We start from the raw sequence: 50,811 nt of genomic DNA, 5'->3' as shown, positions 1-50,811 counted from the left end.
ACCGACGGCATCAACGCCAAGTCCACCGGCATCTACAACATGGTCCGCGACTTCAAGTCCCGCGGCGTGCCCATCGACTGCGTCGGCTTCCAGTCCCACCTGGGCACCGGCATCGACTCCACCTACCAGGCCAACCTGCAACGCTTCGCCGATCTGGGCGTCGACGTGCAGATCACCGAACTCGACGTGCAGCAGGGCGGTAACCAGGCCAACATCTACGCCTCGGTCACCCGGGCCTGCCTCGCCGTCTCCCGCTGCACCGGGATCACGGTGTGGGGCATCCGCGACAGCGACTCCTGGCGTAGCGACAACCCGCTGCTGTTCGACGGCTCCGGCAACAAGAAAGCCGCCTACACCTCAGTGCTCAACGCCCTCAATGCGGGCAGCGGGAACGGCAACGGCAACGGCTCCACCGTGGACACCAACGCCTGGTACGTGCTGGTCAACCGCAACAGCAGCCGGGCCATCGACGTCTACAACCTGGCCACGACCGACGGCGCCCGGATCACCCAGTGGTCGCGCAACGACGGCGCTCAGCAGCAGTGGCAGTTCGTCGACTCCGGCGGTGGCTTCTTCCGGCTCAGGTCCCGGCTGTCCGGCAAGGTCCTGGACGTCGCGAGCAAGTCGACCGCGGACGGCGGCGCGATCGTGCAGTGGACCGACAACAACGGCGCCAACCAGCAGTTCAGCCTGCAGAGCATCGACGGCTACATCCAGCTGATCAACCGCAACAGCGGCAAGGCCGTCGAGGTGCAGGGCGCGTCGACCGCCGACGGCGGCAACATCGTGCAGTACGCCGACTGGAACGGCACCAACCAGCAGTGGCAGCTCAACAAGGTCGGATAGCACGACCGTCAGATCTGCCCTTCCCCCACCGCCTCCGACAGGAGATCCCCATGTCCTCCTCCGCTTTCAGCCGCCGTCGCCTGCTGCAGGTCACCGGGGCGGCCGCTCTGGCCGGCACGGCCGGCGCCGCCTTCCTGGAGGCCCGGCCCGCCGCGGCCGCGGTGGTGCCGCCGGCCCGTCCGGACATCGGCGCGGCCGCGTACGCCTTCCAGCCGGGCGAGGTACGGCTGACCGCCGGCCGCTTCCTGGACAACCAGAACCGCACCCTGAGCTACCTGCGGTTCGTCGACGTCAACCGGCTGCTCTACGTCTTCCGGGCCAACCACCGGCTCTCGACCAACGGCGCGGCGACCAACGGCGGCTGGGACGCCCCGTCCTTCCCGTTCCGCTCCCACATGCAGGGTCACTTCCTGACCGCCTGGGCCCAGGCCTACGCGGTGCTCGGGGACACGGCGTGCCGTGACAAGGCCGACTACATGGTCGCCGAGCTGGCCAAGTGCCAGGCCAACAACGGGGCTGCCGGCTTCACCGCGGGTTACCTGTCCGGCTTCCCCGAGTCGGACTTCACCGCGCTGGAGGCCCGCACGTTGTCCAACGGCAACGTGCCCTACTACTGCGTCCACAAGACCCTCGCCGGGCTGCTGGACGTCTGGCGTCTCACCGGCAACACCCAGGCCCGTACGGTGCTGCTCGCGCTGGCCGGCTGGGTCGACACCCGCACCGCGCGGCTGAGCGCCAGCCAGATGCAGGCCATGCTCGGCACCGAGTTCGGGGGCATGAACGACGTGCTGGCCGACATCTACCAGCAGACCGGCGACGCGCGCTGGCTGACCGTCGCCCAGCGCTTCGACCACCAGGCCGTGTTCAACCCGCTCGCCGCCAACACCGACCAGCTCAACGGCCTGCACGCCAACACCCAGGTGCCCAAGTGGGTCGGCGCGGCCCGCGAGTACAAGGCGACCGGCACCACCCGCTACCGCGACATCGCGGCCAACGCCTGGGCCATCACGACCCGGGCCCACACGTACGCGATCGGCGGCAACAGCCAGGCCGAGCACTTCCGCGCCCCGAACGCCATCGCCGGTTACCTGAGCAACGACACCTGCGAGCACTGCAACACGTACAACATGCTCAAGCTGACCCGGGAGCTGTGGCTGCTCGACCCGAACAACGCCGGCTACTTCGACTACTACGAGCGGGCGCTGCTCAACCACCTGATCGGGGCGCAGAACCCGGCCGACGGCCACGGCGGCGTCACCTACTTCACGCCGCTGAAGCCCGGCGGGCGCCGGGGTGTCGGCCCGGCCTGGGGCGGTGGCACCTACTCGACCGACTACAACTCGTTCTGGTGCTGCCAGGGCACCGGCATCGAGACCAACACCAGGCTGATGGACTCCGTCTACTTCTATGCCGGCACCACCCTGACGGTGAACCTGTTCGTGCCCTCGACGCTGAACTGGTCGCAGCGCGGCATCACGGTCACCCAGTCCACGACGTACCCGGTCAGCGACACCACCACGCTGACCCTATCCGGCACCATGAGCGGCAGCTGGAGCATCCGGGTACGGATCCCGTCCTGGACGCAGAACCCGGTCCTGGCCGTCAACGGGACCGCTCAGGCAGTCACCGCGACGCCGGGCAGCTACGCGACCATCACCCGGGACTGGGCCGCGGGGGACACGCTGACGGTCACCCTGCCGATGCGGGTCGTCATGCTGGCCGCCAACGACAACGCCACCGTCCAGGCGATCACCTACGGACCGGCGGTGCTCTGCGGCAACTACGGCAACACCGCGCTGTCCTCGCCGCCGTCGCTGACGGTCTCGTCCATCGCCCGGACCAGCACGTCGAGCCTGAGCTTCACCGCGACGGCCAACGGCGCGACCGTACCCATCGGGCCGTTCCACGACGCGCACGGTTTCAACTACACCGTCTACTGGAACGCCAACGGCAGCACGCCCGGCGGCGGTGAGACCTACAAACTGGTCAACGTCGGAACCGGCCTGGTCCTGGGCGTGAAGGACATGTCCACGGCCGACGGCGGGCTCGCCGTGGTCTGGAGCGACAGCGGCACGGCCGACCACAACTGGGTCAGGATCGCCGACGGCAGCGCGGTCAGGTTCCGCAACGTCAACAGCGGCAAGGTCCTGGGCGTGGAGAACATGTCGACCGCCGACAACGCCCGGGTCCTGCAGTGGTCGGACAACGGCACCGCCGATCACCGCTGGACCCTGGTCGACCTCGGCAACGGCACCTACAAGATCCGCAACGTGAACAGCGGCAAGCTGCTGGCCATCCTCAACGGCTCGAGCACCTTGGGCACCCAGGTCGTCCAGGACTCCGACAACGGCTCCGCCGACAACGTCTGGCGCCTGGTCAAGCTCGCCTGACCGGTCCGCACCTCGAGGAAGAAGCACACTCATGACAACTGTTTCTGCTCGCGCGGGCCGCCGTACCGGTGGTCGCGCCCGCATGCTGCTCGGCGCCGCCTGCGCCGTGGCGATCGCCGTGTCCTCGGTGGCCGTGGCCACCCTGGCCCACGCCGACCTCACCGACCCGCCCGGCACCACCCTCCAGGCCGCCGCGGAGCGCAGCGGCCGCTACTTCGGCGCCGCCATGGGCCGGGACCGTCTCAGCGACACCGGTTTCCTGACGATCGCCGACCGCGAGTTCGACATGATGACCGCCGTCAACGAGATGAAGCCCGACGCGACCGAGCCCAACCGCGGCCAGTTCAGCTTCACGGCCGGGGACGCCATCTACAACTGGGCCGTCCAGCACGGCATGCGGGTCCGGGGCCACACCCTGGCCTGGCACGCCCAGCAACCCCGCTTCTGGGGCAGCCTCAGCGGCAGCGCCCTGCGCACCGCGATGATCGACCACATCAACGGCGTGATGGCCCACTACAAGGGCAAGCTCTACGCCTGGGACGTGGTCAACGAGGCCTTCGCCGAGAACGGCAGCCGGCGCTCGTCGAACCTGCAGTCCACCGGCAACGACTGGATCGAGGTGGCGTTCCGCACCGCGCGGGCCGCCGACCCGTCGGTCAAGCTCTGCTACAACGACTACAACATCGAGAACTGGACGTACGCGAAGACGCAGGGCGTCTACAACATGATCCGCGACTTCAAGTCGCGCGGCGTACCGATCGACTGCGTCGGCCTGCAGACCCACTTCACCGGGGGCAGCTCCCTGCCGGGCAACTTCCAGACGACGCTGTCCAGCTTTGCCGCCCTCGGCGTGGACGTGCAGTTGACCGAGGCCGACGTGACCAACGCGTCGGCGAGTCAGTACCAGGGTCTGACCCAGGCGTGCATGAACGTCCCACGCTGCGTCGGCATCACGACCTGGGGCATCCGGGACAGCGACTCCTGGCGGGGCAGCGAGAACCCGCTGCTGTTCGACCGCAACAGCAACCCCAAGCCCGCGTACACCTCGGTGCTCAACGCCCTCAACGCCGCCTCCACCTCGGTGCCCGGGACGAGCACGCCGCCGAGCACGCCCAGCAGCACTCCGCCGAGCACCCCGACCAGCACGCCACCGAGCTCGCCGCCCGTCACGGGGCAGCCGGGCGGCTGCACCGCCACCTACCGCACGGCCAGCACCTGGACCGGTGGCTATCAGGGTGAGGTGACCGTGACCAACGGCTCCGCGCCCGTCAACGGCTGGACCGTGCAGCTCACGCTGGCCTCCGGACAGAGCATCGCGAACGTCTGGAACGGCATCAACACCGGTACCAGCGGCACGGTCAGCGTCCGCAACGCCACCTACAACGGCGCACTCGGCGCGAACGCCTCGACCAGCTTCGGCTTCCTGGTCAACGGCGCCAGCAGCGCCGCGCCCGGCGCCCTGTCCTGCACCAGCTCCTGACCGGCGACGTCCCATGAGCGGTAGAAGGGAACGAACTGTGAAGACACCACGTGAGGGCGGGTCCGGCCGGCGGCTGCGGCGCGGCTGGGCTGCGGCGGCGAGCCTGCTGCTGGCGGTGGGGGGCGCGCTGGTCGCGTACCCCGCGCCGGCGCAGGCGGCCACGGCGATCACCATCAACGGCTCGTCGGGCGGGCGGACGCTCGACGGCGTCGGCGCGATCAGCGGCGGCGGCGGCAACAGCCGCCTGCTGTTCGACTACCCCGAACCCCAGCGCAGCGACATCCTCGACTACCTGTTCAAGCCGGGCTACGGCGCGGCGATGCAGATCATGAAGGTGGAGATCGGGGGAGACACCAACTCGACCTCCGGTGCGGAACCGAGCCACGAGCACACCCGGGGCGCCGTGAACTGCGACCGCGGGTACGAGTGGTGGATGATGAGCCAGGCCAAGGCCCGTAACCCCAACATCAAGCTCGTCGGGCTGTCCTGGGGCGCGCCCGGGTGGATCGGCAACGGCAACTTCTGGTCCAACGACTCGATCGACTACCTGATCGCGTGGCTGGGCTGCGCCACCTCCCACGGCCTGACCATCGACTACCTCGGCGGCTGGAACGAGCGTGGCCGGGACCTGAACTGGTACAAGAACCTGCGCTCGGCCCTGAACTCCCGCGGGTACGCGGGCGTGAAGATCGTGGCCTCGGACGACTTCGGCTGGGGCTCGGCGGACGACGCGCTGCGCGACCCGGCGTTCGGCGCGGCCATCTCGGTGGTCGGCAGCCACTATGTCTGCGGCTACCGCAGTGCGCAGACCTCCTGCCCGAGCTCGGCCAACGCGGTGAACTCCGGCAAGACGCTGTGGGCCAGCGAGAACGGCTCCGACGACTACAACGCGGGCGCGCCGGCTCTGGCCCGTGGCATCAACCGCGACTACATCGACGGCAAGATGACCGCGTACCTGAACTGGCCGGTCATCGCCGCGATCACGCCGAACATCCCCTGGGCCACCACGGGCGTGGCCGTGGCCCCGCAACCCTGGTCCGGTTACTACTCGATCGGTACGAGCACCTGGGTCATGGCCCACACGACCCAGTTCACCGCACCCGGCTGGCGCTACCTCGACAACTCCTCGGGTTACCTCGGCGGTAACCGCAACAACGGCAGCTACGTCTCGCTGAGGTCGCCCACCACCGGCGACTACAGCACCGTCATCGAGACGATGGACGCCGGCTCGGCCCAGGACCTCCAGTTCAGCGTCACCGGGGGACTGTCGACCGGCACCGTACGCGTGTGGTCCACCAACGTCAGGTCGAGCAACCCGGCCGACCGTTTCGTCCGGCGGACCGACATCACGCCGTCGAACGGCTCGTACTCGCTGACCGTCCAGCCCGGCTACGTCTACAGCATCACGACCACCACCGGAGCGGGCAAGGGCACGGCGACCAGCCCCGCCCAGGGCGCTTTCGCGCTGCCGTACGCCGACGACTTCGACAGCTACCAGACCGGGCGGCAGGCGAAGTACCTGTCGGACCACCAGGGCTCGTTCGAGGTGGCCGCGTGCGGCGGTGGCCGTACCGGTCAGTGCATCCGCCAGATGTCGGAACAGGCGCCGATCTTCTGGACGTCGGGCCACGCCGAGCCGTTCACGCTGCTCGGTGACGTCAACTGGCGCAACTACACCGTCTCCACCGACGTCATGCTGGAGAAGAGCGGCTACGCCCAGCTCATCGGACGGGCCGGCAACTACAACCACGACGGTCCGCAGAACCTCAACGCGTACTACCTGCGGGTGGCCGACAACGGCTCGTGGTCCATCCGCAGCAACAGCACCGCCGGCAACCAGCGCACCCTGGCCAGCGGGACGACGGCGGCCCTGGGCACCGGCCGCTGGCACAAGCTGGCCCTGACGCTCAACGGCAGCACTCTGACCGCCGCTATCGACGGCACCACCGTGGGCAGCGCCTCGGACTCGGCGTGGGTCGCCGGCCAGATCGGCTACGCCACCGGCCAGGGCGTGACGGCCCAGTTCGACAACCTGTCCATCACCCCGCTCGGCGGCGGCACGACGCCCACCGGCGAGATCCGCGGCGCGGGCTCCAACCGCTGCCTGGACGTCAACGGCCAGAGCCAGGCCGACGGGGCGACCGTGCAGATCTGGGACTGCAACAACGGCACCAACCAGAGGTGGACGGCGACATCGAGCAACCAGCTGACCGTGTACGGCAACAAGTGCCTCGACGCCGCCAACACCTCCGCCGGCGCCCAGGTCCGGATCTGGTCCTGCACCGGCGGTGCCAACCAGCAGTGGCGGGTCAACGCCGACGGCACCATCACCGGCGTCCAGTCCGGCCTGTGCCTGGACGTGACCGGCGCCGGGACGGCCAACGGCACGGCCGTCAGCCTGTGGACCTGCAACGGCGGGAGCAACCAGCGATGGATCCGATCGTGATGGGCCGCACGCGACGGATCCTGGTCGCCGCCGTGCTCGCCCTGGCCGGGACCGTGGTGGCCCAGCAGCCGGCGCAGGCCGGCACCACCGAGTTCCGGGGCGTCAACTGGGCCGACCAGCGGGACAACTTCGTCAACGGGGTGCTCTACGTGTCGGGTCTCGGCGCGACCGACACGTACGCCTCGGCGGCCACCGTCGCCGATCGGGTGGTGGGGCAGCTGTACTCCATCACCGGGGCCAACACCGTCCGCATGCCCATCAACGAGCCGACCGTCGCGAGCTACTGGGGCACCTACACCGGGGCGATCGACCAGGCGCTCACCAAGGGCAAGGTCATCCTGGCCTACTGGGCGTACAGCGGCGGACGGCCCGGTGACGCCGCGGCCTACGACCGGATGTGGGACACCGTCGTCGCCCGGTACGCCGGCAACAGCAACGCCTACTTCGAGGTCATCAACGAGCCGCACGGGTATGCCACGACCGACCTGAACAACATGTACAGCGCCTGGCTCAACCGGCACTCCGCCGTGCCGCGCGGCCGGGTCATCCTGGACGGCGCCGGGCTGGCCCAGAACGTCGCCGCGGTCGGCCAGGACACCCGGCTGAACAACACCCTGCTGGCCGTCCACGACTACTCGTTCTTCGCCGGTTTCGAGGACGAGACGTCGTGGGGCAACCATCTCGCGAGCTCCATCGGCGGGTACGCGTCCCGGACGGTGGCCACCGAGTGGGGCGGTCCGATGGGCCCGGGCAGCAAGAACGGGGTCGCGTACGACACCATCGACTACAACATCCCGAGCGGGTCGTTCTTCGCCGACTACCTGCGGGGCGTCAGTGCCAAGCTGCGCGAGCTCGGTGTCGGCGGTGTCTACTGGCCCGGTCTGCGCGACGGCGACTGGTACAGCCTGACCCGGCGCACCGGCAGCGGAGCGAATCTGAACCTGACGCTGACCAACGCCTCCGGGCTGAACCGGCTGCAGTACTCCTGGGGGATGGGCACCGGCGGCAGCACCACGGTCCGGATCGTCGGCACGGCCACCAGCCGGTACGCCGACGGCATGGGCCGGACGGCGGCCGGCTCCGACGTCGGTCAGGGGTCCGCCAGCACCAGCGCCAACCAGCAGTGGGTGATCGAGAACTCCGGCACCTACGTCCGGGTCCGGAACCAGGGCACCGGACTGTATCTGGACGGCATGGGCCGGACCACCAACGGCAGCGCCGCCGGCCAGTACACGGCCGGCACGTCGGCCAACCAGCAGTGGTCCGTGCTGACCGACGCGAACAACGTGCGGCTGCGCAACCGGGCCACCGGCCTCTACCTCGACGGCATGGGCCGCACGGCCACCGGGGCCAGCATCGGGCAGTACGGCGACTCCACCAGCGCCAACCAGCGCTGGAAGATCGTCGCCGGGTCCTAGGCCGCGGCGGACGTCAGCTGATGGTGTAGAGGATGTCCGGGCCGATGTCCTGACGGATCACGCCGGGCGGGGTCGGTGCGTTCAGCACCGCCTCGAACGGCGTGCCCGGGACCCGGTCGCGCAGCACGACCACGCTGCGGATGCCGAGCCGGCGCAGCCGGTCCAGGCTGGGCTCGCTGGGGAAGGTCTGCATCAGGTCGCGGAGCCCCTGGTGGTTGGGCGGGATGTAGCCGGACGCCCCGTTCACCATCAGGGGGAAACCGTCGGTCGACCAGAGCAGGACGTTGGTGTCCACGTTCTCGTCGGAGGGCAGCACCATCAACGGCGCCGACGCCATGGCGAAGGCGGCCGGTGCGACCGGGGTGTCCGGATGGTCCATGTCCGGCATGCCCTCGGCCAGCACCAGCAGCAACGGCGGGATGGTCAGCACCCGGACGGCGACGGTCCGCCACTGCGGCAGGGTTGCCGCCCGGGCCAGCTGGGCGAGCTTGGTCAGCAGGCCGGCGGCGAGGACGGCCATGAAGATGGTCGGCCACAGGATCAGCCGCCCGGGGGTACGGCTGCCGTCGAAGCCGGGTACGTACAGGTACAGGAGGCGGTACGTGGGCCCGTTGGTGCCGAGCGCGAACAGGATCCCCAGGACCGTGCCGGTGAGGAGAAGCAGGCGCTGGCGCACCGACCACGACGAGAGGACGAGGCCGCCGAGGGCCAGCAGATACAGCGCGTACCCGCACAGCAGGGCCTTCTCGTTGGCGGCGTTGCCGAGCTCGGCCCGGGCGTCGTTGTGCAATGTGCCCCAGGGCAGTGAGTACTGCGGGGCGACGAACAGGCCGCGCGGCGGTGGCGAGAACACGGCGACGTAGTCCCAGGACCGGGTCACGTACGGGTACAGCTCGCGGACCTGCTGGTAGCCGTACGCGAAGAAGGCGGTGACCGCGGTGAAGACCAGCCCGCCGGCGAGGTCGGCGAGGACCAGCCGGCGGCCCAGCCGCGGGCGGCCCCGGACCAGCCAGCCGATCGCCGCGCAGAGGCAGGCGAGGGCGAGCAGGTAGACGAACCCGAGGCCGATGCCGAAGCCGAGAGTGACCTGCCAGGCCGCGACCAGCCAGCCGGCCACCGCCCAGCCGGGGCGGACCCGGTCGCCGCGGTAACCCCGGGTCAGCGACCAGCCGTGGCCGCGGGCGAGCATCGCCACGGCCAGCGTGATGCCGCCGGTCGACATGATGTTCAGGTGACCCGCATGGTCGTAACGCCAGGGTGCGTAGGCCAGCGCGGCGCCGGTCAGCGCGGCGGCCACCCGTTCGGCGCCCAGCTGGCGCAGCATCGCGTAGCCGCCGAGGAACGCCAGGGCGAACGTCAGCACGAACAGGATGTTGTAGCGCAGCACGGCGGCCGTCACGCCCTCGCCGATCAGCCCGGCCGGCGCGTAGCCGAACAGCGTGTCGGTGTAGGCCAGGCCGAACGTGTCGGGGTAGAAGGCGTTGGTGTGCCACAGCCCGCGCAGGCCGTGCCGCAGGGACTGGCCGTTCCAGGCGACGATCCAGGCCTGCGCCGTCGGATCACCGGGGTCGCCGATGATGGTGCGCACCGGGTTGGCGATGGTCTCCTGCTTCACGCCGCCGGTGACGAGCCGGCTCACGTACGGCGGCAGCAGCCACACCATGACGATCGCGAGCAGCACCGAGCCGGCGATGGCGACGGTCCACTCGTGCCGCAGCAGCCGGATCGGCGACCGTGCTGCCTTCTCGGTGACCACATCGGACAAGACGTACCCCCCGTACGCAGAAAGATCCTGTGAGCGCGAGGAAAGCTAACACGACTTCCGGCGCAGCAATAGAGCGGTTCCGAATAAGGGGAACATGGCTGGAGAAAAACTGTTACGACAACGCACGGCGAAGGTCGATTAACTATTTTCCAGTGAAGTTCTTGAATGCGTGGGAGCGCTCCCGTAGCCTGCGTTCATATTCATGCTCAATGAGCGAGGAGTGACGCGATGGCGAGCAGAAGACGGATCCCGTCGATGGTGGGCGTGGTTCTGGCCGCCGCCGCGCTCCTGGTCGGAGCCGGCGTGGTCGCGGCCTCGGCCGGGACCGTCGCGGCCGCCGGGCCCACCGTGCTGGCGGCGACCGCCGGGTGCGGCAAGACGCCGACGCTGCGCAACGGCACTTACACGATCCAGAGCGGGGGCCAGTCCCGCACCTACATCCTGCGCATCCCGGACAACTACCAGCCGACCCTGAAGTACCGCCTGTTCGTCGGGCTGCACTGGCTCAACGGCTCGGCCCAGAACGTCGCCGCCGGGGGCGGGGCCGCCGGCGCCGCGTGGGCCTTCTACGGTCAGCAGCGGGCGTCCGGCAACGGCGCGATCTTCATCGCTCCGCAGGGCCTGGACGCCGGATGGGCCAACACCAACGGCCGCGACGTGACCCTGGTCGACGACATCCTGCGGGTGGTCGAGAACGACCTGTGCGTCGACACCACCCAGCGTTTCGCGCTCGGCTGGAGCTACGGCGGCTCGATGAGCTACGCGCTGGCCTGCGCCCGGCCGGCCGTCTTCCGCGCCGTGGTGGCGTACTCCGGCGCCCAGCTCAGCGGCTGCGCCGGCGGCACCCAGCCGGTCGCCTACTTCGGGATCCACGGCACCCACGACAGCGTGCTCAACATCAGCTCCGGGCGGCAGATCCGCGACACCTTCGTCCGGGTCAACGGCTGCACCCCGCAGAACCCGCCGGAACCCGCCAACGGCAGCGGGCGGCACATCACCACCGCGTACGCCGGGTGCCGGGCCGGGTATCCGGTGCAGTGGGCCGCCTTCGACGGCGACCACACGCCCGAGCCGGCCGACGGCGGCGGCACCAACACCGCGACCACGTGGACGACCGCTGAGGTCTGGCGCTTCCTGAGCCAGTTCGGGCCGGCCACCTCGCCCGCCGGCACGACCCCGGGGCCGTCGAGCCCGGCGCCCTCGAGCCCGATGCCCAGCGATCCGGTCCCCAGCACCCCGGGCCCCAGCAGCCCCGGACCCGGCAACCCCGCGGACCGGGCGTGTCGGGTGTCCACCAAGGTCAACGCCTGGAACAGCGGGCTGACGGCCGACCTCACCCTCACCAACACCGGCACGACCGCGGTCAACGGCTGGTCGCTGAGCTTCAGCCTCGCCGCCGGTCAGACGATCACCGCCGGCTGGAACGCCACCTACAGTCCCACCTCGGGGCAGGTGACGGCCCGCAATGCCGGCTACAACGGCGCGATCGCCGCCGGTGGGTCGGTCAGCATCGGCTTCCAGGCCGGGCACACCGGCAACAGCGCCGCGCCGACCGGATTCGCCCTCGACGGAGTTCCCTGCGCCACCAGTTGAAGCCACACTCATCCGGGGAAAGTCCGATGCGAACGTGCTGTGGGCCGCGCAAGCCGCCGCACGTTCGCATCGGGCGTTCCCACGGGCGTGGTCTCATCGGGCAACCTTCGGCGGCCTTGCGGGCAGCCACTCATCGGCAACGGCCGCAGCCGCGTACTCGTACACGTGCCCACACTCAAGAGAAAAATCGCCCTCACCGCGGCCGCCGTCGTCACGGCCGGCGTCTCCGCGGTCACCTACCAGGCCTCGGCCGCCGAGGCCCCTTCCCTCCAGCCGCCGGCCGGCCTGCGGATCATCGGCCAGTTCGTGGTCGGCACCGGAACCCAGACCTACACCTGTACGGGTGGCAAGTTCACCGGCTCGTCGGTCCCCGAGGCGGGCCTGTTCGACGGGGCGAACCGGAAGATCCACCACTTCGGCGGCCCGACGTGGCAGTCCGAGGCGGACGGCTCACTGATCACCGCCGCCCCCATCGCCAACTCCCCGGTGCCCGGCGCGATCCCGGAGCTGCTGCTGGAGGTCAGAACCCGGTCCGGGGCGGGGATGCTCAGCACGGTGACCCACATCCAACGGATGAACACCTTCGGCGGCGTGGCCCGTCCACCGCCTGCGCCGACGGCCAGAAGGTCAGCGTGCCCTACAACGCCAACTACATCTTCTGGGGCAACTGACCTCATGTAATGACCTTGCATGGGTTTTCCGCCGCGGGTGGGCTCAGCCGCTGACGATGTCGATGTCGTCGACGTAGCCGCGGAAGAGGCCGGTGGTGCCGGGCTGGTCGTACCCGATCCAGATCTGGTCGACGGTGCCGCCGGCCAGGGCGCTCAGCGGGACCCGGACGAGATTCCACTCGTTGAGCCGCAGGTGACCCGCCTGGCCCTGGAACCGCGGGTGGGCCCGGACCCCGGACTGGTCGGTCGCGCCGGAGTCCCGCAGGCTGCGGCCGTCGGTGAGCAACAGGTCGAGCGCGACCGACGTGGCCGGGTACTGCGGATAGATCCAGTACGACAGCGTCGTGTCCGCGGCGATCGGGACGTGGACGTCGAAGACCTTGTTGTACGAGTACGACTGCGTCGCGCTGGTGTCGTTGCCGGAGTACATCAGGGCGTACGTGCCGCCGTGCGCGGTCTCGGCCCGGCGGGCGGATTCCATGGCGGTCAGGCCGCAGCAGAAGCCGCCGACGTTCACGCTCGCGTGGACGCTGTCGGTCCAGGTGGGCTGCGCGGCCGCGCCGAAGTCGGTGCGGAACAGCGGCCAGGCCCGGCCGGCGCCCAGCACCGGACGCAGGGCGCTGTGCCAGAGGTTGCCGAGTTTGACGTATCCGCCGTCGGTCGGATGGATGGTGTCGGGGCCGATGTCGGCGGCCGTCAGGGTGCTGGTGAGGTCGACGAGCCGTACGTTGTGGCCGGCGGCGACCTGGGCCGCGGCGATGGCGGGCAGGGCGGCGTTGAACGTCCGGGCCCGGCTGTCGTTGGTGGGATTGCCCGAGGGGACCAGCGTGGAGAACACCACGGCGGCGGTCGGCCGGGCGGCGACGATCCGGTCGAGCAGGTCCCGCATCCGCGCCGGCGCGTTCGGCAGGTCGTAGTTCTGCAGGGTGTCGTTTGTGCCGACGTTCAGCAGCACGACGTCGGGCCGGGCGGCGGCCAGCCAGGCGTCCGCGTTCGCCGCGATCTGGTCGATGCGCAGCCCCGGGTGGCCCTCGTTGTCGCGATCCGTCATCGTGCCCGACTGCTGCGATCCGACGAAGTCGATCGCGACCCCGGCGTCGCCGGCGAGATGCTTGCGCAGCTCCTCGCGGTAGCCGTTGCCGTCGGTGGAGGACGTGCCCCAGGTGATGGACGCGCCCAGCGGCATGATCCGCACCGGGTCGGCCGCGCGGGCCGGTGCCGCCGCGCCGGTCGCGCCGGTGGCAGCCGCCAGCAGGACGGCCATGGTCAGACGCCGGAAGATCATCGTGCTCCCTGCCGTTGACATCGTTGTCAGCGCATTGCACATCGCAGGCCGTCGATGTGTCAAGAGTGGGCCCGGTGGTAGACCGCCACCAACCGGCGCAGGAAGACCTCCGGCGGGTACGCCGCCGCGGCCGCCATGCCGTCCCGGGCCACCCTGGCCCGTAAGCCGTCGTCGTCCAGCATGCGCAACAGTGCGGCGGCTAACGCGTCCGGCGTCGGTTCGCAGGTGAAGCGGACGGCCTCGGCGGCTCCCGGCCGGACGGCGAGCTCCGGGTCGGCGACCACCACCGGCAGCCCGGCCGCTTCCGCCTCGGCCAGCACCAGGCTCTGGGTGTCCGTGGTGGAGGCGAACGCGAGCACGTCGGCTGCCCGGTAGAAGCCGGCGACCGCGTCGTGCGGCACGGGCGGAACCACCTGGACGTGGCCGTCCAGTCCGAGCGCGGCGATCCGGCGGGCCAGGCGCCGGCGCTGCTGCGACACCCCGACCAGGACCAGCCGGGCGTCCGGCCGGGCCGCGCGCAGCCGGGCGTACGCCCGCAGCAACAGGTCCGGATTCTTCTCAGCGGTGGCCCGGCCGACCGACAGCACGACACTTCCGCCGGTTCGGGCCGGGCGGGGCGCGACGGCGGTGACCGGGGTGGGCAGCACGCAGATCTCGGCGGCCGGCCGGAACGGGGCGAACCCCGCAGCCGCCTTGTCCGAGGGGGCGATGGCCACCGCCATCCGCGCGAACATGGCCCGGCCGAGCGCGACGAGCCGGCGCTGCCGTACCGCTCCGGGCCGGGTCAGCTCCAGGAAGTCCCGAGGCGACCAGCCCAGGCCCAGGCGCACCGCACACCAGGCGGCGCCGGCCGGGATCTCGGCGAACAGGTCGGCGTACGCCAGCAGGTCGGTGTGCCAGGTCATCACCAGCGGCACGCCCCAGCCGGCGGCCGCCCGGAAGCCGGTCATCCCGATCGGCCCGGTGCTGTGCGCGTGGACGATGTCGGCCGGCCGGGGCGTGAACGGCAGCCCGACCCGGATCTGTCGCAGCGGCACCGGCACCGAGCGGACGCCGTCGCGGCTCAGCAGGGGACCGGGGCGGTAGAAGTCCACCTCGTGCCCGGCCGCCCGCAGCAGCCGTACGGTCAGCTCCGCCGACCGGGCGACGCCGTCCGGCCGTCCGGCGTGGCTGTCACAGAAGTGGGCGATCCTCACGGCTCGCCTCTTGCCCGTAGGCTCGCGCGATGAACCGGGGGTGGCGGCTGCTACCGGCTTTCGGACCGCTCGCAGCGGTGCAGATGATCGTCGTGAGCACAGTGGACGGCCTCACCCGGCCCGGCTACGACGAGACGCGCAACTGGATCAGTCAGCTGTCGCTCGGCCCGGACGGCTGGTACGGCACGGCCAACCTCGCCACCTGCGGCCTCTGGCTGGTGCTGTGCGCCCTCGGGCTGCGCCGGCGGGTCACCGGACGGACGGTGGTCCTGATCCTGTGGTGCGGGCTCTGTCTCGTGTCCCTCGCCGTCATCCGGACCGACGCCGGCCTGGGCTTTCCGCCGGGAGTGCCCGAGGAGCACACCGCGCGCGGGCTGGTCCACAAGCTGATCTCCGTCACGCTGGGCGTCGCGGGGATCGCCGCGGTGGCCGGCCTCGGACCGCGGCGGGTGGCCCGGGTGGTCGCGGGGGCCATGGCGGTGTCGTTCCTGGCGGCCGGCGTGCTGGTGCTGCTCGACGACGGCGAGGTGCTGCCGGGCAATCCGAGCGGGGTGTTCGAACGGGCCGCGCTGTTCGCCGGGCTCGGCTGGATCGCCATGGTGGGCGGACGGCAGGCGGCGGGCACCGGATCGGTGCCCGCCGCTCACCGCGGTGGTCGTGACCTCAGCGGATGACTGCGGTCAGCGCCGGGTCCACTGCTGGTTGGTGGCCCCGGTGCAGGTCCACAGCAGGGTCAGGGTGCCGTTCGCGGTCTGGTTGTTGTTGACGTCCAGGCACAGCCCGGACTGGTTGTTGCGGACGGTGCCGTTGCTCTGGAAGGTCCACTGCTGGTTGGTGCCGCCGTTGCAGTCCCAGAGCTGCGCCTTGGCGCCCGCGGTGGCGCCGGTCGGCGCGTCCAGGCACTTGCCCAGCGACTGCAGGGCCTGCCCGGACACTGTCCACTTCTGGTTGTTCGCCCCGCTGCAGTCCCAGATGACCGGCTGGGTGCCGTTGGCGGTGTTGCTGTTCGGCACGTCCAGGCAGCGCCCGGACGAGGTGCTGACCAGGCTGGTCGAGGCCGGCACCGGCGGCTCACCGCTGGTGCCGCCGCTGACCCGGTAGACGACCGTCCCGTGGGCCGGCACGCTCGCGCTGATCGTGCCGCTGGTGGTCGTGGTGGCCCCGGTCCAGGCGTCGACCAGGTTGTACGACGATGATCCGGTCTTGCCGATCGCCGCCGCCGTGGTGGAGATCGTCCGGGTGGAGCCGCTCTGGTTGAACAGAGCCACCGCGACATCGCCGTTGGCCAGCCGCTTGGCCAGCACCCGCTGGTTGGAGTCGCCCGCGACCTGGACGCCCTGCAGGGCGAGGGTGTCCTGGTTGATGGCGATGAGCCGCGGGTTCTTCAGGATGGTCTGGGTCGCCGCCGTCATGTTGCGGATGTCGTTGCCGGCGATCAGCGGCGCTGCCATGATCGCCCACATGGCGAAGTGGGAACGCTGCTCGGTGTCGGTCAGCGTGCCCCGGCCGACCTCCATCATGTCCGGGTCGTTGAAACCACCCGGCCTGGCGTACCCGGCCAGCGGCACGTTCACGTTGATGATGTTCTGGACGCCCATCGGGTAGTCGTTGACCTGGTTGGTGCTCCAGACCAGCTGGATGTCCTCGGTGGTGCGCCACATGTTGGCCACATCGCCCCAGTTGCGCTGCGGGCCGGTCTTGGAGTGGATGCTGTTCGAGTTGATGCTGTACAGGATCGGCCGCCCGGTCGCGGCCAGCGCGTCACGCATCTTCGCGAACGTGGCGACCTGGTCGTTGATGGTGCCGCTGGGCGAGCACCAGTCGTACTTCAGGTAGTCCACGCCCCAGGCGGCGAACTGCCGGGCGTCCTGGGCCTCGTGCCCCTGACTGCCGGTCGCTCCCGGGTACGAGCCGAAGTACTGCGCGCAGGTCTTGTCCAGCGGCGCCTGATAGAGGCCGAACTTCAGCCCCTTGCTGTGGATGTAGTCGCCGAGCGCCTTCATGCCGCTGGGGAAGCGGGTCGGGTCGGCCTGCAGGTTGCCGCTCCCGTCGCGGTTGGGGTTCATCCAGCAGTCGTCGACCACCACGTACTGGTAGCCCGCGTCGCGCATGCCGGTGCTGACGATGCTGTCGGCCATTCCCCGGATCAGCGACTCGCTGATGTTGCAGAAGAACGTGTTCCAGCTGTTCCAGCCCATCGGCGGAGTGCGGGCCACCCCGTTGTCCAGGGCCTGCGCCGGCGTTGCTGCGGAAGCGACGAACGCCGTGCCCGACAGCACCAGGAGTCCGGCCGCGAGCAAGGATTTCAGAGCTCTCATCGATTACCGACCTGTTCAGAAGTGAACGTTAACATCCGGATTCACAAGGTTGCCAGAATGTTTCCAGGCATTCAAGGGTGAGAATTTGTCACGCCCGCGTGCGACTTCTGGATGTCGCTTCGCATAACACAATTACGCGCGGGTCCAGCGTTGGTTGGCGCCGGTGTGGCAGCCCCACACGACGACGGCCGTGCCGTTCGCGGTGCCGGCGCCGGTGACGTCCAGGCACAGCCCGGTCTGCGCGTTGCTGACCGTGCCGTTGCTGTTGACGTTCCACTGCTGGTTGGCGCCGCCGTTGCAGTCCCAGATCTGCACCCGGGTGCCGGCCGCGGCGTTCGGCGCCACGTCCAGGCACTTGCCCAGCACCCGCAGCTCCCGGCCGTTCTGGCTGAGCTGCTGGATGGCGGTGCTCTGGCAGTCCCAGACCTGCGTCACCGTGCCGTTGGCCGAGTTCCCGCCGCTGACGTCCAGGCACCGGCCGGCGGACTCGCTGCGCAGCCGGAAACCGGTCGGTTGCGGCTCCGGGTCCGGGTCCGGGTTCTGCGACTGCGTGAAGAAGTTCCACACCACCGCCCTGGTCCAGGACCGTTCACCGGGTTCGAAGTCGCCGGGGAAGCCGTCCACCGGGCCGGGGGTGTGGCCGGCGTCGAACGCGGCCCAGGCCACCGGATATCCGGCCCGGCAGCCGGCGTACGTGGTGACGATGTGGGTGAGGCTGCCCTGCGCGGGCTCCGGCGGGTTCTGCGGGGTGCAGCCGTTGTTCCGGACGAACCTGTCGCGCAGCGAACGGCCCTGGGAGATGTTCAGGACAGGGTCCCGCAGCCCGTGCAGACCGATGTACGCGACCGGCTGCGTGCCACCGTTGCACCCGCTGAGCTGTCCGCCGGAGTAGACGGCGACCGCCTTGAACACCGTCGGACGGGCACACGCCAGCGCGTAGCTCATCCCGCCGCCGTAGCTGAAGCCGCCGGCGAAGCGCTGCGTCGTGTCCACACACACGCCGGCCTCGATCTGCCGGATCATGTCGTCGACGAAGACCAGGTCCTCGCCGCCGGAGTTGGCCCAGCCGTTGTTGAAGCCCTGCGGAGCGACGAAGATCGCGCTGTTGTCGGACAGGGCCCGGAGCCCGTAGTACGACCACGGGTAGCCGCTGGTCCCGCCGGAGTCCACGTCGTTGGCCGTGCCGCCGTTCCAGTGGAAACCGAAGATCAGCCGGTACGGGTGGTTGCTGTCGTAGTTGTCGGGGATCCGCAGGATGAAGGTGCGGTTCTTGCCGCTGGTCTGGATCGTGCGCGAGCCGCTGGTCAGGGTGGGCGCCTTGCCGCAGCCGCTGCTCGCCGCCAGGGCGGCCACGTCCGCGTTCGCCGGTGCCGGCCCGATGCCGGTGACGCCGGCCGCGGTGCAGACCAGTGCCGCGGCGGTGGCCAGCAGCGCTCGCCACCGATGACGATCTGTGCTTTGTCGCATGGGTTGCTCCGTTCCTCGTGGACGGTTCAGTGGTGGGGACGGATCAGCGGTATCCGGCAGCGATCACGTTGGCCTGGACCGCGTTCTCGGTCGCGTCGGACGGGTAGCCGGCGACCATGGCACCCTCGTAGAAGGTGCCGGCGCTCAGGTTGGCGCCACCCCCGGGCTTGCAGCAGTCGCCGCCGCTGCCGAGGATGATGGCGCCCTGCTTCTTCATCGGGCTGTATCCCGGCGGGAGGGCGCCGTCCCACAGCGTGAAGAGGCTGCCGGACTGGGCGTTGCTGCCCTTGATGGCGAAGCGGGACGTGCCGTTGTTCTTCAGCGTCGCCGTGACGAACTTGCTGGTGAAGGCCCGCTGGTTCGGGTTCCAGGACTTGCTGCCGCCGGGGTAGAGACCCCACTCGAGGTCGGCCTGGACCCAGGGGCCGGTGCCGGAGCAACCGCCGAACCAGCACTGCGTACCGAAGTTGATGGCGTCCATGGCCCCGGCCGCGTCGGCCGCCCGCGTGGTCTCACTGTTGCCGTAGTCGAAGCAGCAGCCGTTGTTGACGTGGGTACCGCTGAGCACCGCGTACATCCCCTCGGGGGCGCTGCCGGTGGGCACGCCGGTCAGGTGGCCGTCGCGCCAGTAGCTGTTGCCGGGGTTGATGAACAGGGAGTACGCCTTGGCGCCGCTGACCGTCAGCGATTCGGAGGTGGCGGTGGCCGGGCGGCTCTGGGTCGAGCCGGGCACGACGCTGGAACCCTGGTACCAGAGGTCGTTCCCGCGGCCGGACTGGTCGTAGACGACGGTGATGACGCAGGTGGTGCCGCCGCAGAACGCGTCCTGGGCGGTGCCGTCGGCGGTGCCGCCCGCGCCGCGGAGACCGATGTTCCGCGTCGTGTTGTCGGACGAGCGCCGCACCTGGTAGAGGTTGCCGCTGTACGAGCCGTAGAGCGCGCGGGTCGTGCTGTGGGCGGCGACGCACGGCGTGCCGCCGGAGGCGTAGATGTCGCAGGGGCCGGCGCCGGTCGGCGGCGCCGGGTCCGCCGGCGAGTCCCAGATCTGGTTGCTCTGCCCATGGCAGTCCCAGAGGATGATGGTGGTGCCGTTGGCCGTGCCCTGTCCGTTGGCGTCCAGGCAGCGGCCGGAGGGCACGCCGCTGATGGCGCCGCTCGAGGCGACCGTCCACTGCTGGTTGGCCTGTCCGTTGCAGTCCCAGATGATGACCGGCGTGGCGTTGGCGGTGCCCTGTCCCGAGGCGTCCAGGCACTTGCCGGAGACCATGAGCTGCTTCGACGCGGTGTAGGTCCAGGTCTGGCCGGCGGCGCCCGAGCAGTCGCGCAATTGTGCCTGGGTGCCGTTGCCGGAGCCGGTGACGCTCAGGCAGCGGCCGGACTGGGTGCCCACGATCGGGGCGGTCTGTCCCGGCTGAATGGTCGCGGCGGCCGCGGTGCCGGCGACGAGGGTGAAGGCGAGGGTGGCGCCCGCTGCGAACAGTTGTCCGAGGTGACGGCGCCGTTTGGAAACGACCATGAATGGCCTCCCGGTGCTGTTGGTTCGCCAGCATGGGTACACAAATCGGCGGATGTCAATACGACTTCGTCGGGCCGGATTTCATTACACATTTTGGGCCGGGGATCTCCGGCCGTTCCCGGTTTTACGTATCGACAATGGTCGCTTGACAGTCCTGAAACGCCGCCTTAACGTCGGCGGCAGCAAACGTCATACGTCATACGCTGCGACTCTGTGCCGATCGCGCCGCGATGATCCCCTGACCTGAGGAGATGCCCGTGTCGTCCACGCTGCGCAGGAAGGTGCTGGCCGGATTCGCCGCGGCGGGTGTGGCTGCCGCGGTGGTGACCGTCGCCGGGGCGACTCCCGCCCTGGCCGCACCCACCACCCTCTACGCTTCCCCCGCCGGATCCGGCACCGCGTGCTCCAGCTCCCAGCCGTGCTCGCTGACGGGCGCCCAGGCCGCCGTGCGAGCGCTGAACGACGCGATGTCCGACGACATCGTGGTGCAGCTGGCCGACGGCGTGTACCGCCTTTCGGCGCCGTTCCGGCTGACCGCCGAGGACTCCGGCACCAACGGCCACACCGTCGTGTGGCAGGCGGCGCCGTCGGCCCGGCCGGCGATCAGCGGAGCGCGGGCGGTCACCGGCTGGACCCTCGCCGACGCCGGCCGCAACATCTGGCAGGCCGATGTGGGCGCCGGGACCGACAGCCGGCAGCTCTACGTCAACGGGGCCATCGCCACCCGGGCGCGTACAAGTGTGAACCGGTCGGACTTCACCGCCAGCAGCACCGGCCTGCGGTTCAGCAACGGGGCGCTGAGCTACCTCAACAACCTGGCCAACCAGAACCGGATCCAGCTGGAGAGCGTCGGCTCGTTCACCGACCGGTACGTGTCGGTGCAGAGCATCAGCGGCAACTTCCTCACCATGCAGCAGCCCGGCTGGAACAACAACACCTTCGGCTACGACACCTTCACCACCCCGCACCGGGCCGGCCCGCTGTACCTCACCAACGCGTACGAGTTCCTCGACTCGCCGAACGAGTGGTATCTCAACTCCGGGACCGGCACGCTGTACTACGCGCCACCGGCCGGCCAGAGCCCGAACAACCTCAGCGTGGAACTGCCGACGCTGCAGTCCCTGGTGACCATCGGCGGCACCTACGACGCCCCCGCTCACCACGTCACGTTCAACGGGATCACCTTCACCGGCACCAGCTGGCTCGGCCCCAGCAGCAACCAGGGCTACGCGGACCAGCAGACCGGCGCCTACATGTCCGGCAACTGGAACTGGCCGGCCCTGAGCGCCTGCCAGGAGGGATGCACCCAGTTCGAGGCCACCCGCCCGCACTGGAACCAGATGCCCGCCGCCGTGCAGGTCTCCGCGGCCAACACGATCACCTTCAGCGGCTCGCAGTTCGTCAATCTCGGCCAGACGGCCATCGGCATCGGCAACGACGCCAACGCCCATGCCGGCGGGGTCGGGCTGGGCGCCAGCAGCATCACGGTCACCGGCTCGGAGATCGCCCGCAGTTCGGCCGGCGGCATCATCGTCGGCGGCGTCCGCGCCGACGCGCATCACCCGAGCGACCAGCGGATGGTCAACCGCGACATCACCATCAGCAACAACCGCATCCACGACCTCGGCGTGGAGTACCGCGGCAACGTGTCGGCCCTGACGACCTACGTCACCAACGCCACCGTGTCGCACAACGAGGTCTACAACATGCCGTACTCCGGCATGTCGATCGGTTTCGGCTGGGGCGCCAACGAGCCGGGCGGCAGCAACCAGTACGCCAACCGCGGCCTGTACAACTACCAGCCGCGGTACACCACGGCCACGACCGCCTCGAACAACCGGCTCACCGGCAACTACATCCATGACGTGATGCAGCAGATGACCGACGGCGGATGCATCTACACGCTGTCCTGGAACCCGGGCGCCCGGATCGACGGCAACCACTGCCAGCGGATCAACGGCTGGTTCGGGCTCTACTTCGACGAGGGCTCCAAGTACTACGCCGCCACCGGCAACGTCTTCAACAACGTCGGCACCTGGGCCACCGCCAACTACTGGGGCGGCGAGAACATGGGCAACTTCACCGTCACCGGCAACTGGACGAGCAACAACAGCACCAACATCACCAACGGCGACCGCGGCAACGTGGTGAACAACAACGTCACGGTCACCAACGGCAGCTGGCCCGCGGGCGCCCAGGCCGTGATGGCCGCGGCCGGACCGCAGAGGGGCGGCAGCCCGCAGAGCACTGGGATCGTCGGGGTGCAGTCCGGCCGGTGCGTCGAGGTGCCGGGCGGCGCCACCGCCAACGGCACGCAGACCCAGCTGGGGGACTGCACCGGCGCCGCCGGCCAGACCTGGACCTACACGGCGGCCAAGCAGCTCACGGTCTACGGCAACAAGTGCCTGGACGCGTCGGGAGCGGGCACCAGCAACGGCACCGCGGTCATCATCTGGGACTGCAACGGCCAGCCCAACCAGCAGTGGAATCTCAACGCCGCCGGCACCATCACCGGCGTGGCCTCCGGGCTGTGCCTGGACGCCACCGGCGCCGCCACCGCCGCCGGCACGAAGATCAACCTCTGGTCCTGCAACGGGGGCGCCAACCAGCGGTGGACGCGTCCCTGACCGGCTGACCGGACGGGCCCACGCCACCACGGCGTGGGCCCGTCCCGTTCACTTCAGGAGTTGCCGCATCGACCGGGACACCAGCTCGGTGCGGTCCGCCGCGGTCAGCTTCTCCGGTCCGAACCCGAAGTAGAGCGTCGCCGGGGTGGCGGTCGCGGCGCCGAAGTCGTACACGTGCCCGGCCCGGGTCCAGTCGGTCGGGTTGGGCGCGGAACCCGGCGGCGGCCCGGCCACCGTCCAGCCGCCCAGGTCCGTCTCGAAGGACGTACGCGTGACGGTCGCGCCGTCCACGTCCAGGCGTACGTCGTCGAGGAAGACGCCGTAGCCCTGGACGTACCAGTCGGACGTGTAGCTGATGGAGATCTCGACCTGCTTGCCCGCGTACCCGGACAGGTCGGCATGGAAGTCCCGCCACCCGCCGCTGTTGCCGGTGGCGGCGTTCCAGTCGCCGGTGGAGCCGTGCGGCGTGCAGTCCTCGGCCCAGTAGTGGGCCAGGAACGGGTGCGGGTCGAGGCGTTCCCACTGGCACGTCCACCCGACGTCCGTACTGGTCAGGCCGCCGGTGTCGGGCAGTGTGGTCCAGTTGTCGGTGCCGACCTCGTGCGCCTCCACGATGAGGAAGTCGGCCCCCTGGTCCGTGTCGAACGAGGTCTTGAACCGCAGGTGGGCGTCCTGCGCGGTGGTCAGGTCGACGGTCCTGGTCAGTCGCTTGTAGGAGGAGTCCGAGCGCCCGCTCCACAGGAACTGGTTCCCGTCGGCGGGGTCGTAGGGCCCCGGCCCGTCCTGTCGCCAGACCATCGGGACCGTGCTGGTGAACTGCGGGAACTTCGCCGGGGGCAGCTCGCTCGACGTGCTCAGGAACGCCGCTGTGTGCTGCTGCGCCCCGGCCGGGGCGGAGAAACCCGCCAGCTTGCCGGCGGTGCCGGCCAGTGCCGCGCTCCCGCCGTTGTCCACGTACGCGCCCGCGCCGAGCCAGTACTGCCGGAAGTCGTCGCTCACCGGCTGGCAGTCGAGATCATCGCCGCCGTCCCCGCACTCCCCAGGACCCTGAGGCAGGTAGAAGTAACCGGCGGCCCCGGCGTACTGGGCGTACTGGCCGGCGTGCAGCAGCTTGCCGCCCTCGTTGAGGTAGTCGCGGACGGCCAGGTCGGTCTCGAAGGTGGCCCGGGTGGTGGCCCAATCGGGCTGGCCCGGGTTGCGCGGGACGATGTCGTCGCCGGTCTCCCACACCACCGCCCGGTAGTGCGACAGGACGCCGAGCGGGTGCGGGGCCTGCCGGCCGTGCGTGTCCATGTCGTAGACGTCGGCGGTGTGACCGGAACGCTTGAGGGCGTCGACGTAGGTGCGCGCGTACCGGGCCGAGGTGGCGCCGTCGGTGTTCGCCGGTTCGATGCCGGTGACGTCCTCGGTGGCCAGCACCAGCACGTCACCACCGACCTGCCGGTTGACTGTGTAGGTGAAGGGCTCGCTCCGGTGTCCGCCGGCGGCGGTGAACCAGACGGTCACCCGGTCGCCCGGCTTCTGACCGGTGACGGTGCCGCGCAGTTCCGCGAAGTACTTGTCCGCGCTGCCGCCGTACCTCTTGCCGCCCTGCCACTCCGTGACCGCGGCCGTACGCTCTCTGCCGTTGATCCTGGCGTGCAGCCGCACGTTGCGCAGTGAGCGCTTGGCGATCACGGCCACCTGCTGGGTGGTGCCGAAGGAATCGGGGAAGGTGTCGGGGACGAAGTCCCGGGTCGACCGGCCGACCACGGACACCGGATCGGCCGGGTTCGGGGCCGACCGGGCCAGCGAGAGCGCGAACGGGATGTTCTTGGCCACCTCGGCCTGGATCAGCTTCTCGTCGTCGGGGAAGTCGAATTCGGTACGGCAGTCCTCCGGTCGCCAGGCGTCGTCCGGATCGGACTCCGAGGCGGTCTGGCACGTCGACATCTCGGGGGCGAAACCGACGGTCCCCGTCCGGGCCTGCGCGTGATGATCGGTGTCGCCGTTGGTGACGTAGAGCTCGGCGGAGATGTCCGGGTCATAGCCGGGTACGGCCGGGTGGGCATCGTCGCCGGCCAGCGCCATGGCGATCTGGTCGTCCGGGCTGACCGTCTCGACCTGCCAGCCCGCGCCCCAGAGGATGAGCTGGGCGGCCGAGTGGTAGTTGACCAGGAACTCGAAGCCGACCCGGTGGAACAGCGCGTCCATCGCCCGGGTCTCCGGCTCGGACTGCGGCGCGGGACCCCGGTAGGTCTCGTCGTCCGGTTCCGGCGACGAGCCTTCGTTGTCGTATCCCCACTTCTCGGCGAAGTTGCGGTTGAGGTCGACGCCGTCCTCGGGGCCGTACCGGCCGTCGCCGTTGTTGTCGCGCATGTTCTTGCGCCAGTAACGGTATTCGTCGGAGGTGAAGGTGAGGTCGTAGCCGTCGGGGTTGGCCACCGGCAGGAACCACAGCTCGGTGGTGTTCACCAGGCCGGTGATGGTGGGGTCGGTGCCGTAGCTGTCGAGGACGTGGTGCATCAGCCGCCGGGTCATCTCCGGGGTGATCCACTCCCGGGCGTGCTGTCCGCCGAGGTAGAGCACGGCCGGGCGGCGGCCGTCGGGCACGGTCCGGGCGTTGCGGGTGACCTTGACCGCCTGGATCGGGACCCCGCGGACGGTCCGGCCGATCGTCTCGAGCTTCGCCAGCGCCGGGAAGCGCGCCGCGGTGCCGGCCAGCTCCTCGCGGATGCCGCCGGGCGTCTGGTAGGGACGGAAGACCGTGGGACCGGCCGCCTTGCGGGAGCGCGTCGATGCGGTCTCCGGCTTGCGGGCCAGGGGAACGCCGGCCTTGACGAGCCGGTCCGCCTGGGCCCGGCCGAGGATCACCTCGACCGGAGTCTTGTGGCCGGGAACCGGTGCGCGGCCGAGCTCGTCGGCCGCCAGGCCGGCGGTGCGCAACGTGTCCCACTGATGGTGGTCGAGCGTGCCGACGTAGACCTCGAGCCGATCCTCGGTGGACGGTGCGGCCCCGGCCTGCGCCGGGATCGCGGTGACGGCGGCGGCGGTGGTGATGAGCACGACCGCCGCCATGGCTGTCCGTTGTAAGCGCCTCATGAGTGGCAAGTATCGATGTCTTGTCAATGCCCCCGGTGGGGCCGCGGTCATCGGCCCAGCCAGCCGCCGTCCACCGCGAGGACCGTGCCGGAGATGTAGTCCGAGGCCGCGGAGCTGAGGAAGACCGCCGCGCCCGCGAGGTCGGCGCTGTCACCCCAGCGCCCGGCCGGGATCCGTTCCAGGATCGACCGGGAGCGATCGGGATCCTCGCGCAACGCCGCGGTGTTGTCGGTGGCGATGTAGCCCGGCGCGATCGCGTTGACGTTGACGCCCCGGCCGGCCCACTCGTTGGCCAGCGCCCGGGTGAGCCCGGCGATCCCCGACTTGGCGGCGGTGTAGCCGGGGACGTTGATGCCGCCCTGGAAGCTGAGCAGGCTGGCCGTGAAGACGATCTTGCCGCTGCCGCGTTCCAGCATCGGCGCGGCGACCAGCTGGGTCAGCGCGAACTGGCTGGACAGGTCGACCTCGATGACCCGGTCCCACCAGGCCAGCGGGTGCTCGGCCGCCGGTGCCCGTTCGATGGTGCCGGCGTTGTTGATCAGGATGTCCGGCGCCCGCCCGGCCAGCTCGGTGCCCAGCGCGACCACGGCGTCGCGGTCGGCGAAGTCGACGGCGCGGGCCTCGAAGGTGCGGCCGAGGCCGCGGACCGCCCCGGCGACCTCGTCGTCGGCGTGCATCCGGGCGCTGACCCCGATGATGTCCGCACCCGCGGCGGCCAGGGCTTCGGCCATCGCCCGGCCGATGCCGCGACGGGCGCCGGTCACCACGGCGAGCCGGCCCGCCAGATCGAACAGCCCGCTCATGCCATCGCCTCCCCGGCCACGTCGACGAGGATCTTCATGGCCCGGCCGGCCGACAGGTCCGCGACCGCGGTGGCTGTCTCCTCCAGCGGCACGACGCCCGAGATCAGCGCCGCCGCCGGGATGACCCCCCGGCGCAGCAGCTCGATCGCCCGCTCGAAGTCGGATCGCTGGTAGACCCGCGCGCCCAGCAGGCGCAGCTCCCGCCAGAAGACCCGCTGGAGGTCGATCTCACGAGCGGCGGCGTGGATCGCGACGACGACGATCGTGCCCCGGACCTTCGCCAGCGCGGTGGTGGCGCGGACCGCCGCGGCCGCGCCCGACACCTCGAACACCACATCGGCGCCGACACCGCCGGTCCAGCTCTCGACCTCGGCGGTGAGGTCGGTGCCGGCCGGGTCCAGCACCTCGAAGCCGAGTGCCGCGACGCTGCTGCGGCGGGACTCGTCGATCTCGGCGACCCGGACCTCGGCTCCCGCTTCGCGCGCCACGCAGGCGATGAGCACCCCGATCGGACCGCCGCCCAGCACGACGACCCGATCGCCCACCTGCAACTCGGAGCGGCGGACGTCGTGCACGGCCACGGCGGCCGGCTCGACCAGCGCCGCGGTACGCAGGTCCAGGTCACCGGGCAGCGGCACGGCGATCGAGGCCGGTACGTTCCAGCGCTGTTGCAGCGCACCGGGGGAGTCGATGCCCACGAAGACCAGGTTCTGGCAGATGTGCTGATGGCCGGCCAGGCAGGCGGCGCAGGTGCCGTCCCAGAGCAGCGGCATCACCGTCAGCGGGTCGCCGACCGCCCAGCCCTGGACGCCGGCGCCCACGGCGGCCACGGTGCCGGAGGCCTCGTGACCGAACACCAGCGGTGTCCGTACCCGGGCGTCCATGGTGCCGTGCACGATGTGCAGATCGGTGCCGCAGAGACCGCAGTAGGCGACGGCGATCTGCAGCTCGCCCGGTCCTGGTGGTGCCACGTCCACGGACACCGTCCGCAGCCGGGCTGAGCCCTCGTACGTCGTGGCCTTCATTCGCAGCTCTCCCTTGCAAACATCATACGTATGCCCTTATATTTCGGGCCGATGAACGCGGCGTCAATATGGAAGATCAGAAAAGGACACCGATATGGTCCGTTTCAGGCGTGCCCGCTCCATCCGTTCTCTCATGACAGCCCTCGGCGGCGTCGCGGTCCTCACTGTCGCCCTCGCCGGCTGCGGTGGCGACGACAAGGGCTCGACCGCCGGCTCCTACGGATTCCCCCAGGTCACCCAGGACGACAAAGCGGCCATCACGGTGTGGGTGGACGCTGACCGGACGAAGGCCGCGGACGCCTTCAAGAAGGCCCATCCGGAGGTGCCGATCCAGGTCGTGACCTACGACGGATCGGCCAACGGCTCCAACTCGTTCCGTACCAAGATCCAGCTCTTCGACCGCACCCAGAGCGGCTGGCCCGACGTCGTGTTCTCGACGCAGAACAACGACGCGGCCTGGGCCAGTCAGCCGAGCAACGGCAAGCAGGCCTTCGCCGCCGTACTCAACGGCGGGCTCGTGCCCCAGGCCACCCTGGACAAGTGGACCCCGGGCGCGCTGAACCCGTGCACGGTCGACGGCAAGGTCCACTGCCTGCGCAACGACCTCGCCCAGGTCGTGCTCTGGTACAACAAGGCGCTGCTGGACCAGTTCGGTTACAAGGTCCCGACCACCTGGCAGGAATACCAGGCGCTCGGTGAGAAGGTCGCCCAGGAACATCCCGGGCACATCGTCGGCACCGTGGGCGACGCCTGGACCCCGGAGGTCTTCTTCTGGGGCAGCAAGTGCCAGGCGAACGACATCACCGGCCCGAAGACCGTCACGGTCAACACCACCAGTCCGCAGTGCCAGCGCGCGGCCACGATGCTCGACACGCTGATCAAGAACGGCACCACGCCGAACATCAGCGTCTTCACGCCGGAGTTCGTGAAGAAGTACTCCGGCAAGGTGCTGATGATGCCCGGACCGGCCTGGTACGCCGGGGCCATCTTCAACAACCCGCAATCGCTCAAGGTGCCGGCCGGCCAGCTCGGGGTGGCCGCGCCCCTGGCCTGGCAGGGCGAGGACGCCGTGACCGGCAACGTCGGCGGCGGCACCTGGTTCATCAGCAGCCACTCGAAGAACCTCAAGGCCGCCGAGGCCTTCGCCGAGTTCGTCACGACCGCCGACGACTACCAGGTGGCGGTCGCTCCGGGCTATCCCGCGTACGGGCCGGCCGCCGAGAAGTGGGTGAAGAAGCAGGAGTCGAGCGGCTACTACGCCACCGACCTGAAGGCCATCGTCACCGCCGGCACGTCGATCTGGCCCGGCTGGGGCTCGGGCATCTTCAGCCAGGAGGCCGTCTGGGCCAAGACGATGACGCCGGCCATCGCCGGCGGCAAGAGCGTGGTCACGCTCCTCCCGGAGTGGCAGACCGCGATCAAGAACCAGGCGCAGGTCGACGGATACACGGTCAAATGACGGTCGTCGACCGCACCGCGCAGGCGGCGGCCGTGGCGACGCGGCGGGCGGCCGGCCGCCCGCCCGCCGGCCGCGACAACGTGATGAGCTACGGCCTCATCTCGGGCTACGCGGTGCTCACGCTGGCCTTCGGTCTGCTGCCGGCGCTGTACGCGGTGTACCTCGCGTTCACCGACGCCACCGGCGGATTCGCGGGGCTGGCCAACTTCTCCAAGGTGGTCGGCGACTTCCGCTTCTGGCCGGCGGTCTGGCACGTGGCCCTCTACCTGGTGATCTGGCTGGTGGCGCTGGTGGCGCTGGTGACGGTGCTGGCGGTCGTCGTGCACGCGATCAAGGTCCGGTGGCTCAGCCGGACCCTGCGGCTGGTCTTCTACCTGCCGGGCGCGCTGGCCGGTGCCTCCAGCGTGCTGCTGTGGCTGTTCGTCCTCGACCCGACGGCCAGCCCGGTGGGCGGCCTGCTGCGGCTGTTCGGCTTCGAGAGCTTCGTGCAGGTGATCGTGCCGGGGAACCTGCCGGTCATCTTCGCCGTCATCGCCTTCTGGACCGGCGCCGGCGGCTGGATCGTCATCATGTACGGCGCCCTGAACAACATCAGCGCCGAGGTCATCGAGGCGGCCCGGGTGGACGGTGCGAACGCCGTGCAGATCGCCTGGCGCATCCAGCTGCCGATGCTGCGCAAGTGGATCTCGTACATGGGCATCATGTCGCTCGCCGCGGGCACCCAGCTCTTCGTCGAGCCGCAGCTGCTCTCGCAGGCCAGCAACGCCGTCGTGCCCAACGACTACTCGCTCAACCAGCTCGCGTACCAGTACGCGTTCCAGCAGAACGACTTCAACGGAGCGGCGGCGATCTCCCTGCTGCTGCTCGTCGTCGCCCTCGCGCTGTCGGCCGTCTTCGTGACGCGCGGCGGCCTGTTCGAGCGGGAGTGAACCCATGAGCTCTGTGCCCACCGGTTCCGCGGCGGCGCACCGGCCCGGCGTCAGCGGCTGGAGCGGCCGGACGATCGTCGCGGTCATGGTGACGGTGTTCGTGCTGTTCTTCGCCGTCCCCATCGTCTGGCTGCTGCTGGCCACCACCAAGTCGACGCGCGGCCTGAGCGTCGGCAACCCGTTCGCCTTCGGCAGCACCGGCGACCTGGCGACCAACTGGAGCCAGCTGTTCGGCTTCCAGGACGGCGCGGTCACCACCTGGATGACCAACTCGGCGCTGTACGCCATCGGCGCGCTGGTCATCACCCTGGTGGTGAGCATCCCGGCCGGTTACGCGCTGGCCCTGACCCGGTTCCGGTTCCGGCGGCTGCTGCTGGTGCTGACCCTGATCGTCATGCTGATCCCCAACACCGCGCTGGTGCTGCCGATCTTCCTGGAGCTCAACGCGGTGGGCCTGATCGGCAGTCCGCTGTCGGTGATCCTGCCGATGTCGTTCTTCCCGTTCGGGGTGTACCTGACCTACATCTACTTCTCCACCAGCATCCCGCGCGACCTGCTGGCCGCGGCCCGGATCGACGGGTGCCGCGAGATCCAGGTCTTCACCAGGATCGCCCTGCCGCTGGCGGCGCCGATCGTCGCGCTGGTCGCGTTCTTCAGCTTCGTGCAGAACTGGAACAACTTCTTCCTGCCCTTCGTGATGCTGCCCTCCAGCGACGGGTATCCGGTGCAGGTCGGGCTGACCTCCCTGCTCGCCTCCACCCCGGCGTTCAACCCGAGCTCGGCCGGCGGCCAGTCGGTCCAGCTGCCGACGCTGGCCCTGGCGACCGTGGTCTCGGTGCTGCCGGTGCTCATCGTCTTCCTCGTGTCACAACGCTTCCTGGTCGCCGGTATGACCGCCGGCGGGACCAAGGAGTGAGCGCCATTCTCAGCCGAAGGAGCCGACATGAAAGTCACCGGTTATCGCAGCCTGTTGACCAAGCACGACTGGGGGCGGCTGACCGGTGACGCCAACGGCGTGATGCCCGGGCCGCGCACCGACGTCCACGTGCTGATCCTCGAGACCGACGACGGGCTGGAAGGCGTCGGCGTCGGCCCCCACGGCGACATCGACCGGATCTTCGGTGCCGTCGAGGGCGAGGACCCGCGGGCCGTCACCGCGCTCTACGACCGCATGCTGAGCTGGGTGTTCAAGACCGGTCACGCCGGGGCGACGTTCGGCGCGGTCGGGGCGATCGACATGGCGCTGTGGGACCTCAAGGCGAAGGCGGCGGGCGAGCCGCTCTGGCGGACCCTCGGGGCGCTGGACCGGTTCGTGCCCGGTTACGCCTCCGGGCTCGACATCGCGCTCGACGACGAGGCGCTGGTCCGTCTCTACGAGCGCTACGCCGACCGCGGGTTCAGCTCGGCCAAGCTCAAGGGCGGCCTCGACGTCACCCACGACCTGCGCCGGCTGCTGGCGGTCCGCGACGTGCTGCACCGCAACTCGGCGCATCCGGCGCTCATGCTCGACGCGAACGAGGCCTGGAACCGTACGCAGGCGGTCCGGTTCGTCAGCGAGCTGGAACGCTCCGTCGACCTGGCCTGGATCGAGGAGCCGGTGCGCCGGTGGGACGCGGCCGGTCTCGCCTCGGTGCGCCAGCACGTACGCGCGGCCGTGGCGACCGGCGAGAACCTCACCGGCCTGGAGCAGTACCGGCCGCTGCTGGACGCCGGCGCGGTCGACATCGTCCAGGTCGGCAACGTCTGGGGCATCACCCACTTCCTCCGGGTGGCCGCCGTCGCGCACAGCCACGACCTGCCGGTGAGCCCGGTGTCCTATCACGCCAACCCGGTGGCCCACGCCGCCGCCGCGGTGCCCAACCACCTGTCCTTCGAGGTTCAGCACCTCGACTCGCCGATCGGTCTGCGGATCGATCAGGAGGTCATGGACGGCGGTATCGTCCTCGGTGACGAGCCGGGCATCGGCATCCGGGTCGACGAGGAGCACATCAACGCGGTCCGGGCCGCCAACCCGGTCGCCGGGATCACCGGCCCGCACGTGCGTCCCCGCCGGGCCGGGCTGCGGCTGGTTCCCGAGTCCCGGCGCGACCTGCGGCACCTGTCATGAACGGGGTGATCGACGCGCACGTGCACCTGTGGAACCGCGCCACTGATCCGCAGCCCTGGATCGATCCGGCGACGATGGCGGTCATCGACCGCGACTTCGCCGCCGGCGATCTCGCACGCATGCTTGACGAGACCGGCAGCGACACCGCGGTGGTGGTCCAGGCCAGCAACAGCATCGCCGAGACCCGGCGGCTGCTGGCCGGGGCCGGGCCCCGGGTGGCCGGGGTGGTCGGCTGGATCGATCTCACCGGCGACGCCGCCGCGCAGCTCGACACGCTGGAGCCGGGCCCGGGCCGGCCGCTGGTCGGCCTGCGCCACCTGGTCCACCTCGACCCGGATCCGGCCTGGCTGCACCAGCCCGACGTCAGCGTGGCCCTCGACGTGCTCAGTGTCCGCGGCCTGTGCTTCGACCTGGTCGTCCGCTCGTGGCAGCAACCGCTGGCCGCGACCGTCGCCGGGGAGCATCCCGGCCTGCGCTTCGTCGTCGACCATCTCGGTGGCATCGCCGACTCCATCGACGACGACGGCTGGGAACGCGGCCTGCGGGTGCTCGCCGCCCGGCCGAATGTCGTCGCCAAGATCTCCGGGCTGGCCGGGCTCGTGCCGGACCCGCGACGGCTGCGCCGGGTGGTCGGCGTGGCGCTCGAGGCATTCGGCCCGCAGCGGCTCATGTACGGCTCGGACTGGCCGGTGGCGTGTCTGGGCGCGGGCCCGGTCGCGTGGCGTGCGGCTGTGGACGAGTTGGTGGCCGAGCTGAGCGCGGGGGAGCGTACGGCCATCATGTCCGGAACCGCCTCGGCCTGCTACGGGCTCGGCACATGACCGGCGCGGTCGAGGTCCTGCGGCGCCGCGGCATCCTCGGGCTGGGCGGCGCGCCGCTGGGCAACTTCGCCCGGGCCATGGACGACGAGCAGGCCGCCCGTACGCTGCGCCGGGCCTGGGAACGCGGTATCCGCTACTTCGACACCGCGCCGCACTACGGCCTCGGGCTGTCCGAGCGGCGCATCGGTGCCGAGCTGCGCCACCGGCCGCGGGACGAGTTCCTCATCTCCACCAAGGTCGGCCGGCTGCTCGTTCCCCGCGTACGGCCGCTCGACCAGGACGACGACGGCTTCGTCGTGCCCGGAGACCTGGAGCGGCGCTGGGACTTCTCCGCCGACGGCGTCGAGCGGTCCCTGCGGGAAAGTCTCGAACGCCTCGGACTCGACCGGATCGACATCCTCTACGCGCACGACCCCGACCAGGCCTGGGACGGCGCGGCCCGGGAGGCCCTGGCGTCGCTGGCGCGGCTGAAGGCGGCGGGCGTCGTGTCGGCCATCGGCATCGGGACGAACTCGACCGCCGGCCTCGGACCGCTGATCCGCGAGGGCCTGGTCGACGTGATCATGCTGGCCAACCGGTACTCGCTGCTCGAGCACAGTGCCCTCGATACGGTGCTCGGGCCGGCCCGGGACGCCGGCGTCGCGATCGTCGCCGCCGGCGTGTTCGCCACCGGCCTGCTCTCGACGGCTCAGCCCGAGCCCGGCGCCACCTACGAATACCGCCCGGCCGACGCCGCGGTGGTCGAGCGGACCAGGATGATCGCGTCGATCTGCGCGGACCACGGTGTGCCGCTGCCGGCCGCGGCGCTGGCCTTCCCGCTGCTGCACCCCGCGGTCGCCGCCGTGGCCATCGGCATGCGGTCACCCCGCGAGGTCGACGAGGACATCGAGCGGTTCACCACCGGCATCCCCGCCGGGCTCTGGCGTGACCTGGTCGCGGCCGGCCTCATCCCGGCGGGCGCGGTGCCGGCGGGACCTACGAGCCGCTCTCCGGAGGAGCCGCCGGGCGGCGCCGCTGCCAGGAGCTGACGATGTGGTGGCGCATCGCCCGCTCGGCGCCCTCGACGTCGTGCCGGGCGATCGCCTCGACGACCTTGCTGTGCTCCTCGATGGTCGACGCGAAAGCGCCGTCGTAACGCAGCCCCTGGTACCGGTCGCTCTCCAGCGCGCGCCGGTACAGGCGTTTGGCTATGTTCTCGGCCAGCCGGTTCCGGGAGATCTCCATGACCGTGAAGTGGAAGACGACGTCCTCCTGCCGGAAGGCGTCGCTCTCCTGCCGCATCTCCCGCATCGCGTCCAGGACGTGCTCGATGCGCGCCAGCTCCTCCTGGGTGTGGTGCGCGGCCACCGCGCCGGCCATGGCCGACTCCAGGTTGCCCCGCACGATCGTGAGCTCGTCGAGGATGCCCAGCGACTCGTCACTGTCGATCAGCGCGGACAGCACGATGGGATCCAGCATGTTCCACGACCCGGACCGGGCCACCTGCGTGCCCCGGCCCTGGGCGACCACGACCAGCCCCTTCTCCTCGAGCCGCTTCACCGACTCGCGGATCACGGTGCGGCTCACCCCGAAGTGATCGCTGAGCGGGCCCTCCGGGGGCAGCAGGCCGCCCTCGGGGATCTCACCGGTGACGATGAGCTCGACGAGCTCGCTGGTCACCGCCACCCCGAGCCGCGCCGAGCGGCGGCGGGGCGGGAAGGCCGAGGTGTCGGGCTGGTCTGCCATGACCGCAATATACGGGTCGCGATGCTCCGGCCCTGGCCGCAGCCCCGGGACGCTCCCCGGCGGCCCGGCCGCCTGCCTCAGCCGCTGACCTGGCCCGCCGGATCCCGGTCGCTCCGGTAGAACATGCCCGCGTGCCGGGTGCGCAGCTCCCGCTTGAGCACCTTCCCGGTCGGACCGAGCGGGAGATCCTCGATCACCACCGCGGCCAGGGTGGCCAGCCCGGCCGCGGCCAGCTCCTTGTTCGCCTTCTCCAGGATCAGCTCGGCGGTGGCCGCGGCCGCGCCGGCCTGCGGGCGGACCACGGCGATCGGGAGCTGGCCGCAGCCGTCGGGGGCCGGTACGCCCACCACCGAGCAGTCCAGCACCAGGTCGGCGCAGTCGGCGATCAGCACCTCCTCGATCGGCAGGCTGTAGACCGGCCCGGTCAGGGTGTCGATGACGTCGACCGTACGGTCCAGGTGGTAGTAGTTGCCCTCGGCGTCGCGGCGGGCCACGTCCCCGGTCAGCCAGTAGCCGTTGAGCTCGAAGCTCTCGGTCAGCCGCGCGTTCTTCCAGTATCCGGGCGTCCGGGACGGGGTGATCACGCCGAGCAGCCCGACCGTGCCGTCGGGGAGCTCGTTGCCGTCGTCGTCGAGCACCGCCGCCTTGATCACGGCGTCCTGCGGCATGCCGACGCACCTGTCGTTGCGCGGCGTCTCCGGGGTGGTCAGGCCGCCGAACAGGGCCATGCCCATCTCGGAGGAGCCGAGCCCGTCGATGAACTGCGAGCCCGGCAGGGCGCCGTTCGCGGCCCGGTCCTGCGGCAGCAGCCAGGCGGCGAGCAGCCCGGCCGGGCGCTCACCCAGGCCGACCAGGCGCCGGATGTGGCCGTAGTGGGCGGAGTCGCCGGTGTTGAACCAGGAGTGCACCCGGGCCGCGCCGCGCACCGGCAGGTCGCCGGTGGCCAGCTCGACGAAGGTACGCGGGAACGAGGCCAGCATGGTCGGCTGGAACGCCTCCATCACCGGCTCGACGACGCTGCGGCGCCAGTCGGCCATCACCACCGTGGGCAGGCCGAGCAGGATCGCGGTGAGGAAGTAGCTGAGCCCGCCGGCATGCGTGTGCGGCATCAGTGACATCAGCCTGTCGTACGGCTCGGCGGGGAACCGGGTCATCCGCGCCTGCTTGCCGTCCCAGAAGCTGCGGTGCCCGAGGATGGTGGACTTCGGACTGCCGGTGGTGCCCGACGAGTGGATCAGCGCGCACACGTCGTCGGGCCCGTGCCGGTAGGGGTACTGCTCCGGAAGCGGCGTACCGGTGTCGTCATAGGCCTGGATCTCGGCGGCCGGCGTCAGGAACCGGGGCCGGGTGGCCGGGTCGGCCCGGTACGCCGAGGCCAGCCGCGTGGTGTCGTCCGCGACCACCCCCACGACGCCGACGTGCTCGAGGTAGCGGAGCAGCACGTCCGGCCGCATGGCGTCGTTGATCATCGCCGGGATGGCGCCCAGCGCGGTCAGGGCCAGGTAGTGGATCAGCGGTTCCAGGCCCTCGGCGACCACGATGCCGACCGGGTCGCCGGGGCGGACCCCGTTGGCCCGGTACCACCGGGCGTACCGGTCGCGCAGGGCGGCCAGCTCCAGCAGGCTGTGCCCGCGCAGCGCCACCTGGCCCCGGTGGTCGACGCTGTGCGCGTAGATCAGCGGCACCGCCCGGTGGGGGTTGGACCGGACGGCGTGGTCGAGGAAGTTCCCGGCGCCCAGGCCCGGTTCGGTCATGAACTGCCGGCGCACGTCGAGCGGGGCGATCGGACTGTCGGTCATCGCTTTCTCCTTGCGGTTTCGTGGCTGGACAGGATTTCCGTGGCCACCCGGTGGCCCGAGCGGATGGCCCCCTCCATGAGCCCGAAGAACTCGGTGCTCGTCTCCGTGCCGGCCCAGTGCACCCGGCCGTGCGGGGTGCTCAGCCGCGGGCCGAGCCGCGACCAGTCACCGGGCCCGAACACGGCCGCGTAACAGCCCCGGCTGTACGGCTCGTTGACCCAGTCGCTGACGTGCACGGCGAGCGGCGCCGGCAGCCGGGGGAACAGCTCGGCGACCTGGTGCAGGGCCTCGTCCTCGCGGGCTGCGGGGTCCAGCGCCGCGAACCGGTACGCCTCGGCGCCGGTCACGAACCCGGTCAGCACCCCGGCCTCGCCCCCGGGCGGCGAGTCGTCCACGGTGGACAGAAGGGGGCCGGTGGCGCTCACCGACCACCCGGACAGTCCGTGGGCGTGCCAGTACGGCTCCCGGTAGACGATCTGCACCTTCACCGCGCAGCCCCGCCCGGTGGCCGTGGTGGCCCGGGGCGCCGGCAGGCCCGGCCGGTAGTCGATGGCCTGGGCCAGCGCGGGCGGCACAGCCACCACGACCGCGTCGCCGTGGTAGTACTCGCCGGTGCCCGTGTGCACGCTCACCCGGCCGTCGTGCTGGTGGATCGCGTGCACGGGCCGGTTCAGCCGGACCCGGGCGCCGAGCTGCGCGGCGAGCCGTTCGGCGACCTGGTGGGCGCCGCCGAGCACCCGGTCCTGCTGCGCGCCGCCGTCGAACGCGTTGAGATATCTGATCCCGCCGCCCGAGCGCAGGTAGAGCGCCATGTGCAGCACCGAAACCGAGGCCGGGTCGGCGGCCATCATCTCGCCCAGGAACAAGGGGAAGAACAGCCTCGCGTCCGGGTGGCGCAGGTTGCCGGCCGCCCACTCCGCGGCCGTGACGGTGTCCAGGGCGGCCGCGTCCGGCGTTGACCACGGCGCCTCGGGCCGGACCCGCGCGGTCAGGTCGTAGAGCAGGTCGAACAGCTCGCCGAGCGCGACGGCGTTCAGCGGCGGGAACCGCCCGGCCCGGGTCTTCTCGCCGCTGCCCAGCGCGAAGCGGCTGCCGCCCCACATCGCGGTCGGTGTCGCCGACAACCCCAGCCCGGCCAGCAGCTTGTGCAGTTCGGTGTGCCGGTCACCGAGGTACGCGGCCCCGGCGTCGGCCCACGCGCCCGGCGCCACCTCGATGCCGTGGGTGCGTCCGCCGACCCGGTCGCGGGCCTCCAGCACGGTGGTCTCCACCCCGGCGGCGGCCAGATCGGTGGCGGCGGTCAGCCCGGCCAGCCCGGCGCCGATCACCACGACGCTCATCGGGGCGCCCCCGTGACCGTGCTGGCCAGCGCGGCCGGGGTGGGGGCGAGCAGGAAGTCCTCGAAGGTCAGCTCGACGCCGTGCTCGCGGGCCACGGCGCTGAGCACCCGGGTCGCCAGCAGCGAATCACCGCCCAGGTGGAAGAAGTCGTCCTGCTCGCTGACCCGCGGGTTCTCCAGGACCCGCCGGAACAGGTCGGTCGCCTGGTGGACGTTCATGACAGCATCTCCTTGCTCGCGCGCCGATCGACCTTGCCGCTCGCGGTGTAGGCGAGCTCGGCCACGACGTGGATGTGACTGGGAACCAGGTGGGCCGGGACCCGGCCGCGCAGGTGGGCGGCGATCCGGTCCGGCAGCCCGGTGCCGGACGTGCCGGCCCGGGGGACGACGTACGCCGCGAGGGCCGTGCGGCCCGCCACCGTGACCCCGGTGACCAGGGCCGCGCGGACCGCCGGATGACCGGTGAGGTGCGCTTCGACCTCGGCCGGGTCCACCCGGATCCCGCGGATCTTCACCTCGTGGTCGATCCGGCCGCGGTGGGTGAGTACGCCGTCGGCGGCCCGGGACACCCGGTCGCCGGTGCGGAAGAACCGTCGCCCGCCGACCGTGACGAAGCGTTCGGCGGTCGCCGCCGGCCGGAACAGGTAGCCGTCGGCCAGCGCCGGCCCGCCGATCAGCAGTTCGCCGCCCTCGCCGAGGTGCTCGGCCACGTGCGGCAGGGCCCGGCCGATCGGGACCGGGTCCGGCGCGCCGGTCAGCTCCAGCGCGTGGGTGATCAGGGTCGTCTCGGTGCACCCGTACGTGTTGAGCAGCTGAACGTGCCGCACCGGCAACGCCGACCACTGCGCGACCTTCCCGGGCGCGGCGGCCTCCCCGCCGATGATCACGAGCCGTACGCACGCCGGCAGCGCCTCCCCGGACTCGTGCAGGTGCCCCACCAGCTCGTGCCAGAACGCGGTCGGCAGGTCCAGCACGGTGATCCGCTCCCGGGCGAGCATCCGCAGGAACCGCGGGAACGAGCCGCGGTGTGCGTCCGCGTCGAACACCAGGCACGCCCCGCCGGTGAGCGCGGGCAGGATCTCCTCGAAGCAGGTGTCCCAGTTGAGCGACGCGAACTGCAGCACCCGGTCCTGCGGCGTGATGCCGAACAGCTCGCGCAGGGATCCGACGGTCGTGGCGATCGCCCGGTGCGGAGTCACCACAGGTTGGGGATCGCCGGTTGAGCCTGAGGTGAACAGCACGTAGGCCGCCTCCGGATCGGGGCCGCCGGGACCCGGTGCGGGCCGGCCGTCGGCGCCGATCAGCACCCGGCAGCCGGCGGCGGCGGCCATGGTGGTGCGGCGCTGTTCGGGGAAGCCGGGATCGATCGGGCAGTAGGTGCCACCGGCGGCCCACACCCCGAACAGTGCGGTCACCGTGTCGGCGTGATGGCCGGCCGGGACACCGACCACGCCGGGCTTCGCACCGAGGCAAGCGGCGAAGTCGGCCACCCGGGCCGCCAGTCCGGCGTATGTCAGGTCGACGCCTTCGGCTCTGATCGCCGGGCGATCCGCGTGGACCCGGGCCGCGATGAGGAAGTCGGCGAGCACGCCGCCGAGACGCCCGCGCCACGTCGGCCCGGCCCCGCCAGGACGGGCGCTCATCGCCGGCCCCAGAGCGGATCGCGGCCCAGGAACGCGAGCAGCCGGTCCAGCGGGGGAGCGCCGTCGTCCGCCGGCCGGGCGGGAGCGAACGTCGCTTGTGGACGGCGGCGGCGCGGCCCGTCCGGTACGTCGCGCTCGGCGATCTCCCGGACCACGGTGAGGACCTCGTCGGTGAAGGAGACCGGCTGCCCGATCGCCGCCGCCACGTCCCAGCCGTGCACCACATAGTCGAGCAGGTGGAAACCGAGGGCCTGCCGGGCCGGCAACGAGATCCCGTCCCGGATCATCGGCAGCCAGAGAGTACGGTCCAGCGCGCCCTCGGCCGTGAACGCCGCGGTCACCTCCCGGGCGGACGCGGCGTACTCGGCCCGGGGATCCGCGCCGATCGGGGTGTGCCAGTCCGCCGGCCCGGTGTGCTCGCCCCGGGCCGCCGCGGCGAACCCGCGGTTCTCCCGGATCATGTGCGCCACGAGCTGAGCCACCGTCCACCCGGCGCAGGGGGTGGGCCGGTCCCACTGGTCGTCGCGGATCGCCCCGACGGTGTCGACGCTGTGCCGGACCACGCCCGGGTGCAGGTGCAGGGCCCGCGGCGCCAGCCAGGACCGGGTCATCGCCGACACCGCGGTGCCGCCGGGGTCGGCCAGCTTCGTGCGGACGTACTGCTCGCCCCAGGCGCTCGTCATGATCCGGAACGGGGGCGCGTCGTCGGTGAGCGCGCGGACCAGCACCTCCGCCACCTCGGCCGCGGACTGGGCGCCCGGGTGCCCGCCGCGCGCGACCCAGGCCAGGTAGTCGGCCAGCACCTCGGCGTACGGGCCGGCCCCGGCCAGCAGCGACTCCCGGGTGACCCCGGAGCCGGCGCCGAACGCGGTGCCGAGCACCGGACCCGGCTCGACCATGACCACCCGGACGCCCTGGCTCGCGGCGACCGGCGCGAGGCTCTCCATGAACCCCTCGACCGCGAACTTGGCCGCCGAGTACGCCTCGTTGAACGGCTGCCCGATCAGCCCGCGGGTGCTGCCCACGGTGACGATCCGGCCCCGGCCGGCGCGCAGGAGCGGCAGCGCCGCCCGGGTCATCGCGACCACGCCGAACAGGTTGACCTCCAGCCCGGCCCGGAACGGGGCCATCCCGGCGGTCTCCACACTGGCGAACGTGTTGGCCAGACCGGCGTTGTTGACCAGGGCGTCGAGCCGGCCGTGGGTGTCCAGCACCGCGGCCAGGCACGCGTCGACCGAGGCTTCGTCGGTGACGTCCAGACGCCGTACGTCGAGCGTCACCCCGGCCGCGCCGGCGGCCTGCCGCAGCGGATCCGCGCGGCCCGGATCGCGCAGCGTGGCGATCGTGGTCCAGCCGGCCTGCGCGGCCCGGATCGCGGTCGCCAGACCGATCCCGGAGGAACAGCCGGTGATCAGCACGACCCGGCTCATGCAGCACCCGCCGCGGCGCGTTCCCGGGCCAGCCGGGCGTGGGTGGGGGCCAGGGGAATCCAGGCGAACAGCACCCCGATGAGCGTGCCGCCGACCATGGTGATCCGGGCCGCGTCGAGCACGCCCACCGCCGGGGTGAGCACCTCGACCAGTACCCCGCCGAGCAGCGCCGCGAACGGGATGACACCCCAGGTGATGGTGCGGAACGCGGCGTGCGAGACGGCCTGGTCGGCCGGGTCGACCCGGGCCAGCCGGACCGCCGCGGTGCTGACATTGAACCAGACCATGAACAGCCCGTAGCAGCTCAACGTCACCCCGAGCACGAGCGCGGGGGGCAGCGCCGGTGCGGCCAGAATGCCGAGGCCGGCCAGGCAGTGCAGGAACACGGACCAGGGCATCAGGCGGTCGGCGCCGATGAGGGCGCTGACCCGCTGGGCGAGCAGTGCCCCGGCCACTGCGGCGACCGCGGCGACCGACATCACCGTGCCCAGCGTGGGCACGGACAGTTGCAGCCCCCGGTAGGCCAGGATCGGTAGCACGGTCACGAAGATCGGACCGCCCGCGTTGAGCAGCGTGGTGCCCAGGATGGTGCCGCGCAGCACCGGGTCGTTCCAGTTGAGCCGGACTCCGGCGACCAGCCGGGTCCCCATCGGTTGCCGCTGCTGCGAGCGCACCCCATACGGCCGCATCGCCCGCACGGTGGCCGCCGAGAACAGGAAGGTGACCGCGTCGACCAGCAGCGACGCCACTCCGAGCAGCCGGTACAGCAGCCCTGCGACCGCCGGTCCGATCACCTCGGCGACGCTGCGGCTGGCCTCCAGGTCCGAGTACGCCTGCACCCGGCCGTCCGCCGGCACGATCGCCGCGATGGTGGTGGTGTAGCCGATGTTGAAGAACACCGAGGCGGCGTTCGCGACGACGACGACCGCGAAGACCAGCGGCACGGACAGCACACCCAGCCCGTACGCCACCGGGATGGCCGCGATCGCCAGCACCCGGAGCAGGTCGCACCAGATCAGCGTGCGGCGCAGGTCCCAGCGGTCCACCAGCACGCCCGCGACCAGGCTGAGCAGCGGGATGGCCAGGTACTGGGCCATGCCGACCAGTCCCACCTGGAACGCCGAGGCGTGCAGCACCAGGATCATCACGGTCGGCACCACGAAGATGTTGATCCGGTCGCCGACGGCGCTGACCGACTGGCCGAGCCACAGCAGGCGGAAGTCGCGTCCGAGACCGCTGCGCGCCGTGACGATGACCGGCGTGCTCATGTCGCCTGCCGCTGGACCAGCGGGGACACCTTGCCGGTGCGCTCGTTGTGGATCAGCGCCCCGGTGACGGTGACCGCCAGGGCCTCGGGGTCGCGCTGGAAGGCGGTGCTCGGGCCGCCGAACGCCGAGCCGAGGATGTGGTCGCGGACCCGGCCGGCGAGCCCGTCGGGCGTGTCCCGGGCCGGCACCACCAGCACCTCGCAGGTGCTGCCGCGGGCCGGATACTCGGTGATGACCACCTGGCTCTGCGACACGCCGGGCACCCCGGCCACCTCGCGCAGCAGGGCATCCGCGTTCAGCAGCAGGCCGCGGAACTTCACCTCGCCGTCGCGGCGGCCCAGCACCCGCAGCGCCCGGCCGGGCACCCCGCAGGTGCAGGTGACCCACTCGCCGGCGTCGCCGGTCTGGTAGCGCAGCACCGGGTTGAGGCCGTGCGGCTTGAGCGAGGTGAAGTCGATCAGCTGGTCGGCGCCGATGTGCACGAGCTGCGACGGCAGCGGGTGCCAGGTGTCGTCGGCGCACTGCGGGGTGTTGGTGCCGGCGACCCACGTCTCGGTGCTGCCGAACAGACCCCAGCGGCGCGCCTGCGGCGCGACCACCGGCAGATCCTCGTCCAGGCCGGGGTTCCAGGCCTCGCCGAGCCAGAGCACGGTACGCAGGTCGGCCAGCTTGATCCCGAGCTCGCGGGCCCGGCCGATGATCGGGCGCAGGACGCTGGGCGTGCCACCGATGGAGGTGACCCCGCGGTCGGCGAAGAACTCCAGCCAGACGTCGTACTCGGCGCGGTTGATGGCGCCCAGCCCGATCCCGGTGCAGCCGGTCAGGTCGGCGTACGCGCCCATCAGGTAGTGCGCGCCCCAGAGCTTGCCGGCGCCCCACCCGTTGACGAACAGGTCGTCGGGGCCCAGCGGCTTCCACTGCTCGTACACCTCGGCCATGTACAGCCCGGTGGGGGCGTAGCCGAGCTTGGGCGAGCCGGTGCTGCCGCCACTCTGGAACGTCCAGGTGGCACCGTGCTGCGCCTTGGGTTTGAGGTGTTCCAGGGCCACGTTGAGGTCGTCCTTGCGCATGACCGGCACGTGCACCAGGTCCTCGAGGCTGTCCAGGGCGACGATGTCGGCGTACCGGGCGGCCAGGGCCGGCACCGAGCGCAGCTTGGCCAGGGTGTCGGCGACGGTGGCCACCGCCAGCGGGGCGGCGGAGAAGAATTCCGTGGTCACAGCGCACCTCCGTGCAGTCGCGCGTGCCCGTCCCGGTACGCCAGGAACCGGTCCCGGACGATCGCCCGGTTCTGCGCGACCACCTCGGGATCGTGCGAGTCGGGGCACATGATGGCGCCGTCCGGTTCCACCTCGGACAGCCAGAACCGTTCGCCGTCGTGCAGGAAGTCCACGCAGAAGTACGGCATCGGCAACTTCTCGGCGAAGTAGTCCACCGCCGCGGCCAGCTCGTCCGGCAGCGGCGCGTAGTGCAGCCGCGCCCCGGTGCTGTACTGCGGGTAGCGGGCGCCGTCGCCGGGGATGCGCACCAGCGTGGTGTGCGGCTTCCCGTCGACCATGTGGATGCGGTAGTCGGTGGTGGCCCGGCCCAGGTACGGCTGGAACACCAGCGTGGTGTCGCCGCCCTGGGCGAGGCTGAGCAGTCCCCGCACGTCGTGGGCGTCGTGGGCCATGTTGATGCCGCGTGAGGCGGCCCAGCCGGACGGCTTGACGATCGCCGGGTACGGCAGGTTCTCGACCGCGGGCAGGAACTCGTCGTACAGCAGGTCGCGGCCCGAGCCGATGCGCACGGTCGGCACCGGCGGGATCGGCGAGTCCTTGAGGAACAGCAGGGTGGCCAGCTTGTCGTTGCCGAGCGCGGCCAGCCAGCTCGGGTGCGGCAGGTAGAAGCCGGCGTGCTCCAGCACGGCGTAGAGGGTGAACTGGTTGAACGCGTCCGCGGCCTGGTACGGCAGCGTGTACGGCGACGTGACGAACAGGGTGTCCCGCGGGGTCACCTGGATCCCGTCGACGTACACCTTGGGGTCCCGGGGATCCAGGGCGTCCACCGTCACCGCCTCCGGCGCGGTCCGCTCCCAGCTCAGGCCCAGTTCCTTGGCCACCTCCTGATAGGTGCGCCAGAACGCGGCGTTCCACTGCGCCGCGGTCCGGGTCGACTCTCGGTCCGGGAAGATCCAGCACATGCGCTGCAACATGGGCCGAAGCCTGACCGGCGCCGCTTCAGATCCACCATGGATCCACTGCGCAGCGGATCTGTAGCGAATCTGCAGCGGCCCCGGCCACGGTGGGGCGATGAGCGCTTCCCGAACCGTCGTGATGGTCGATGCGTACGCCCCGACCCGGCGCCTCGCGCCGGTGTTCCACCAGGCCGGCTACCAGGTGGTCCGGGTGCAGAGCACGCCGGAACCGCCGCTGGTGTACCAGGGCGCGTTCGACCTGTCCTCGTACGCGGCGAACATCGTGCACACCGGCGACCTGGAGGTCACGCTCGCGGCGGTCCGCCGGCACGACCCGGTGGCCGTGGTGGCCGGGGGCGAGATCGGCGTGGAGTTCGCCGACCTGCTCGCGGCCGAGCTCGGTCTGCCCGGCAACGGCACCGCCCTGAGCGTCGCCCGCCGCGACAAGTACGTGCAGATCGAGACCTTGCGGGCCGCCGGTCTGCGGGCCACCGGGCAGTTGCTCGTGGAGAACGCGGAGCAGCTGGCCGCCTGGCACGAGGCGCGCGGGGGCCGGATCGTGGTGAAACCGATCCGCAGCGCGGCCGGCGACGGGGTGCACTTCTGCGCCACGCCGCGGGAGTCGGTCGCCGCGTACCGCAAGATCCTGGGCAGCGAGAACATCTTCTCCCGCCGCAACGAGGCCGTCGTCGCCCAGGAGTACCTGGCCGGCGGCGAGTACGTAATGGACACGGTCAGCAGCGACGGCGCGCACCAGGTCACCGACATCTGGAAGTACGACAAGCTCACCGCCAACGGCATCGTCGACCTGACCTGCGGGGTCCGCCTGCTGCCCCGGCACGGCGCGGTCCAGCAGGCACTCGTGCCGTACGCGTTCGCGGTCCTGGACGCGCTCGGCATCCGCTTCGGCGCCGCCCACCTGGAGATCAAGCTGACCCCGTCGGGGCCGTGCCTGGTCGAGGTCGGCGCCCGGATGGCCGGCCTGGATCTACCCGGCTTCTGCCAGCCCGCGCTGGGCGAGGGCCAGCTGGAGTGGATCGTCGACGCGTACGTGCGCCCGCAGCGCTTCGCCGACCGGGTCGGCACCGACTACGAGATCAGACAGCACGTGGTCAGCGCCTGGGCGGTGTCCACCGTGGAGGCGCGGCTCAAGGCGTACCCGCTGATCGGGGTGATCGAGGGCCTGGAGAGCCTCTACGACATCCGCCCGGTGGTGGCCCCGGGCGGCCGGCTGCGGCGCACCGTCGACGACCTGAGCACCCCGCTGATCGTCAACCTGATGCATCCGATCGAGGAGGTCGTCGACCGCGACTTCGGCACGTTCCGCTACCTGGACGGCCCGGCGTTCTACGAGCTGGCCGAGGACGCCTGATGCCGGCCCGGCCGCACGTCGTGGTCATCCACCGCTGGCGGGCCCGCTACGCCGAGTACGCCCGGTACCTCGACCACCGCACGCACGACGTCACCTACGTCGCCACCGAGGTCGGGGCATCGGCGGTGCCCCCGGAGGCGGCCGCGGTGCTGCTGGTCGACGCGACCGACGACCTGCCCGCCGTGACGGAACGGGTCAAGCAGCTGGCCCACGAGTTCGGGCCGCCGGCCGCGATCGTCGCGCTCAAGGAGGACGACCTGCTGGTCGCCGCGCAGCTGCGGCAGGAGTGGGGCTGCGCCGGGTGGACACCGGGGGAGCTGCGCCCGTACCGGGACAAGGTGACGATGAGCGGGCAGGTGGCCGGGGCGGGCCTGGCGGTGCCGGCCTTCACGACCGTACGGGAGGCGGCGACCGTCCGCGCCTTCGGTGACCGGTACGGCTGGCCGGTGATCGTCAAGCCCCGCACGGGCAGCTCCAGCGCCGGTGTCGTACGCCTGGACGGGCCCGGGGACCTGCGTGAGGTGGATTTCACCGGCCGGCCCCGGCTGATGGCCCAGTCGTTCGACCCGCGCCCGATCCACCACGTGGACGGCTACTTCGACGGCGTGGCGCTCGGTCCGTACCGGGTGTCGCGGTATCTGAACACCTGCCTCGGCTTCCGCGGCGGCACCCCGCTCGGCTCGGTGGAGGAGGACGACCCCGGCCTGGTGCGGGCCGTCGGCGCGTACGCGGTGCGGGCCCTGGCCGCGCTGTCCGACCGGCCCGTCGTGTTCCATCTGGAGTTGTTCGTCGACCGCTCCACCGGCGCGTGCGCGTTCCTGGAGGTCGGCGCCCGCGCGGGCGGGGCGGAGATCCCGTTCCTGTGGCGCGAGGTGCACGGCTACGACCTGATGGAGGCGGCGTTCCGGCTGGCGCTGGGCCGGCCGCCCCGGGACTGGCCGGCCACGCTCGCCCACCCCGGCGGCGAGGTGGCCGGCTGGCTGCTGGCGCCCGCCCCGGCGCAGCGTCCGTGCCGGATCACCGGAGTCGTGTCGATGCTGGACCGCGAGCCCGGCCCGTACGCCGAGGCGGTGCTGCGGCCCGGCGAGATCCTGCCGGCCGCCGACGCGTACTACGAGCACGTCGGCGGCCGGTTCCGGTTCCGGGGGCGGACCTCGGACGAGGTGGCGGCCGCGATCGCCGTGACGGCCCGGGACTTCCGGGTCACCGCCGTACCCCTGTGAACAGCCGGGCCGCCAGCCGGCGGTCCGGGCCGGTCACCCGCGGGGCCCGCAGGCAGTCGTCCAGGTAGGCCAGGAACCGGGCGCCCACCTGGGCGTTCAGCAGCAGCCGGGCGCGGCTGAACCGGCTCCCGGTGGCCGCCTCGCACATGATCAGCGCCTGGGCGAAGCGTTCCTGGCCGCGGCCGGCCGAGCCGGTGCGCACCAGCAGGTCGGCGTGGGCGAACAGGGCGATCGTGGAGGCCAGCGGCTCGGTCCCCGGATCGAGCAGATCGAGGGTCCGCTCCAGCATCGAGCCCGCCTCGGCCGGCCGGCCCTGCCGGGCCAGCAGGCTGCCCAGGGCGAACGTGGCGATCCGGACGTGCTCGCTCTGGTCCGCGCCGAGCAGCTGGATGGCCCGTTCCAGATGTCCGCCCGCCTCGTCGGCCCGGGCCGGGTCGGCCAGCAGCGCGGCGCCGAGCTGGGTGTGCGCGGCTCCCAGGGTGCGGCTGTCGCCCAGGGTCGTCGCGGCGGCCAGCGCCGCCTCACACGCCTCGATTCCCACCGCCGGGGTGACCGTGCAGGCCTTGCTGACGAAGTTCCAGGTGAGCTGTGGATCGCCGCGCTGCGCCACCCAGCGGGCCACTGCCGGCAGGTCGCCCTCCTCGGCGCCGATCAGCTCGGGATCGGGCGCCGGCCGGGTCGCGAGCCGTTCGAACGTGGACAGGTACCAGCGGATCGCCCGTTCCTCGGCCACGTCGCGGTCGCTCAGGGCGGCCCCGCAGCGGCGGGCGTACCGGCGGACCATGTCGTACCAGCCGTACCGGTCCGGGCCGGTCTCCACCATCAGGTTGGCCGAGATCACCTCGTCCAGCAGCCGCCGGGTCCGGGTCACCGAGATCCCGGCGACAGCGGCAGCCAGCTCCAGGCTCACCGAGGCCACCGGGAGCGCACCGAGCTGGTCGAACAGCCGCCCGGCGGCCGGGTCGAGACCGGTGCGGGCCTGCACCAGCGCGGCCCGGACGGTCCGCGGGTCGTCGGCCACCGACAGGGTGTCGGCCCGCTCGCGCAGCTCACCGGCGAAGGAGCCGAGCGACTGGGTGGACCGGGCGGCCAGGGTGGCACCGGCCTGGCGCAACGTCAGCGGCCAGCCGCCGCACAGCTCCACCACCTCGGCGCCGCCCGGGCCGGCCAGCCGGCCCGGGCCGACGATCGCGCACAGCAGGTCGCGGGCCAGCTCGCCGGAGAGCGGGCTCAGGGCGACCGTCCGCACCTCGTGGTGCGCGGTGAGCGCGGTGAGCCGGCTGCGGCTGGTCGCCACCAGCAGGCTGCCCGAGGTGGGCGGGACCAGCGGCAGCAGCTCGCCCACGCAGCCGGCGTCGTCGGCGACGAGCAGCACCCGCTGGTGGTACAGCCTGGTCCGGAACAGGGCGGCCCGCTCCTCGACCCCGGCCGGCAGGCGGTCCGCGGGGACGCCGATCGCGAGCAGGGCCGCGCCCACGGCCGCGCCGGGGGACAGGGCCGCCTCCCCGGCCGACCCGTGCAGGTCCACGAAGATCTGCCCGTCCGGGAACCGGTCCGCGACCGTGTGGGCCCAGCGCACCGCCAGCGCGGTCTTGCCCAGGCCCCCGGCGCCGGAGATCAGCACGACCCGGGGGTCGTCGCCCGGCTCCGGCAGCGCGGCGGTCAGCGCGGCCAGGTCGGCATCACGGCCCGCGAAGTGCCCCACGCCGGCCGGCATCTGCGCCGGCCGCGGCTTCGGCTCCACCGGCACCGCGCCCGCCCCGGCCGGGCGCCGCGGGGCCGGATCCTCGCCGCGCAGGATCGCCCCGTGCAGCTCCCGCAGATCCGGGCACGGGTCGCTACCCAGTTCGTCGGCGAGCCGCTCGCGCAAGGTCTGGTACGCCAGCAGCGCCTCGGCGCCCCGGTTCGACCGGTACAGCGCGGTCATCAGCTGGCCGGTGAGGCGCTCCCGCAACGGGTTGGCGGTCACCGCGGCGACCAGCTCCCGGACCAGGTCCGCGTGCCGGCCCAGGGCCAGCTCCGCCTCGAAGCAGGCCTCCAGGAGCGAGACCCGCAGCTCGGCCAGCCGGGCCCGGTCGGCCTCCACCCCCGGTGCGGCCACCCCGCCCAGCGGCTCACCGTGCCACAGCGCCAGCGCCTGCCGCAGCTTCTCCGCCGCGTCGGCCGGCCGCGCCCGGGCTGCCTGCCGGGCCAGCTCCTCACACCGCTGCAGGTCGCAGGCGGCGGCGGGCAGCGCCAGGAAGTACCCCGGGTCGCGGGTCACCAGCGCACTGCCGATCTTGCGCCGCAGCGACGAGATCAGTCCCTGGACGCGGGCCCGGGGTGCCGCCGGCGGCTTGACCGCCCACAGGCTGTCGATGAGCCGCTCGGTGGACAGCACCGTGCCCTCGGCCAGCGCCAGCAGGGTGAGAACGCTGCGTTCCAGCGGGGCGAGCGGGACCCGGGCCCCGTCCGTACGGGCCTCGACCGGCCCGAGCAGTGCCAGCTCCAGCGCCATCGCCGGTCACTGCCCCGGTGCGACGGACGGCCGGCCGCTCAGCATCACGCTGTGCCCGCGGAACTCGGCGACGGTCTCGCCGGTGGGGCGCCGCACGGTCACGTCGTACACGCCGGTGCGGCCGGCGCGGACCCGTTCGACCGCCTCGGCGCGCAACTCGTCGTCCACCTCGGCCGGACGCAGGAACGTGACCTGCGCGTGCTGGGCCACCGCGGCCGGCCCGTGGGTGTTGCTGGCGTACGCGAACGCCGCGTCGGCCAGCAGGAACAGGTATCCGCCGTGGACGGTCCCGTGCCCGTTGGTCATGGTGGCGGTGACCCGCATCCGCAGCAGAGCGCGGCCGGGCCCGAGATCGTCGAGCTGGATGCCGAGGTTCTGACAGGTGAGGTCCCGGTGGTACATGGCTGTGGCGATCCGGATCGTGTCCATGGTGGTAAGCGCCCCCGCTCGTGCCGGTGAGATCGAGAGCGAATCTAACTGTGCGGGTACAGCCTCTGACTAGCCGTGATCAACCATGGACAGCCACCACTGTCTGGTTCGAGAGCCTTTGTCAGCTACCTTTGGCGCCCTCGGCCAGGCTATGACGCATTAGTCGAAATCACTGACTCGTGATTGTTCGCACCTAACATCCCGTTATAGGCGGGATCCGGCGGCCTCTACAGATTGCCCAGTGCGACCCGGCCGGCGGCGGTGGATCTGTACAGATTGCCTGCTGTCGGCTGGACGCGTTGTGCACCACAGGCCGGTGGCCAAAGCTGGAGCGGCGCAGCGACCCCGACGGAGGTAAGAGTGACCGCACCGCCCCGGCTGTTCCTCGGCCTGCTCGACGACGCGGCCATCTTCCCGCCCGGCAACGCGCCGCTGCCGGACGCCGTACGGGCACACCAGGAACGCCGCACGTCGCCGCTGGCGCCGCTGCTCGGCCCGTTCATCTGCTCCCTGCCTCGCTGGCCGGAGCTGACGACGGCATTGCCGGCCGGATCGCCGCTGCCGGTCTCGCTCACCCTGCCCGGCGGGGCCGCGGACGTCTCCGCCGCGGTCGCCCGGGCTCAGGCGGAGCCCCGGGTGGACCTGGTGGCGCTGGAGGTGCCCGTGT

38 protein-coding genes and 1 pseudogene (1 of these 39 cut by a window edge) are annotated in these 50,811 nt (G+C 71.4%); 18 read left to right on the top strand and 21 right to left on the bottom strand.

From position 1 onward, the window contains the following. From ACWEOZ_RS29405 to ACWEOZ_RS29385, 5 genes are all read left to right on the top strand, one after another. A partial coding sequence (locus ACWEOZ_RS29405) for an endo-1,4-beta-xylanase (protein WP_451913904.1) occupies positions 1-846 on the top strand: 846 nt, incomplete at its 5' end. Positions 847-896: 50 nt separating this feature from the next. Next, the gene (locus tag ACWEOZ_RS29400; RefSeq protein ID WP_451913903.1) at positions 897-3,236 is read left to right on the top strand and encodes a beta-L-arabinofuranosidase domain-containing protein; all 2,340 of its coding nucleotides are present in this window, start codon (positions 897-899) and stop codon (positions 3,234-3,236) included. A 31-nt stretch (positions 3,237-3,267) separates the two neighbouring features. Further along, complete coding sequence (locus ACWEOZ_RS29395) at positions 3,268-4,716, top strand: endo-1,4-beta-xylanase (protein ID WP_451913902.1); 1,449 nt, start codon at positions 3,268-3,270, stop codon at positions 4,714-4,716. 13 nt (positions 4,717-4,729) lie between these two features. Beyond that, positions 4,730-7,162, top strand: coding sequence for a ricin-type beta-trefoil lectin domain protein (locus ACWEOZ_RS29390; RefSeq protein WP_451913901.1), 2,433 nt, complete (start codon positions 4,730-4,732; stop codon positions 7,160-7,162). After that, positions 7,147-8,580 (top strand): RICIN domain-containing protein, encoded by a 1,434-nt coding sequence (locus ACWEOZ_RS29385; RefSeq protein ID WP_451913900.1) that lies wholly within the window; start codon positions 7,147-7,149, stop codon positions 8,578-8,580. The genes ACWEOZ_RS29390 and ACWEOZ_RS29385 overlap by 16 nt, the downstream gene beginning before the upstream one ends. Before the next feature lie 13 nt (positions 8,581-8,593). On the opposite strand, the gene ACWEOZ_RS29380 is transcribed toward ACWEOZ_RS29385, so the two are convergent. Further along, the gene (locus tag ACWEOZ_RS29380) at positions 8,594-10,336 is read right to left on the bottom strand and encodes a hypothetical protein (RefSeq protein ID WP_451913908.1); all 1,743 of its coding nucleotides are present in this window, start codon (positions 10,334-10,336) and stop codon (positions 8,594-8,596) included. Positions 10,337-10,573: 237 nt separating this feature from the next. Between ACWEOZ_RS29380 and ACWEOZ_RS29375 the strand changes: the two genes are divergently transcribed. Both ACWEOZ_RS29375 and ACWEOZ_RS29370 read left to right on the top strand, forming a co-directional pair. Next, complete coding sequence (locus ACWEOZ_RS29375) at positions 10,574-11,938, top strand: cellulose binding domain-containing protein (protein ID WP_451913899.1); 1,365 nt, start codon at positions 10,574-10,576, stop codon at positions 11,936-11,938. Between the two features lie 165 nt (positions 11,939-12,103). After that, positions 12,104-12,619, top strand: coding sequence for a DUF3455 domain-containing protein (locus ACWEOZ_RS29370; RefSeq protein WP_451913898.1), 516 nt, complete (start codon positions 12,104-12,106; stop codon positions 12,617-12,619). Positions 12,620-12,652: 33 nt separating this feature from the next. Here ACWEOZ_RS29370 and ACWEOZ_RS29365 read toward each other — a convergent pair whose 3' ends face one another. Together ACWEOZ_RS29365 and ACWEOZ_RS29360 are read right to left on the bottom strand one after the other, a co-directional pair. Further along, positions 12,653-13,894, bottom strand: coding sequence for an SGNH/GDSL hydrolase family protein (locus ACWEOZ_RS29365; protein WP_451913897.1), 1,242 nt, complete (start codon positions 13,892-13,894; stop codon positions 12,653-12,655). 59 nt (positions 13,895-13,953) lie between these two features. After that, the gene (locus ACWEOZ_RS29360; protein ID WP_451913896.1) at positions 13,954-15,090 is read right to left on the bottom strand and encodes a glycosyltransferase; all 1,137 of its coding nucleotides are present in this window, start codon (positions 15,088-15,090) and stop codon (positions 13,954-13,956) included. Positions 15,091-15,119: 29 nt separating this feature from the next. On the opposite strand from ACWEOZ_RS29360, the gene ACWEOZ_RS29355 reads away from it, so the two are divergent. After that, positions 15,120-15,764: a DUF998 domain-containing protein gene (locus ACWEOZ_RS29355; RefSeq protein ID WP_451913895.1), complete on the top strand. Its 645-nt coding sequence runs from the start codon at positions 15,120-15,122 to the stop codon at positions 15,762-15,764. Positions 15,765-15,770: 6 nt separating this feature from the next. On the opposite strand, the gene ACWEOZ_RS29350 is transcribed toward ACWEOZ_RS29355, so the two are convergent. From ACWEOZ_RS29350 to ACWEOZ_RS29340, 3 genes are all read right to left on the bottom strand, one after another. Beyond that, positions 15,771-17,408, bottom strand: a complete 1,638-nt coding sequence (locus ACWEOZ_RS29350) for a glycoside hydrolase family 27 protein (RefSeq protein ID WP_451913894.1) — start codon at positions 17,406-17,408, stop codon at positions 15,771-15,773. A gap of 132 nt (positions 17,409-17,540) precedes the next feature. Continuing rightward, positions 17,541-18,875 (bottom strand): ricin-type beta-trefoil lectin domain protein, encoded by a 1,335-nt coding sequence (locus ACWEOZ_RS29345; protein ID WP_451913893.1) that lies wholly within the window; start codon positions 18,873-18,875, stop codon positions 17,541-17,543. 43 nt (positions 18,876-18,918) lie between these two features. Beyond that, a complete protein-coding gene (locus tag ACWEOZ_RS29340; protein ID WP_451913892.1) occupies positions 18,919-20,391 on the bottom strand; it encodes an arabinofuranosidase catalytic domain-containing protein in 1,473 nt (490 codons plus the stop codon). A 257-nt stretch (positions 20,392-20,648) separates the two neighbouring features. Here ACWEOZ_RS29340 and ACWEOZ_RS29335 point away from each other — a divergent pair, with 257 nt between their 5' ends. Next, the gene (locus ACWEOZ_RS29335; RefSeq protein WP_451913891.1) at positions 20,649-23,018 is read left to right on the top strand and encodes a ricin-type beta-trefoil lectin domain protein; all 2,370 of its coding nucleotides are present in this window, start codon (positions 20,649-20,651) and stop codon (positions 23,016-23,018) included. Between the two features lie 48 nt (positions 23,019-23,066). On the opposite strand, the gene ACWEOZ_RS29330 is transcribed toward ACWEOZ_RS29335, so the two are convergent. From ACWEOZ_RS29330 to ACWEOZ_RS29320, 3 genes are read right to left on the bottom strand one after another with little or no spacing between them, the layout of a single operon-like run. Then, positions 23,067-26,099, bottom strand: coding sequence for a M14 family zinc carboxypeptidase (locus ACWEOZ_RS29330; RefSeq protein WP_451913890.1), 3,033 nt, complete (start codon positions 26,097-26,099; stop codon positions 23,067-23,069). 47 nt (positions 26,100-26,146) lie between these two features. Beyond that, positions 26,147-26,902, bottom strand: coding sequence for an SDR family oxidoreductase (locus ACWEOZ_RS29325; protein ID WP_451913889.1), 756 nt, complete (start codon positions 26,900-26,902; stop codon positions 26,147-26,149). Further along, a complete protein-coding gene (locus ACWEOZ_RS29320; RefSeq protein WP_451913888.1) occupies positions 26,899-27,927 on the bottom strand; it encodes a zinc-dependent alcohol dehydrogenase in 1,029 nt (342 codons plus the stop codon). The genes ACWEOZ_RS29325 and ACWEOZ_RS29320 overlap by 4 nt, the downstream gene beginning before the upstream one ends. Positions 27,928-28,060: 133 nt before the next feature. Here ACWEOZ_RS29320 and ACWEOZ_RS29315 point away from each other — a divergent pair, with 133 nt between their 5' ends. The 6 genes from ACWEOZ_RS29315 to ACWEOZ_RS29290 are packed head-to-tail and all read left to right on the top strand — an operon-like array spanning position 28,061 to position 34,271. Beyond that, positions 28,061-29,386 carry an ABC transporter substrate-binding protein gene (locus tag ACWEOZ_RS29315; protein WP_451913887.1) on the top strand — a complete coding sequence of 442 codons (1,326 nt, stop codon included), beginning with the start codon at positions 28,061-28,063 and terminating at the stop codon, positions 29,384-29,386. Next, complete coding sequence (locus ACWEOZ_RS29310; RefSeq protein ID WP_451913886.1) at positions 29,383-30,315, top strand: carbohydrate ABC transporter permease; 933 nt, start codon at positions 29,383-29,385, stop codon at positions 30,313-30,315. The genes ACWEOZ_RS29315 and ACWEOZ_RS29310 overlap by 4 nt, the downstream gene beginning before the upstream one ends. Before the next feature lie 4 nt (positions 30,316-30,319). After that, a complete protein-coding gene (locus tag ACWEOZ_RS29305) occupies positions 30,320-31,231 on the top strand; it encodes a carbohydrate ABC transporter permease (RefSeq protein ID WP_451913885.1) in 912 nt (303 codons plus the stop codon). A 27-nt stretch (positions 31,232-31,258) separates the two neighbouring features. Continuing rightward, on the top strand, positions 31,259-32,422 hold the full coding sequence (locus tag ACWEOZ_RS29300) for a mandelate racemase/muconate lactonizing enzyme family protein (RefSeq protein ID WP_451913884.1): 1,164 nt from the start codon (positions 31,259-31,261) through the stop codon (positions 32,420-32,422). Further along, entirely contained in the window at positions 32,419-33,243 is an 825-nt protein-coding gene (locus tag ACWEOZ_RS29295; RefSeq protein WP_451913883.1) for an amidohydrolase family protein, read from the top strand. Before ACWEOZ_RS29300 ends, ACWEOZ_RS29295 begins: the two co-directional genes overlap by 4 nt. After that, complete coding sequence (locus tag ACWEOZ_RS29290) at positions 33,240-34,271, top strand: aldo/keto reductase (RefSeq protein WP_451913882.1); 1,032 nt, start codon at positions 33,240-33,242, stop codon at positions 34,269-34,271. The genes ACWEOZ_RS29295 and ACWEOZ_RS29290 overlap by 4 nt, the downstream gene beginning before the upstream one ends. On the opposite strand, the gene ACWEOZ_RS29285 is transcribed toward ACWEOZ_RS29290, so the two are convergent. From ACWEOZ_RS29285 to ACWEOZ_RS29240, 10 genes and pseudogenes are all read right to left on the bottom strand, one after another. Then, on the bottom strand, positions 34,219-34,968 hold the full coding sequence (locus ACWEOZ_RS29285; RefSeq protein WP_451913881.1) for a FadR/GntR family transcriptional regulator: 750 nt from the start codon (positions 34,966-34,968) through the stop codon (positions 34,219-34,221). The two genes, ACWEOZ_RS29290 and ACWEOZ_RS29285, sit on opposite strands and share 53 nt — an antisense overlap. Before the next feature lie 77 nt (positions 34,969-35,045). Next, positions 35,046-36,767 (bottom strand): class I adenylate-forming enzyme family protein, encoded by a 1,722-nt coding sequence (locus ACWEOZ_RS29280; protein WP_451913880.1) that lies wholly within the window; start codon positions 36,765-36,767, stop codon positions 35,046-35,048. Next, positions 36,764-38,107: a flavin monoamine oxidase family protein gene (locus ACWEOZ_RS29275; protein ID WP_451913879.1), complete on the bottom strand. Its 1,344-nt coding sequence runs from the start codon at positions 38,105-38,107 to the stop codon at positions 36,764-36,766. The genes ACWEOZ_RS29280 and ACWEOZ_RS29275 overlap by 4 nt, the downstream gene beginning before the upstream one ends. Further along, on the bottom strand, positions 38,104-38,325 hold the full coding sequence (locus ACWEOZ_RS29270; protein ID WP_360555644.1) for an acyl carrier protein: 222 nt from the start codon (positions 38,323-38,325) through the stop codon (positions 38,104-38,106). Before ACWEOZ_RS29270 ends, ACWEOZ_RS29275 begins: the two co-directional genes overlap by 4 nt. Further along, entirely contained in the window at positions 38,322-39,749 is a 1,428-nt protein-coding gene (locus tag ACWEOZ_RS29265) for an amino acid adenylation domain-containing protein (protein WP_451913878.1), read from the bottom strand. The genes ACWEOZ_RS29270 and ACWEOZ_RS29265 overlap by 4 nt, the downstream gene beginning before the upstream one ends. After that, entirely contained in the window at positions 39,746-40,360 is a 615-nt protein-coding gene (locus ACWEOZ_RS29260; protein ID WP_451913907.1) for a TIGR03086 family metal-binding protein, read from the bottom strand. The genes ACWEOZ_RS29265 and ACWEOZ_RS29260 overlap by 4 nt, the downstream gene beginning before the upstream one ends. Then, positions 40,340-41,179: pseudogene (locus ACWEOZ_RS29255) on the bottom strand (SDR family NAD(P)-dependent oxidoreductase); the annotation flags it as partial. The pseudogene ACWEOZ_RS29255 and the gene ACWEOZ_RS29260, both read right to left, overlap by 21 nt. Then, positions 41,176-42,447: an MFS transporter gene (locus ACWEOZ_RS29250; protein ID WP_451913877.1), complete on the bottom strand. Its 1,272-nt coding sequence runs from the start codon at positions 42,445-42,447 to the stop codon at positions 41,176-41,178. The gene ACWEOZ_RS29250 and the pseudogene ACWEOZ_RS29255, both read right to left, overlap by 4 nt. After that, a complete protein-coding gene (locus ACWEOZ_RS29245; protein ID WP_451913876.1) occupies positions 42,444-43,667 on the bottom strand; it encodes an AMP-binding protein in 1,224 nt (407 codons plus the stop codon). Before ACWEOZ_RS29245 ends, ACWEOZ_RS29250 begins: the two co-directional genes overlap by 4 nt. Further along, positions 43,664-44,641: an ATP-grasp domain-containing protein gene (locus tag ACWEOZ_RS29240; protein WP_451913875.1), complete on the bottom strand. Its 978-nt coding sequence runs from the start codon at positions 44,639-44,641 to the stop codon at positions 43,664-43,666. The genes ACWEOZ_RS29245 and ACWEOZ_RS29240 overlap by 4 nt, the downstream gene beginning before the upstream one ends. A gap of 97 nt (positions 44,642-44,738) precedes the next feature. On the opposite strand from ACWEOZ_RS29240, the gene ACWEOZ_RS29235 reads away from it, so the two are divergent. After that, a complete protein-coding gene (locus ACWEOZ_RS29235; protein WP_451913874.1) occupies positions 44,739-45,995 on the top strand; it encodes an ATP-grasp domain-containing protein in 1,257 nt (418 codons plus the stop codon). Beyond that, positions 45,995-47,218 (top strand): ATP-grasp domain-containing protein, encoded by a 1,224-nt coding sequence (locus ACWEOZ_RS29230; RefSeq protein ID WP_451913873.1) that lies wholly within the window; start codon positions 45,995-45,997, stop codon positions 47,216-47,218. Before ACWEOZ_RS29235 ends, ACWEOZ_RS29230 begins: the two co-directional genes overlap by 1 nt. Here ACWEOZ_RS29230 and ACWEOZ_RS29225 read toward each other — a convergent pair. After that, the gene (locus ACWEOZ_RS29225) at positions 47,199-49,715 is read right to left on the bottom strand and encodes a BTAD domain-containing putative transcriptional regulator (RefSeq protein ID WP_451913872.1); all 2,517 of its coding nucleotides are present in this window, start codon (positions 49,713-49,715) and stop codon (positions 47,199-47,201) included. The genes ACWEOZ_RS29230 and ACWEOZ_RS29225 overlap by 20 nt on opposite strands. A gap of 6 nt (positions 49,716-49,721) precedes the next feature. After that, entirely contained in the window at positions 49,722-50,144 is a 423-nt protein-coding gene (paaI, locus tag ACWEOZ_RS29220) for a hydroxyphenylacetyl-CoA thioesterase PaaI (RefSeq protein ID WP_451913871.1), read from the bottom strand. A gap of 360 nt (positions 50,145-50,504) precedes the next feature. Here paaI and ACWEOZ_RS29215 point away from each other — a divergent pair, with 360 nt between their 5' ends. Continuing rightward, positions 50,505-50,811 carry the beginning of a hypothetical protein gene (locus ACWEOZ_RS29215; protein ID WP_451913870.1) on the top strand. The gene runs 527 nt beyond the window's last position, so 307 of the gene's 834 nt are visible here — the first part of the coding sequence; it begins with the start codon at positions 50,505-50,507; its stop codon lies beyond the right edge, outside the window.

The organism is Actinoplanes sp. NPDC004185 (assembly GCF_053603475.1).
This window is presented reverse-complemented; position numbering and strand designations above follow the sequence as displayed.

Bases quoted from the DNA above. Each gene is read 5' to 3' on its own strand.
- ACWEOZ_RS29400 (WP_451913903.1), top strand. From the start codon at position 897: ATGTCCTCCTCCGCTTTCAGCCGCCGTCGCCTGCTGCAGGTCACCGGG.
- ACWEOZ_RS29395 (WP_451913902.1), top strand. From the start codon at position 3,268: ATGACAACTGTTTCTGCTCGCGCGGGCCGCCGTACCGGTGGTCGCGCC.
- ACWEOZ_RS29390 (WP_451913901.1), top strand. From the start codon at position 4,730: ATGAGCGGTAGAAGGGAACGAACTGTGAAGACACCACGTGAGGGCGGG.
- ACWEOZ_RS29385 (WP_451913900.1), top strand. From the start codon at position 7,147: ATGGATCCGATCGTGATGGGCCGCACGCGACGGATCCTGGTCGCCGCC.
- ACWEOZ_RS29375 (WP_451913899.1), top strand. From the start codon at position 10,574: ATGGCGAGCAGAAGACGGATCCCGTCGATGGTGGGCGTGGTTCTGGCC.
- ACWEOZ_RS29365 (WP_451913897.1), bottom strand. From the start codon at position 13,894: ATGATCTTCCGGCGTCTGACCATGGCCGTCCTGCTGGCGGCTGCCACC.
- ACWEOZ_RS29355 (WP_451913895.1), top strand. From the start codon at position 15,120: ATGAACCGGGGGTGGCGGCTGCTACCGGCTTTCGGACCGCTCGCAGCG.
- ACWEOZ_RS29350 (WP_451913894.1), bottom strand. From the start codon at position 17,408: ATGAGAGCTCTGAAATCCTTGCTCGCGGCCGGACTCCTGGTGCTGTCG.
- ACWEOZ_RS29345 (WP_451913893.1), bottom strand. From the start codon at position 18,875: ATGCGACAAAGCACAGATCGTCATCGGTGGCGAGCGCTGCTGGCCACC.
- ACWEOZ_RS29340 (WP_451913892.1), bottom strand. From the start codon at position 20,391: ATGGTCGTTTCCAAACGGCGCCGTCACCTCGGACAACTGTTCGCAGCG.
- ACWEOZ_RS29330 (WP_451913890.1), bottom strand. From the start codon at position 26,099: ATGAGGCGCTTACAACGGACAGCCATGGCGGCGGTCGTGCTCATCACC.
- ACWEOZ_RS29325 (WP_451913889.1), bottom strand. From the start codon at position 26,902: ATGAGCGGGCTGTTCGATCTGGCGGGCCGGCTCGCCGTGGTGACCGGC.
- ACWEOZ_RS29320 (WP_451913888.1), bottom strand. From the start codon at position 27,927: ATGAAGGCCACGACGTACGAGGGCTCAGCCCGGCTGCGGACGGTGTCC.
- ACWEOZ_RS29315 (WP_451913887.1), top strand. From the start codon at position 28,061: ATGACAGCCCTCGGCGGCGTCGCGGTCCTCACTGTCGCCCTCGCCGGC.
- ACWEOZ_RS29310 (WP_451913886.1), top strand. From the start codon at position 29,383: ATGACGGTCGTCGACCGCACCGCGCAGGCGGCGGCCGTGGCGACGCGG.
- ACWEOZ_RS29305 (WP_451913885.1), top strand. From the start codon at position 30,320: ATGAGCTCTGTGCCCACCGGTTCCGCGGCGGCGCACCGGCCCGGCGTC.
- ACWEOZ_RS29300 (WP_451913884.1), top strand. From the start codon at position 31,259: ATGAAAGTCACCGGTTATCGCAGCCTGTTGACCAAGCACGACTGGGGG.
- ACWEOZ_RS29295 (WP_451913883.1), top strand. From the start codon at position 32,419: ATGAACGGGGTGATCGACGCGCACGTGCACCTGTGGAACCGCGCCACT.
- ACWEOZ_RS29290 (WP_451913882.1), top strand. From the start codon at position 33,240: ATGACCGGCGCGGTCGAGGTCCTGCGGCGCCGCGGCATCCTCGGGCTG.
- ACWEOZ_RS29285 (WP_451913881.1), bottom strand. From the start codon at position 34,968: ATGGCAGACCAGCCCGACACCTCGGCCTTCCCGCCCCGCCGCCGCTCG.
- ACWEOZ_RS29280 (WP_451913880.1), bottom strand. From the start codon at position 36,767: ATGACCGACAGTCCGATCGCCCCGCTCGACGTGCGCCGGCAGTTCATG.
- ACWEOZ_RS29275 (WP_451913879.1), bottom strand. From the start codon at position 38,107: ATGAGCGTCGTGGTGATCGGCGCCGGGCTGGCCGGGCTGACCGCCGCC.
- ACWEOZ_RS29270 (WP_360555644.1), bottom strand. From the start codon at position 38,325: ATGAACGTCCACCAGGCGACCGACCTGTTCCGGCGGGTCCTGGAGAAC.
- ACWEOZ_RS29265 (WP_451913878.1), bottom strand. From the start codon at position 39,749: ATGAGCGCCCGTCCTGGCGGGGCCGGGCCGACGTGGCGCGGGCGTCTC.
- ACWEOZ_RS29260 (WP_451913907.1), bottom strand. From the start codon at position 40,360: ATGACCCGGTCCTGGCTGGCGCCGCGGGCCCTGCACCTGCACCCGGGC.
- ACWEOZ_RS29250 (WP_451913877.1), bottom strand. From the start codon at position 42,447: ATGAGCACGCCGGTCATCGTCACGGCGCGCAGCGGTCTCGGACGCGAC.
- ACWEOZ_RS29240 (WP_451913875.1), bottom strand. From the start codon at position 44,641: ATGTTGCAGCGCATGTGCTGGATCTTCCCGGACCGAGAGTCGACCCGG.
- ACWEOZ_RS29235 (WP_451913874.1), top strand. From the start codon at position 44,739: ATGAGCGCTTCCCGAACCGTCGTGATGGTCGATGCGTACGCCCCGACC.
- ACWEOZ_RS29230 (WP_451913873.1), top strand. From the start codon at position 45,995: ATGCCGGCCCGGCCGCACGTCGTGGTCATCCACCGCTGGCGGGCCCGC.
- ACWEOZ_RS29225 (WP_451913872.1), bottom strand. From the start codon at position 49,715: ATGGCGCTGGAGCTGGCACTGCTCGGGCCGGTCGAGGCCCGTACGGAC.
- paaI (WP_451913871.1), bottom strand. From the start codon at position 50,144: ATGGACACGATCCGGATCGCCACAGCCATGTACCACCGGGACCTCACC.